General features: G+C 72.0%; 57 protein-coding genes, 2 tRNA genes and 2 pseudogenes (1 of these 61 only partly in view). 34 read left to right on the forward strand and 27 right to left on the reverse strand.

From position 1 onward, the window contains the following. Positions 1 to 17: 17 nt before the first annotated feature. On the forward strand, positions 18 to 1,214 hold the full coding sequence (locus tag BA175_RS04300; protein WP_069169852.1) for an MBL fold metallo-hydrolase: 1,197 nt from the start codon (positions 18 to 20) through the stop codon (positions 1,212 to 1,214). A 99-nt stretch (positions 1,215 to 1,313) separates the two neighbouring features. On the opposite strand, the gene BA175_RS04305 is transcribed toward BA175_RS04300, so the two are convergent. The 3 genes from BA175_RS04305 to BA175_RS04315 form a co-directional block, all read right to left on the reverse strand. Further along, entirely contained in the window at positions 1,314 to 1,838 is a 525-nt protein-coding gene (locus BA175_RS04305; protein ID WP_069169853.1) for an O-acetyl-ADP-ribose deacetylase, read from the reverse strand. A 415-nt stretch (positions 1,839 to 2,253) separates the two neighbouring features. Beyond that, the gene (locus BA175_RS04310; RefSeq protein WP_107407533.1) at positions 2,254 to 2,493 is read right to left on the reverse strand and encodes a twin-arginine translocase TatA/TatE family subunit; all 240 of its coding nucleotides are present in this window, start codon (positions 2,491 to 2,493) and stop codon (positions 2,254 to 2,256) included. Between the two features lie 11 nt (positions 2,494 to 2,504). After that, positions 2,505 to 3,512, reverse strand: coding sequence for a sporulation protein (locus tag BA175_RS04315; protein WP_069169855.1), 1,008 nt, complete (start codon positions 3,510 to 3,512; stop codon positions 2,505 to 2,507). 715 nt (positions 3,513 to 4,227) lie between these two features. On the opposite strand from BA175_RS04315, the gene crcB (BA175_RS04320) reads away from it, so the two are divergent. From crcB (BA175_RS04320) to BA175_RS04405, 18 genes are all read left to right on the forward strand, one after another. Further along, positions 4,228 to 4,716 (forward strand): fluoride efflux transporter CrcB, encoded by a 489-nt coding sequence (gene crcB / locus BA175_RS04320; RefSeq protein ID WP_107407508.1) that lies wholly within the window; start codon positions 4,228 to 4,230, stop codon positions 4,714 to 4,716. Next, positions 4,713 to 5,063 (forward strand): DUF190 domain-containing protein, encoded by a 351-nt coding sequence (locus BA175_RS04325; RefSeq protein ID WP_069169856.1) that lies wholly within the window; start codon positions 4,713 to 4,715, stop codon positions 5,061 to 5,063. Before crcB (BA175_RS04320) ends, BA175_RS04325 begins: the two co-directional genes overlap by 4 nt. Then, positions 5,060 to 5,437, forward strand: a complete 378-nt coding sequence (gene crcB, locus BA175_RS04330; RefSeq protein WP_069169857.1) for a fluoride efflux transporter CrcB — start codon at positions 5,060 to 5,062, stop codon at positions 5,435 to 5,437. Before BA175_RS04325 ends, crcB (BA175_RS04330) begins: the two co-directional genes overlap by 4 nt. Before the next feature lie 189 nt (positions 5,438 to 5,626). Continuing rightward, positions 5,627 to 5,932 (forward strand): gas vesicle protein, encoded by a 306-nt coding sequence (locus BA175_RS04335; RefSeq protein ID WP_069169858.1) that lies wholly within the window; start codon positions 5,627 to 5,629, stop codon positions 5,930 to 5,932. 55 nt (positions 5,933 to 5,987) lie between these two features. After that, positions 5,988 to 6,443, forward strand: coding sequence for a gas vesicle structural protein GvpA (locus tag BA175_RS04340; protein ID WP_069169859.1), 456 nt, complete (start codon positions 5,988 to 5,990; stop codon positions 6,441 to 6,443). Positions 6,444 to 6,446: 3 nt separating this feature from the next. Then, a complete protein-coding gene (locus BA175_RS04345) occupies positions 6,447 to 7,160 on the forward strand; it encodes a GvpL/GvpF family gas vesicle protein (RefSeq protein WP_069169860.1) in 714 nt (237 codons plus the stop codon). A 52-nt stretch (positions 7,161 to 7,212) separates the two neighbouring features. After that, a complete protein-coding gene (locus BA175_RS04350; protein ID WP_069169861.1) occupies positions 7,213 to 7,470 on the forward strand; it encodes a gas vesicle protein GvpG in 258 nt (85 codons plus the stop codon). 25 nt (positions 7,471 to 7,495) lie between these two features. Further along, positions 7,496 to 8,101, forward strand: a complete 606-nt coding sequence (locus tag BA175_RS04355) for a hypothetical protein (protein ID WP_069169862.1) — start codon at positions 7,496 to 7,498, stop codon at positions 8,099 to 8,101. After that, positions 8,094 to 9,407 (forward strand): SRPBCC family protein, encoded by a 1,314-nt coding sequence (locus BA175_RS04360; RefSeq protein WP_069169863.1) that lies wholly within the window; start codon positions 8,094 to 8,096, stop codon positions 9,405 to 9,407. Before BA175_RS04355 ends, BA175_RS04360 begins: the two co-directional genes overlap by 8 nt. 43 nt (positions 9,408 to 9,450) lie before the next feature. Continuing rightward, a complete protein-coding gene (gvpJ, locus tag BA175_RS04365) occupies positions 9,451 to 9,912 on the forward strand; it encodes a gas vesicle protein (protein WP_069169864.1) in 462 nt (153 codons plus the stop codon). Beyond that, on the forward strand, positions 9,909 to 10,736 hold the full coding sequence (locus BA175_RS04370; protein WP_079159367.1) for a GvpL/GvpF family gas vesicle protein: 828 nt from the start codon (positions 9,909 to 9,911) through the stop codon (positions 10,734 to 10,736). Before gvpJ ends, BA175_RS04370 begins: the two co-directional genes overlap by 4 nt. Next, positions 10,733 to 10,996 carry a gas vesicle protein gene (locus BA175_RS31560; protein WP_254667804.1) on the forward strand — a complete coding sequence of 88 codons (264 nt, stop codon included), beginning with the start codon at positions 10,733 to 10,735 and terminating at the stop codon, positions 10,994 to 10,996. Before BA175_RS04370 ends, BA175_RS31560 begins: the two co-directional genes overlap by 4 nt. 43 nt (positions 10,997 to 11,039) lie before the next feature. Beyond that, positions 11,040 to 11,441, forward strand: a complete 402-nt coding sequence (locus tag BA175_RS04380; protein ID WP_069169865.1) for a gas vesicle protein K — start codon at positions 11,040 to 11,042, stop codon at positions 11,439 to 11,441. Between the two features lie 63 nt (positions 11,442 to 11,504). Then, the gene (locus BA175_RS04385; RefSeq protein WP_069169866.1) at positions 11,505 to 11,966 is read left to right on the forward strand and encodes a hypothetical protein; all 462 of its coding nucleotides are present in this window, start codon (positions 11,505 to 11,507) and stop codon (positions 11,964 to 11,966) included. A gap of 731 nt (positions 11,967 to 12,697) precedes the next feature. Then, a complete protein-coding gene (locus tag BA175_RS04390) occupies positions 12,698 to 14,581 on the forward strand; it encodes a sensor histidine kinase (RefSeq protein WP_069169867.1) in 1,884 nt (627 codons plus the stop codon). Between the two features lie 128 nt (positions 14,582 to 14,709). Beyond that, positions 14,710 to 15,144 carry a roadblock/LC7 domain-containing protein gene (locus tag BA175_RS04395; protein ID WP_069169868.1) on the forward strand — a complete coding sequence of 145 codons (435 nt, stop codon included), beginning with the start codon at positions 14,710 to 14,712 and terminating at the stop codon, positions 15,142 to 15,144. A 2-nt stretch (positions 15,145 to 15,146) separates the two neighbouring features. Beyond that, positions 15,147 to 15,518 carry a DUF742 domain-containing protein gene (locus BA175_RS04400; protein WP_069169869.1) on the forward strand — a complete coding sequence of 124 codons (372 nt, stop codon included), beginning with the start codon at positions 15,147 to 15,149 and terminating at the stop codon, positions 15,516 to 15,518. After that, the gene (locus BA175_RS04405; RefSeq protein WP_069169870.1) at positions 15,496 to 16,116 is read left to right on the forward strand and encodes a GTP-binding protein; all 621 of its coding nucleotides are present in this window, start codon (positions 15,496 to 15,498) and stop codon (positions 16,114 to 16,116) included. The genes BA175_RS04400 and BA175_RS04405 overlap by 23 nt, the downstream gene beginning before the upstream one ends. 46 nt (positions 16,117 to 16,162) lie before the next feature. Here the strand turns inward: BA175_RS04405 and BA175_RS04410 are convergent, their stop codons facing one another. Continuing rightward, positions 16,163 to 16,888, reverse strand: a complete 726-nt coding sequence (locus BA175_RS04410) for a TetR/AcrR family transcriptional regulator (protein ID WP_069169871.1) — start codon at positions 16,886 to 16,888, stop codon at positions 16,163 to 16,165. A 197-nt stretch (positions 16,889 to 17,085) separates the two neighbouring features. Between BA175_RS04410 and BA175_RS04415 the strand changes: the two genes are divergently transcribed. Together BA175_RS04415 and BA175_RS04420 are read left to right on the forward strand one after the other, a co-directional pair. After that, complete coding sequence (locus BA175_RS04415; protein WP_069169872.1) at positions 17,086 to 18,051, forward strand: NAD-dependent epimerase/dehydratase family protein; 966 nt, start codon at positions 17,086 to 17,088, stop codon at positions 18,049 to 18,051. 153 nt (positions 18,052 to 18,204) lie between these two features. Then, positions 18,205 to 18,278 (forward strand) — tRNA-Pro (locus tag BA175_RS04420). Positions 18,279 to 18,384: 106 nt separating this feature from the next. Here BA175_RS04420 and BA175_RS31565 read toward each other — a convergent pair. The 9 genes and pseudogenes from BA175_RS31565 to BA175_RS04455 all read right to left on the reverse strand — a co-directional run. Further along, a pseudogene (locus BA175_RS31565) lies at positions 18,385 to 18,549 on the reverse strand (succinate dehydrogenase/fumarate reductase iron-sulfur subunit); the annotation flags it as partial. Position 18,550: 1 nt separating this feature from the next. Continuing rightward, on the reverse strand, positions 18,551 to 18,913 hold the full coding sequence (locus tag BA175_RS04425) for a DUF488 domain-containing protein (protein ID WP_069169873.1): 363 nt from the start codon (positions 18,911 to 18,913) through the stop codon (positions 18,551 to 18,553). Between the two features lie 761 nt (positions 18,914 to 19,674). Then, complete coding sequence (locus tag BA175_RS04430; RefSeq protein WP_217493209.1) at positions 19,675 to 20,562, reverse strand: SDR family NAD(P)-dependent oxidoreductase; 888 nt, start codon at positions 20,560 to 20,562, stop codon at positions 19,675 to 19,677. 432 nt (positions 20,563 to 20,994) lie between these two features. Further along, complete coding sequence (locus BA175_RS32190; protein ID WP_079159369.1) at positions 20,995 to 21,429, reverse strand: SDR family NAD(P)-dependent oxidoreductase; 435 nt, start codon at positions 21,427 to 21,429, stop codon at positions 20,995 to 20,997. A 73-nt stretch (positions 21,430 to 21,502) separates the two neighbouring features. Then, positions 21,503 to 22,798 carry an amidohydrolase gene (locus BA175_RS04435; protein WP_069169874.1) on the reverse strand — a complete coding sequence of 432 codons (1,296 nt, stop codon included), beginning with the start codon at positions 22,796 to 22,798 and terminating at the stop codon, positions 21,503 to 21,505. A gap of 46 nt (positions 22,799 to 22,844) precedes the next feature. After that, complete coding sequence (locus BA175_RS04440; protein ID WP_069169875.1) at positions 22,845 to 23,513, reverse strand: trimeric intracellular cation channel family protein; 669 nt, start codon at positions 23,511 to 23,513, stop codon at positions 22,845 to 22,847. Positions 23,514 to 24,162: 649 nt separating this feature from the next. Continuing rightward, entirely contained in the window at positions 24,163 to 24,717 is a 555-nt protein-coding gene (locus BA175_RS04445) for a YceI family protein (protein WP_069169876.1), read from the reverse strand. 370 nt (positions 24,718 to 25,087) lie between these two features. Further along, entirely contained in the window at positions 25,088 to 26,011 is a 924-nt protein-coding gene (locus tag BA175_RS04450) for a M48 family metalloprotease (protein WP_069170323.1), read from the reverse strand. An 8-nt stretch (positions 26,012 to 26,019) separates the two neighbouring features. After that, positions 26,020 to 26,391 carry a BlaI/MecI/CopY family transcriptional regulator gene (locus BA175_RS04455; RefSeq protein WP_069169877.1) on the reverse strand — a complete coding sequence of 124 codons (372 nt, stop codon included), beginning with the start codon at positions 26,389 to 26,391 and terminating at the stop codon, positions 26,020 to 26,022. Between the two features lie 187 nt (positions 26,392 to 26,578). On the opposite strand from BA175_RS04455, the gene BA175_RS04460 reads away from it, so the two are divergent. Together BA175_RS04460 and BA175_RS04465 are read left to right on the forward strand one after the other, a co-directional pair. Then, complete coding sequence (locus tag BA175_RS04460; protein WP_069169878.1) at positions 26,579 to 27,193, forward strand: phosphatase PAP2 family protein; 615 nt, start codon at positions 26,579 to 26,581, stop codon at positions 27,191 to 27,193. 132 nt (positions 27,194 to 27,325) lie between these two features. After that, positions 27,326 to 27,721 (forward strand): DUF2795 domain-containing protein, encoded by a 396-nt coding sequence (locus BA175_RS04465; RefSeq protein ID WP_069169879.1) that lies wholly within the window; start codon positions 27,326 to 27,328, stop codon positions 27,719 to 27,721. Positions 27,722 to 27,904: 183 nt separating this feature from the next. On the opposite strand, the gene BA175_RS04470 is transcribed toward BA175_RS04465, so the two are convergent. Next, a complete protein-coding gene (locus BA175_RS04470) occupies positions 27,905 to 28,786 on the reverse strand; it encodes a DUF2510 domain-containing protein (protein ID WP_175420738.1) in 882 nt (293 codons plus the stop codon). Positions 28,787 to 28,978: 192 nt separating this feature from the next. Between BA175_RS04470 and BA175_RS04475 the strand changes: the two genes are divergently transcribed. The 4 genes from BA175_RS04475 to BA175_RS04490 all read left to right on the forward strand — a co-directional run bounded on the left by BA175_RS04475 (position 28,979) and on the right by BA175_RS04490 (position 32,796). Then, complete coding sequence (locus BA175_RS04475) at positions 28,979 to 29,710, forward strand: FadR/GntR family transcriptional regulator (protein WP_069169880.1); 732 nt, start codon at positions 28,979 to 28,981, stop codon at positions 29,708 to 29,710. A 148-nt stretch (positions 29,711 to 29,858) separates the two neighbouring features. Then, on the forward strand, positions 29,859 to 30,626 hold the full coding sequence (locus BA175_RS04480; protein ID WP_069169881.1) for a (Fe-S)-binding protein: 768 nt from the start codon (positions 29,859 to 29,861) through the stop codon (positions 30,624 to 30,626). Next, positions 30,623 to 32,164, forward strand: a complete 1,542-nt coding sequence (locus tag BA175_RS04485) for a lactate utilization protein B (protein ID WP_069169882.1) — start codon at positions 30,623 to 30,625, stop codon at positions 32,162 to 32,164. The genes BA175_RS04480 and BA175_RS04485 overlap by 4 nt, the downstream gene beginning before the upstream one ends. Further along, positions 32,161 to 32,796: a LutC/YkgG family protein gene (locus tag BA175_RS04490; protein ID WP_069169883.1), complete on the forward strand. Its 636-nt coding sequence runs from the start codon at positions 32,161 to 32,163 to the stop codon at positions 32,794 to 32,796. The genes BA175_RS04485 and BA175_RS04490 overlap by 4 nt, the downstream gene beginning before the upstream one ends. A 78-nt stretch (positions 32,797 to 32,874) precedes the next feature. Here the strand turns inward: BA175_RS04490 and BA175_RS04495 are convergent, their stop codons facing one another. Beyond that, on the reverse strand, positions 32,875 to 33,900 hold the full coding sequence (locus BA175_RS04495; RefSeq protein ID WP_069169884.1) for a hydroxyacid dehydrogenase: 1,026 nt from the start codon (positions 33,898 to 33,900) through the stop codon (positions 32,875 to 32,877). A 519-nt stretch (positions 33,901 to 34,419) separates the two neighbouring features. Between BA175_RS04495 and BA175_RS04500 the strand changes: the two genes are divergently transcribed. Next, the gene (locus BA175_RS04500; protein ID WP_069169885.1) at positions 34,420 to 35,202 is read left to right on the forward strand and encodes a sulfite exporter TauE/SafE family protein; all 783 of its coding nucleotides are present in this window, start codon (positions 34,420 to 34,422) and stop codon (positions 35,200 to 35,202) included. Positions 35,203 to 35,221: 19 nt separating this feature from the next. On the opposite strand, the gene BA175_RS04505 is transcribed toward BA175_RS04500, so the two are convergent. Further along, positions 35,222 to 36,751, reverse strand: coding sequence for an amino acid permease (locus tag BA175_RS04505; protein WP_069169886.1), 1,530 nt, complete (start codon positions 36,749 to 36,751; stop codon positions 35,222 to 35,224). Between the two features lie 59 nt (positions 36,752 to 36,810). Then, positions 36,811 to 37,818, reverse strand: a complete 1,008-nt coding sequence (locus BA175_RS04510; RefSeq protein WP_069169887.1) for a hypothetical protein — start codon at positions 37,816 to 37,818, stop codon at positions 36,811 to 36,813. A gap of 413 nt (positions 37,819 to 38,231) precedes the next feature. On the opposite strand from BA175_RS04510, the gene BA175_RS04515 reads away from it, so the two are divergent. Genes BA175_RS04515 through BA175_RS31575 form a run of 3 tightly spaced genes read left to right on the forward strand, consistent with a single transcriptional unit; the run spans position 38,232 to position 42,324 of the window. After that, positions 38,232 to 39,665, forward strand: a complete 1,434-nt coding sequence (locus tag BA175_RS04515) for an FGGY family carbohydrate kinase (RefSeq protein ID WP_069169888.1) — start codon at positions 38,232 to 38,234, stop codon at positions 39,663 to 39,665. Beyond that, positions 39,662 to 41,074, forward strand: coding sequence for an FAD-dependent oxidoreductase (locus tag BA175_RS31570; RefSeq protein ID WP_069169889.1), 1,413 nt, complete (start codon positions 39,662 to 39,664; stop codon positions 41,072 to 41,074). Before BA175_RS04515 ends, BA175_RS31570 begins: the two co-directional genes overlap by 4 nt. After that, entirely contained in the window at positions 41,071 to 42,324 is a 1,254-nt protein-coding gene (locus tag BA175_RS31575; protein ID WP_069169890.1) for an FAD-dependent oxidoreductase, read from the forward strand. Before BA175_RS31570 ends, BA175_RS31575 begins: the two co-directional genes overlap by 4 nt. 57 nt (positions 42,325 to 42,381) lie before the next feature. On the opposite strand, the gene BA175_RS04530 is transcribed toward BA175_RS31575, so the two are convergent. The 3 genes from BA175_RS04530 to BA175_RS04540 form a co-directional block, all read right to left on the reverse strand. After that, positions 42,382 to 42,753 carry a hypothetical protein gene (locus BA175_RS04530; protein ID WP_438947317.1) on the reverse strand — a complete coding sequence of 124 codons (372 nt, stop codon included), beginning with the start codon at positions 42,751 to 42,753 and terminating at the stop codon, positions 42,382 to 42,384. 27 nt (positions 42,754 to 42,780) lie between these two features. Next, on the reverse strand, positions 42,781 to 43,203 hold the full coding sequence (locus tag BA175_RS04535; protein ID WP_069169892.1) for a DUF350 domain-containing protein: 423 nt from the start codon (positions 43,201 to 43,203) through the stop codon (positions 42,781 to 42,783). Positions 43,204 to 43,304: 101 nt separating this feature from the next. Beyond that, positions 43,305 to 43,844, reverse strand: a complete 540-nt coding sequence (locus tag BA175_RS04540; RefSeq protein WP_069169893.1) for a DUF309 domain-containing protein — start codon at positions 43,842 to 43,844, stop codon at positions 43,305 to 43,307. Positions 43,845 to 43,951: 107 nt separating this feature from the next. Here BA175_RS04540 and BA175_RS04545 point away from each other — a divergent pair, with 107 nt between their 5' ends. After that, positions 43,952 to 46,612 (forward strand): ATP-binding protein, encoded by a 2,661-nt coding sequence (locus tag BA175_RS04545; RefSeq protein ID WP_069169894.1) that lies wholly within the window; start codon positions 43,952 to 43,954, stop codon positions 46,610 to 46,612. 49 nt (positions 46,613 to 46,661) lie between these two features. Next, positions 46,662 to 46,735 (forward strand) — tRNA-Pro (locus tag BA175_RS04550). A 164-nt stretch (positions 46,736 to 46,899) separates the two neighbouring features. Here the strand turns inward: BA175_RS04550 and BA175_RS04555 are convergent. Further along, positions 46,900 to 47,237: pseudogene (locus BA175_RS04555) on the reverse strand (alpha-galactosidase); the annotation flags it as partial. 226 nt (positions 47,238 to 47,463) lie between these two features. Between BA175_RS04555 and BA175_RS04560 the strand changes: the two are divergent. Continuing rightward, positions 47,464 to 48,405 (forward strand): glycoside hydrolase family 6 protein, encoded by a 942-nt coding sequence (locus BA175_RS04560; RefSeq protein ID WP_438947318.1) that lies wholly within the window; start codon positions 47,464 to 47,466, stop codon positions 48,403 to 48,405. A 100-nt stretch (positions 48,406 to 48,505) separates the two neighbouring features. On the opposite strand, the gene BA175_RS04565 is transcribed toward BA175_RS04560, so the two are convergent. The 6 genes from BA175_RS04565 to BA175_RS31580 all read right to left on the reverse strand — a co-directional run. Next, entirely contained in the window at positions 48,506 to 50,110 is a 1,605-nt protein-coding gene (locus tag BA175_RS04565) for a hypothetical protein (protein WP_175420739.1), read from the reverse strand. Positions 50,111 to 50,526: 416 nt separating this feature from the next. Beyond that, a complete protein-coding gene (locus BA175_RS04570) occupies positions 50,527 to 51,294 on the reverse strand; it encodes a 4'-phosphopantetheinyl transferase family protein (protein WP_069169898.1) in 768 nt (255 codons plus the stop codon). Between the two features lie 7 nt (positions 51,295 to 51,301). Further along, positions 51,302 to 52,591, reverse strand: coding sequence for an MFS transporter (locus tag BA175_RS04575; protein WP_069169899.1), 1,290 nt, complete (start codon positions 52,589 to 52,591; stop codon positions 51,302 to 51,304). A gap of 47 nt (positions 52,592 to 52,638) precedes the next feature. Next, positions 52,639 to 52,977 (reverse strand): hypothetical protein, encoded by a 339-nt coding sequence (locus BA175_RS04580; protein WP_107407509.1) that lies wholly within the window; start codon positions 52,975 to 52,977, stop codon positions 52,639 to 52,641. Continuing rightward, positions 52,974 to 54,269: a glutamate synthase-related protein gene (locus BA175_RS04585; RefSeq protein ID WP_069169901.1), complete on the reverse strand. Its 1,296-nt coding sequence runs from the start codon at positions 54,267 to 54,269 to the stop codon at positions 52,974 to 52,976. Before BA175_RS04585 ends, BA175_RS04580 begins: the two co-directional genes overlap by 4 nt. Then, positions 54,266 to 55,209, reverse strand: the 3' portion of a protein-coding gene (locus BA175_RS31580) for an asparagine synthetase A (protein WP_069169902.1). Its footprint extends 61 nt past the window's final position; only the last 944 of its 1,005 coding nucleotides appear in the window; the start codon falls outside the window, past its right edge; its stop codon occupies positions 54,266 to 54,268. Before BA175_RS31580 ends, BA175_RS04585 begins: the two co-directional genes overlap by 4 nt.

A 55,209-nucleotide genomic window follows, 5' to 3' on the forward strand; every position in this document is an offset into this window, starting at 1 on the left:
TCCCTCAGGAGACGTTTGTGACCGGCGCCACCCCCCATCCTTCGCTCCGCACCAGACTTCGCGCGCTGCGCCCCGCCGCCTTCGGCGCGGACCCGGACGGCGCACGGATGGAGCGCATCCGCCGCTCACCCAACTTCGCCGACGGGGTCTTCCAGAACCCGGAGGGCGCGCGCACCCGGCCCTCCGGCTCCATGCTCGAATTCGCCCAGGTCTACTTCCGCCGCGAGGAGCGGGCCCGGAGGTCGCCGGCCGGAACGGTCCCGGTCCACCCCACCACCCTCGCCGACCTGGCGAAACCGTCCGTCACGGGCCTTCGGCTGACCTGGATGGGGCATTCGAGCGTGCTCGCCGAGATCGACGGCCGACGGGTCCTGTTCGACCCGGTCTGGGGTGAGCGCTGCTCGCCGTTCGCCTTCGCCGGGCCGAAGAGGCTGCATCCCGTGCCGCTGCCGGTGTCCGGGCTGGAAGCCGTCGACGTCATCGTGATCTCGCACGACCATTACGACCACCTCGACCTGCCCACGATCAAGGCCCTGGCCAGGACGGACACGGTCTTCGCGGTGCCGCTCGGCGTCGGTGCCCATCTGGAGGCCTGGGGGGTTCCCCTCGACCGCATCCACGAACTCGACTGGAACGAGACCGCGCACATCGCGGGCATCGACCTCACCGCGACACCGGCCCGCCACTTCTGCGGCCGTGGGCTGCGCAATCAGCAGCACACGCTGTGGGCGTCGTGGGCCGTCGCCGGCCCGGAGCACCGCGTCTACCACAGTGGGGACACCGGCTACTTCTCCGGCTTCCGGCAGATCGGAGCCGACCACGGGCCCTTCGACGCGACGATGATCCAGGTCGGCGCCTACTCGGAGTACTGGCCCGACATCCACATGACGCCCGCGGAAGGCGTCCAGGCACACCTGGACCTGCAGGGCGGCCGGCCGCACGGTGTGCTGATGCCGATCCACTGGGGCACGTTCAACCTCGCCCCGCATGCGTGGGCGGAGCCGGGGGAGTGGATGAAGGACGCTGCCGAGGAGGTGGGGCAGCCGGTGGCGTTCCCGCGGCCCGGTGAACCGTTCGAACCGTCCGGGGAGGTTCCCTCGGATGCCTGGTGGCGGGCGGTGTCGGCACCGATCGCGCACCCCTGGCGTCGCCCGGAGGTGACGGATCCGGCGCCGGTGCGTCGCGAGGAGGTCGACCTTGCGGGCGAGCGGTGACGGTGAGGTCCGCACGCCTGACCGGTCCGACGGCCATCCTGGCCACCGGTCGTGCCGAACGCCGCTGCGGAACCGGGGCGCAGGCGCCGAAGACACTGCCTACGCCGACAGCACCTCGTCGAAGCGTGCGTAGGCCTCTTCGTCGAAGAGCACGAACCGGATGTCGGTGACCGGGGGGAACGCGGCCTCGCGGACCGTACGTACGGCGATCCGCGCCCCGTCATGGAGGGGCCAGCCGTAGACGCCGGTCGAGATCGCCGGGAAGACGACCGTCCGGGCACCCAGTTCCGACGCCACCCGCAGGGACTCCCGGTAGCAGGAGGCCAGCAACGCGGAACGGTCCTCCGTACGCGACCAGACCGGGCCCACCGTGTGGACGACGTGGGTGGCGTGCAGCCGGCCGGCTGTCGTCGCCACCGCCTGCCCCGTGGGCAGTCCCTTGCCGTAGTGCGAGGCCCGCAGTTCACGGCAGGCGGCGAGGATCTCCGGCCCGCCACGCCGGTGGATCGCGCCGTCCACCCCGCCGCCGCCCAGGAGCGAGGAATTGGCAGCGTTGACCAGGACGTCGGCATGCTCTTCGGTGATGTCCCCGCGCACGAGGGTGATCGTCGGTCGTGTCGGCATGCAGTCATTCTGCCGGGTTCAGGCCTGCCCGGCCGATGCCGCTCGCTGAGACGGCTTCGTCGGAGGCATCCCTCAAGACCTGCGGACCTGAGTCCGGCGGAAGGGCGAGCAGGTGGACGTGGGACCCGCCGCGTGACGTCCGCCGGATCATCGGCGGCGTCGGTCGACGCCCGGTGACCGTCTCCCCTCAGGAAGGGGAGGCACGTCGCCGGGCGTCGACCGGTGCGTTCGATCAGGCCACGGAGGGCCCGGCTCGCGACGAAGCGGCCCCGGAACCGCACCGGGAGCGCCGCTTCGGCGGATCCATGTCGCGTGCGCTCCCGGCACCGTAGCGGTGCCGCGGTGTGCTTCTCCCGTGTCGAGGGTGGGGCATGCCGCCGAGGGCGCCGCCGCACACGCCACCCCCGAGGCCGGGTCACTGCGGACGTGGCCCCTGGTCCGCGTCGCGCGGGGGAACCGTCTCGCCCGGAACGACTCGCAGAGTCGCGGCGCCGGAGCTGCCGGGGTCCGGTGCGGCCGCGTCCTTGTTCCTCAAGGCCCGGGCTTCCGCCTTGAGGATGCGCGCGGACTTCCCGGCGCTGCGGGCCAACTCGGGGAGTTTCTTCGCCCCGACCAGCAGGATGACCACGATCAGGATGATGGCGACTTCGCTCATGCCGAGCACGGTCAGTCCTCGCCGCCCTCGTCCTCGTCGTCGCCTTCGAAGAAGTCCCCTACCTCGTCGACGACTTCGGCCGCGACCAGGCCGCCGGCCACACCGACGGCGAGCCCCGCCGCGCCGACGGCGACGGCCGTGCCCACGCCGGGCCCCGAGCGGTGCCCTGCGTCGTGGTGACGGTGGTCCTCGTAGGGGCCGTGGCCCTCGTATCCCTGGCCGTACGAGCCGTGTGCCGGGCGGGCCGAGTGGTGCTCGACCAACTGCCGCACCCAGCCGTCGACGAGCGCGTTCCAGTCCTGGTGCGGAACGTCGTCGTGGCCGACGGTGAAGCGGGTGATCGCGTCGTGGCCTTCGGCGAAGAGGCCGCCGCGCTTGTCCGCCTCCAGCACGACCTCCACGCCGCCGGGGCCGGCGAGGAAGGTCACTTCGATCTCGTTGACCGCGTGGGCGTACTGCGGGGCCGGGGTGAGCTCGATCTCCTGGTAGAAGGGGAGCTGCTGACCCGTGCCACCGATGCGCCCGTACTCCAGGTCGGCGGATTTGAAGCCGAAGCCGAGCCGGCCGAACGCCTCGAGGATCGCTTCCTGCACCGGCAGCGGTCCTACTGCGAGCTGGTCGAGGTCTCCCTTGTCCTTGGCGCCGGCCACGGAGAGCTCGGTACGTACCCCGAGGACGATGCCGAGGCCCTGCCCGTACAGCTCGGTGATCGGGGTCTCCCAGGGCAGGGACAGCGTGAACGGCACGCTGTGTTCGGCTCCCTCGGCGAGCCGGAAGCCGCCGCCGACCACGAAGCGCTCGAAGGTGACGGTGCCGAGGCTCTCGCCGTCGTCGTGTTCGGCCTCGACCTGGGCGACGAGCTCCAGGGTGATGTGCTCGATGTCGAAGTCGGCGGCACCGCCCTTGAGATGGACCCGGCCGGTGAGGGCCCCGCCGGGGGCCGCGGATCCCGGGTCGAGGACGGTGTCGACGGTGGGGCCGCCCACACCGAGCGAGCCGAGCAGTCGTTTGAACACCATCGAGGCGTTCACTCCCTTGAGTGCGTATGAGGGGGGGCGAAAGGCGGTGGTCGCGCAGGAACGGGCATGGAACGGCGGCCACTTCCTCCGCTCTACAGGCATGTAGAAGTATAAGGGGCGTGTGTGATGTCGTGGCGCCCATCCCGGCTCCGGGTGGCTCGACTTCGCCGGTTCCCGCAGCTTGCCTCCGACCGCCCGACCGCCCGACCGCCCGACCGCCCGACCGCCCGACCGTCGAACCGCCCGACCGCCGNCCGTTCTCCTTCGGCCGCCTGTGGACGGTGCCCGCCGCCGCAGGGTCCCGGACCCTTGCGACGGCCGCTCCCGTGCACGGTACAGACATCGGCTGTCCTGCGGTGCGCTGCCCGTGACGGGAGCGTTTCGTCCAATGTCGCCGGTGTGCTCCCTTGCGAGGGGCGACGCACCGTACGGAGCCGCATGTCCCGGGCGCCGTCGCGAGGTGCACGGCCGCCCGGTACGGGGCGCGCCGGCCGACCGGGCCCGCGCGCCCCGTCACACCCGCTGCCACACCGGCCGTCTGCCGCCTGGCCTCCTCCGGACGGCCCGGCCCGGTATGCTGGACATCCTGCGACACCCATGGTGGCGCGCGGCGGTGGGGCCCGCCGTACCCGAACCGCGGCACCCGCCGCCGACGGTCCCTACTCGTGACGTCCGCATTCCCCTGCGCGGACGTGAAACCACGCGTAGGAGAGCCATGGCCCGTGAAGAGACCGGACTGCCGACGACGGCGCAGCCGCCCGGACCTGCCGCCGCTTCCGCAGCGGCGACCAGGCGCCGCCGGCGCTCCCACCTCGCCGTGCTCGCCGTCATCGCGGCCGGTGGCGCCCTCGGCGCCGTCACCCGCTACGGGGCGTCCCGGCTGTGGCCCACCGACCCGGGGACGTTCCCCTGGACGACCCTCACGGTCAACGCCGTCGGATGTCTGGTGATCGGTGTCTTCCTGGTGGCGGTGACCGAGGTGTTCTCGGTACATCCGCTGCTGCGGCCGTTCTTCGGCACGGGCGTGCTGGGCGGCTTCACCACCTTCTCGACCTACTGCGTGGACATCCGGAGCCTGCTCGACGAGGGGCACGCCGCGACGGCGCTCACCTACCTGGCGGCAACCCTCGTCGCAGCCCTCACCGCGGTGAGTACCGGCGCGTGGGGTGCGCGCCGTCTTCTGGCGAAGTGGAGCGAGCGATGAGCTGGACCACCGTCCCGGCGCTGCGGCTGACCGTGCTGGTCGCCGACACCGACCGCCGGCACCACCATCCGCTGTGCAGCGAGATCGTGCGCCGCGCCCACGCCGCCGGACTGGCCGGCGCGTCGGTCTTCCACGGCGTGGAGGGCTTCGGAGCGGGCCGTACCGTGCACACCACACGGCTCGTCTCCATGGCCGACGACCTGCCCGTCATGGTCGTCGTCGTGGACAGCGCGGAGCGCATCCACGCCTTCCTCCCGCAGCTGGAAGAGCTGGACGTCGAGGGGCCGGTGACGTTGGAACCCGTGCAGGAAGTCCGCTTCACCGCCTCCGGCGGGACGACGCCGTGAGCGACTTCCTCCTGGTGGCCGTCGGCGGCGCGGGCGGCGCGGTGCTGCGCTACCTGACGGACCGGGCCGTCCAGGCCCGGCACGGCACCGTCTTCCCGTGGGGCACCTTCACCGTCAACGTCGTCGGCTCACTGGTCCTGGGCCTGCTGACCGGTGTCCTGGCGGCAGGGGTGGCCGGGGACTCCGTGCGCCTGCTGCTGGGTGTCGGGCTGTGCGGGGGGCTGACGACGTACTCCACGTTCTCCTACGAGACCCTGCGCCTGGCCGAGAGCGGAGCCAGATTCTTTGCCGTGGCCAATGTGATCGCCTCGGTCGCGGCCGGCCTCGGCGCCGCTTCCGGCGGATACGCCCTGGGGCGGACACTCTTCGGCTGATCGCCCGCCGTCCCCCGGGCGGGGGGCGCCGCGGTGCCGTCGACGTGCCCTTTCCGATCCTGCTCGGCTTCCGGCACGTGTTTTCGGGATGCATATGTTCGGCTTCGACGGGCACGCGCAGTTCAGCCCCGAACAAATGGCTGACCGGAACCCTTCGACGGCAGTCCCGATGACACGGCAGGCGGACGCATGGCGACGACCGAGAGTACTGACGAAAAGAGCGGCGGAAGCGGCCCGGAGCGCGTAGGCATTTCCACGGCCATGCGCAAAGCGGCCGGCCAGCTCGCGGAACTGCTCCAGTGCGAGCCTGCTTCCGTCTCCGCGATCAAGGCCACGAACGACGGCTGGACGGCCGATGTGGAGGTGGTCGAGATCGAGAAGATCCCCGACACCACCAGTGTCATGGCCTCCTACCGCCTCGAACTCGACGGCCAGGGACAGCTCATGGGCTACGAAAGAATGCGCCGGTATTCGCGAGGACAGGTCGACCGTTGACACCTGCCCCGTGCAAGGCCGGCGCATGTGACGCACATCGGAAGGAAGGCCGACCATGAGTCTCGTACAACAGAGCAACGCCTCCGGCAGCGGAGGCGGGTCCGGAAATCTCTACGACGTCCTCGAGCTCATTCTGGACAGGGGGCTCGTCATCGATGCCTTCGTTCGTGTTTCGCTCGTCGGAATCGAAATCCTCAAGATCGACGTCCGTGTCGTGGTCGCGAGTGTGGACACGTACCTGCGGTTCGCGGAGGCGTGCAACCGGCTGGACCTGGAGTCGGGCCGCAAGGCCCCGGCCCAGCTCACCGACATAGTGGGTGACACGGTGGAGAGCGGCGCCAAAGGAAAGTCGAAAGGAGCGCTGACGGGCGCGGTGGAAGCCTTCACCGAGTCCTTCCAGAGCGGGCGCGACAGCTCGGAGGAGAAGGAGAAGGAGACCACGAAGCGGCCGGCGCGCAAGTCCACCGCATCGAGCAGCAGCCGCCGTTCCAGCCGGCAAGGGGAGGAGTAGTACATGGCCACGTACGTCTACGCGATCACAGCGGCCGACCATCCGCTGCGGCTGGAGGGCCTGGCCGGTGTCGGTGACCCGCCGTCGGAACTGCGGACCGTGAAGACGCCTGAGCTGGGAGCCGTCGTCAGCGACACACCGCCCGGTCTGCGGGCCAAGCGCCGCGACCTCGTCGCCCACCAGGGCGTGCTGGAGCGGCTGATGGCTGACGGGGCCGTACTGCCCATGCGGTTCGGGCTCGTCGGACCGGACGACGGCCAGGTGCAGGACGCCCTCGAACGGGAGAAGGAGAAATACACGGCTCGCCTTGCCGAGATCGACGGATGCCTGGAGTACAACCTGAAGGTCTCCCGTGACGAGGAAGGCATGCTGAGGGAAATCCTTCGGGATTCGACCGAGGCGCGGGAACTCAGCGAGTACACACGCCGTAATCCGGGTGCGCAGGACAGGATGATGGCTCTGGGTGAAATCGTCGCTCGTGAAGTACAGGCCCGGCAGGAGGCGCTGGGACGCGACATCGCCGCTGTCTTCTCCCCCCTGGCCGAGCGTACGTCCGAGGCCGAACCGACCGCGAAGCACTTCCTGAACGCGTCCTATCTCGTGAAGCGGGACGAAGCGGCCGCCTTCTCGCAGGCGGTACACGAAGAGGCCGAACGGCGCGGCGACGAATACGAGTTCAGGCTGAACGGCCCGCTGCCGCCCTACAGCTTCGCCTGAGGCGGCGACCACCCTCGCGGAACCGCCCTCGTGAAACGGAGAAGCGTTTGTCATGGGCCTCATCGGGCAGATACTCACCCTTCCCCTCGCTCCGGTACGCGGCACGGCCTGGGTTCTCGACCAGGTCGTGCTCGCGGCCGAGCGCGACCATTACGACCCCGAGCCCGTACGTGGGCAGTTGGCGGAACTCGAGCGTGAACTGCTGAGTGGTGCCATCGACGAGGATGAGTTCGACCGGCGTGAGGACGAATTGCTGGATCGTCTCGAGATGTGCGAGGCGTACCAGGAGCGTCGGAACAGCGAATCCTGAGACGGGAGATTGAGGTGCTCGAAAGATGACGAAGAACGCGAAGATAGCTGCGGCCCTTGTGGGTGGATATCTGTTGGGCCGCACGAAGAAGGCCAAGATGGCGATCGGCTTCGGGATGTTCCTGGCCGGCAAGAAGCTGAACCTGGACCCCGCGCAGCTCGGCAGGATGCTCGCCGAATCGCCGGTCCTCGGAACGCTCAACGAACAGGTGCGCAAGGAGGTGGTGGGAGCCACGAAGACGGCCGCCACCAACGCCCTGACCCAGCGGGCGAGCGGCCTCGCCGACTCCCTGCACCGGCGCACCCTCGCTCTCGGGGACCCCGACGGCACGGTCGACCGTGCACAGGAGCGGGACGCCGAGGAGTACGACGACCAGGACGACAGCGGCACGACCGACGACGACCGTCAGGAGCGGGCCGAGAAGAAGCCCGCGCCGCGCCGCAGGACTTCCGCCACGTCCACGGCGAAGACCGCTTCGAAGGCCACGGCCAAGTCCCCGGCGAAGTCAGGGGGCCGGTCCGCTTCCGGAGGCGCTCGTTCGGCGTCCGGCGGTACACGCAAGAAGACCTCCTCCGGTGCCCGTAAGGCGACCTCGTCCGCCCGCAAGGAGCGGGGTGGCGCCAATGGCTGACTCGACGTTCGGCAAGGTCAGGGAAGAGGTGGCGAACAACCCGGCCACCGACCGGCTCAAGCAGGAGCTGCAGAGCTACCTCACGGCTCGCGCCCAGCACGCGGTCACCAGCCTCGGCCACCGGCTCGGCGAAGGCGTCAGCTCGATGGCCGAAGGCAAGGGAGGCGGTCTCACCGGTGCGGCCAAGACCATCGCCGAGGGGGGCCGGCACCTCAGCGAGGGCAAGTCGCCCGCCCAGGCGGCCATGTCCGCCGGCGCTTCGCATGTGAAGGACGCCCTCAAGGAAAAGGTCAAGGGACTGTTCGGCAAGGGACGTAAGAGCGGCGGCGGCAAGTCGAAGAGCGTCACCATCAGCGAGGACATCGACGTCGGCGTGCCGGTGCGCGAGGCGTACGACCAGTGGACGCAGTTCCAGGAGTTCAGCACCTTCGCCAAGGGCGTCGTCAGTGTCGAGAAGACCGACGACACCAGCAGCAACTGGAAGGTGAAGGTCGCCAAGTCCACGCGCAGCTGGAAGGCGAACGTCACCGAGCAGGTGCCCGACGAGCGGATCACCTGGACGACCGAAGGCGCCAAGGGCACGGTGAAGGGCGTCGTGACCTTCCACGCGCTCACCGACGATCTGACACGGGTCCTGCTCGTCCTGGAGTACTTCCCGAAGGGTCTCTTCGAGAAGACCGGCAACATCTGGCGGGCGCAGGGCCGCCGGGCCCGGCTCGACCTCAAGCTCTACCGCAAGTTCATCATGATGCGCGGTGAGGCGACCGACGGCTGGCGCGGCGAGATCCGGGACGGAGAGGTCGTCGTGGGACACGACGAGGCCGTCGAGGAGGAGGAGTCGCAGGCCGAGGAGTCGCGCGCCGAGGAGGACCCCGGTGCGGACGGTGCCGAGTCCGAAGAGACCGCGGACGGGGACGACGAGCCCGACGACGCCTACGCCGACGAGGAGGAAGGTTTCACGGACGGCGAACCGGAGGAGGACGAGGATCCGGAGACCGCCGACGAGCCCCCCGCCGAGGACGGTACCGACGAGGAACCTCTCGACGGTGACGAAGCCGAGGACGGTGACGAAGCCGAGGAGGGCGAGTTCGAGGAGGACGACGAGCCCGAAGAGGCCGAGGAGGGCGAGTTCGAGCAGGACGACGAGCCCGAAGAGGCCGAGGAGGGCGAGTTCGAGCAGGACGACGAGCCCGAAGAGGCCGAGGGCGACGAGGAGTACGACGACGTCGACGAGCCCGGACAGGGCGAGGAGGCCGAGGAGCCGGCCCCCCGCGGCCGGCGCCGGACCGCATCGGCGCGTGACTGACGTGCCTCGCAGATACGACCACAGCGGACGGGGCTGAAGTCACATGTCCGATTCACTGGCCGGCCGGATGGGGAACTCGTCGGGAGTTTCCCCGTACGGGCAGCAAGGATCCTCCGCGAATCTCGCCGACATCCTCGAGCGCGTTCTCGACAAGGGAATCGTGATCGCGGGAGATATCAAGATCAATCTTCTCGACATCGAACTGCTCACCATTAAATTGCGGCTGCTGGTCGCTTCCGTGGACAAGGCCAAGGAAATGGGTATCGACTGGTGGGAGCACGATCCCTCGCTCTCCTCCCGGGCGCGCCCCGAGCAGCAGGTGGACGGGGGCCGCGCACCGTCGGGTGACGGGCAGCAAGGCGCCCTCGCCGAGGAGAACGCGCGGCTCCGGGCAGAGATCACGGAATTGCGAGCCGCGGCGGGACTGACCGCCGGCTCCGGCGCGCACACACCCGAACCCCTGCCGGGAACGGCCGGGGAGTCGGAAGGTGAGGAACGACAGTGACGGTGAACGTCGACCCGGCAGCCGGGCAGGGCCTCTCCTACGTCTACGCCGTCGGCCGCACCGGCACTCCTCTCGACACGGCGCCGGACGGGCGGCCGGGCCTGGAGGACGGCCCGCTGCGGACCGTCGCGGGCGGTGGCCTGGTCGCGGTGGTGTCCACTGTTCCGTCCGCGTCCTACGACTCGGCGGGCATCGCGTCCCGGATGGCGGACCTCGACGCGCTCGAGGTCCTGGCCCGTACCCACCACTCCGTCGTCGAGTTCGCCTCTGCGCACGCGACCGTCCTCCCGATGCGGCTGGCCACGGTGTACGTCGACGACGCCCGGGTGCGGTCGATGCTCGAGGAGCGGGAGCCGGAGTTCGGTGCCCTGCTGGCCCGTCTCGAAGGCCACGTGGAGATGGGCGTCAAGGTCTATGCCGATCCCCGCAGCGCTGCCACCCCCGCCCCCGCGGGCGGCGGACCGGGGAGCGGGCAGCCGTCGAGCCCCGGACGCGCGTACCTCCAGCAGCGCCGGGCACAGCGCCAGAACCACCGGGACGCCTACCGGGCGGCCGGGGCCGTGGCGGCCGGCATCCCCGCACGGGTGGAGGGCCTCGCCGAGGCCCGTGTCTCGCACCGGCCCCAGCAGGGGGAACTGGCCCGCGCGGCGGGCGAGAACATCGCCAACGAGGCGTATCTGGTCCGGGCATCACAGGAGGAGGAGTTCCGCCGGGCGCTCCATGGGGTGGCCGACGGTTTTCCGGGCGTCGAGGTCGAGGTCACCGGTCCGTGGGCCCCCTACTCCTTCGCGACACCGCCGGAGAGCGAGGGCGGAACCCGATGAACGGCGAGCTCCCCGAGGAGGGTCTGCCGGGTGCCGGTCCTGCCGGGACCGGCACCCGGCAGGCAGCTGACGCCGATGATTCCGTCGAATCCCTGGCGGGCCGTGAGATCGCACTCATCGACCTGCTCGACCGTCTGCTGAACGGCGGCGCGGTCCTCACCGGTGACCTGGTGCTGTCCGTCGCCGATGTGGACCTGGTCCACATCAATCTGCGGGCCGTCATCCGGTCGATCACCTCGGACGAACCGGCTCCCTGGTGAGGCCGGCCCGCCACGGACGCGCCGACGAGCGAGGAGACAGCGCATGAACGACACGGAGGGACCGGGCCCCCAGGGGGCCGATCTGCACGAGGTGGCACAGGCGGCAGCGCGTGCTTTCGACCTCGTCCCCGCGGGACCCGGGGAGCGGAAGACGCAGAACGCCGCCACCCGGCGGCTGGAGACCGATCCGGACACGGTGGAACGCGATCTCATCAAACTGGTGCTGACCATCGTGGAATTGTTGCGCCAGCTCATGGAACGTACCGCGCTGCACAGGGTCGACCAAGGCGATCTGGGTGAGGATCAGGAAGAACGCATCGGTCTGACGCTGATGATTCTCCAGGACCGGATGACAGAACTGTGCGAGCGTTATGGCCTGACCATGGACGACCTCAATCTCGATCTGGGGCCTCTGGGCTCCCTGCTGCCCCGCGACGCCGCCTGAAACAATCGGCACAAGAGGTAATTCCCTTTGTTTCAGCCGGGATCGAGCGGCAACACGCATAGCATGACTGCAGAGAACGAAGACACGAAGAACGCGAACGGCGCCACGGAGAAGAACGGTGCGCGTACCGAGGCAGCCGCTGCCAAGGGTCGGCGCACCACCGCTTCGGCCGGGAGCAGCGCCAAGGCGAACTCGGCGGTCGCAGCCTCGAAGGCCACGGAATCGGCCGAGGAGGCAGGGAAGGCCGCCCGGTCCGTGCAGTCCGGAGTCCGCTCCGCGGGGGAGGCGACGAAGCGCGCCGCGGCCGCCGGGTGGGACACCGGACAGCAGACCGTCAGGTCCACGGCGGGCAAGGTCGCCTCGACCGCCACCACCGCGTGGACCGTCGTCAAGAACCGCAAGGCGATAGCGGCGGGCGCCACCGCGGGTGCCGTCGGCCTCGTCGGGGGCGCCTTCGCCCTCGGCCGCCAGACGGCCAAGGTCCACGGTGGGCCCATCACCCGGCTCACCGGCGGACGGATCTGACCGCACCGCGACGGACGGGCGGTATCGACGGAGGGCCGGCAGCGGGACTGCCGGCCCTCCGTCGCGTGCGGGGGCGTACGCCCGGACAAGGACTCGCACACCGATGACCGGCGCGTACCTCGCTCGGGGCGGGTGCGTGCAGGCGCCCGCGCATCGGCCGTGCGTCGGCGGACCGAACGGCCCGTGTCTGCGCACGGACGTCCGTGCTCCGGCCGTCGGCTGTCGCTGAATCTCCGCTTCGGGGGCGTCGTCCAGCCGGATGTCACCGACGTCGTGCCGAACAATGGCCTTCACGGGGCTCCCTCCGGGATGTCCCATGACACGCCGTCCGGGCACCCCGCCCTCGAATCGATATACAGCTAGATGTCCGGCTTGCTCTCTTGCGGGATGCTCCTCGCCCCCCTCTCGGTCTCACGGGCCGCCGGACGGAACGGCCCGTCCATGACGTGCGTGCCTCGCACGCGCGAGCGAGGTCCGGACTCCTGTCCCGCGAGGCTGCGGTGGGGATTCGGCTACCTGTGCGAGGCGTCATCCCGGAGCGGGACGCCGGGCGGGCAACTTCGACAACTGTGCGCCGGGCGGGGGTGATCCGCGACTACCGTGGGTTGCCGGTGATCAACGGTGGGCTCATATCGGTCGGGTCTGTCAGGCCGTTGACCCGTGCCTGACCGACCCCCGTAGGCGCACCGGACGAAAGCCGGTTCCCGGTGCCCCGCGTACCGAGGACGACCATGTCTCTACTTCGCGCCCCCTCCGCGCGACCGGAACGCCGCGAAGGCGGGCGGCACGGCCGCCCGGGCGGCCGGGCGCACCCGGCCGCGGGCCGGCCGCGCTCCGCACCGCACGCCCCCGACGCCCGCCTACGGCAGCAGATGCGGCGCACGGCCCTCCTGCCGGTCGTCGCCGCCGTGCTGAGCGGAACCGCGGCCGTCATCTTCACCGTGCGGTTCGCCGGTGTCCGGCCGTCCGGCAGCCTTCTGGCGGCGCTCGGCGGCTCGGCGGCGCTGGCCGTCGCGGCGGTGGCCGCGGCCTTCCTGGGAGCCGACCGGGCCGCCGCCGGCGTGGTCGACCGCTGCCTCGCCCTCCGGCGCACCAGCGCCCGGTACGTCTCCGACCTGGAGCGGTTCGTCGACCAGCTCCACGAGGGCGGACCCGTGCCTCCCGGATCGGCCGGACCGCCCACCGCCCCCGACGGTGACCCCTTCGACCTGCTCGCCCAGGACATGGGGCGGGCACAGGACGGAGCCGTGGCCGCCGTCGTCCGGGCGTCCCAGCTGTTCAGGAACGCCGGGAACGAACAGAAGGTCGAGGTCTTCGTCAATCTGGCGCGGCGCCTGCAATCCCTCGTGCACCGGGAGATCCAGATCCTCGACGAGCTGGAGCACCGGGTGGAGGACCCCGATCTGCTCAAGGGCCTCTTCCACGTCGACCACCTCGCGACCCGCGTCCGCCGGCACGCCGAGAACCTCGCGGTCCTCGGCGGAGCGGTCTCGCGGCGGCAGTGGAGCAGTCCGGTCACCGTCACGGAGGTGCTGCGCTCGGCGATCGCCGAGGTCGAACAGTACCCGCGGGTCAAGCTGGTGCCACCGCTCGACGGCACGCTGCGCGGCCACGCCGTCGCCGATGTGATCCACCTGCTCGCCGAACTCGTCGAGAACGCGACCGTGTTCTCCGCCCCCCACACCCAGGTGCTGCTGCGGGCGCAGCGCGTGACCGCCGGACTCGCCCTGGAGGTCGAGGACCGCGGACTCGGCATGCCCGTTCCCGAGCAGAAGCGGATGAACGACCTCCTGTCCGACCCCGACCAGGTCAACGTGGCCCATCTGCTGGAGGACGGCAGGATCGGCCTGTTCGTCGTCGCGTCGCTGGCCCGCAGGCACGGCATCGCCGTACGGCTCCAGAGCAACATCTACGGCGGAACGCAGGCGGTGCTCGTACTGCCGCAGGTCCTCCTGGGCATCGACACCGAGGCGCAGGACCGTACCGGCGAGATGCCCGTCCCGCAGCCGTCCGCCAGGCCCACCGGTGCCGCGCACCCGGACGCGCCGCCCCCCTCGCCCCGGCAGTCCGCGCCCGGGCACGACCGGCCCGGTGGACAGACCGGCCGCCAGGGCGAGGCGCCGCCGCTTCCCCTGCGCGCCGAACGCGTCGACCGGGCGAACCCCGCCACGGGCGCGCCGGCCGCAGGCGCCCCGGGGTTGAGGGACGCATCCCCGGACCGCCCGCAGCTTCCCCGGCGCAGCAACCAGGAGCATCTGGCTCCTCAGCTCAGGCAGGCCCCCGCCCCGCGGGTGGAGGACGGGAACGCCCTGCACGACCCCGGCCTGCTGGCCGCCTTCCGGAGGGGCATCGACCTAGCCGAGGCCCGGTCGGCGGACGACCTGGTGGCCGCATCCCCGCACGACCCGGCCTCAGCCCTGCCGCGGCAGGCGGCGCCGAGCGCCGCCACGGGCACGGCGACGGGTGAGGGGCCCCCGCTCTCCGTCGGAGCGCAGCGCGGTCACGGCCTCGCCCCACTGCCGGTCCGCGGTCTCGCCGCCCCGGCGGAACCGGGCGGCTCTTCCGGGCCGCGGCCGCGGCTGCCCGGCCAGGACCGGGCGAGCGGGCCGGGGTGAGCCGTGAACGGAGCGAGCCGGGCGGAGCGTCCGGTCCCGGCCCCGCGTGGAGCCGGCCCGGACGACCGCTCCGCTCGGCCCGGCCTCCCGCCCCTTCGACCGACAACATCCCAAGGAGTAGATGCACCATGACGAGCGAAATGCCGTCCGGTCAGGTCTCGGACCTCGACTGGCTGCTGAGCGGGCTGGTACAGCGCGTGCCCTACACACGCAGTGCCGTCCTCCTCTCGGCCGACGGCCTGGTGAAATCCGTCCACGGCATGGACGCCGACAGTGCCGACCACATGGCGGCCCTCGCCGCCGGCCTGTACTCCCTCGGCCGCAGTGCCGGCGCCCGCTTCGGCGACAACGGTGACGTGCGGCAGGTCGTCGTCGAGCTCGACTCGACCCTCCTGTTCGTGTCCACCGCCGGATCGGGAACCTGCCTCGCCGTCCTCGCCGGCCGGGAGGCGGATGCCGCCGTCCTCGGCTACGAGATGGCCATGCTGGTCAAGAGCGTCCGCCCCTATCTGATGACGCCGCTCCGGCAGCCGGCCGGAGCGTCGTTCACCCCGGGGCCGTGAGGATGGCGGCCCCGCAGGAAGGGCCGTTGCTCGACGACGAGGCCGGCCGCCTCGTCCGCCCGTACACCGTGAGCAACGGCCGGACGCAGCCGACGACCGTGCTCGACCTGCTCTCCCTGGTGATGGCGACGGGGAGCGCGCCACAGACCCCTCTCGGGCCCGAACACACCGTTGCCCTGGGGCTGTGCGAGGCCCCCACCTCCGTGGCCGAGATCGCCGCCCACCTCCGGTTGCCCGCGGTCGTCACCAAGGTCCTCCTCTCTGACCTGGTCGACTGCGGTGCGGTCACCGCCCACGCCCCCGCCTTCCATGACATGCCCACCGACCGATCCCTGCTGGAGGCAGTGCTCGATGGTCTACGACGACAGCTCTGACAGCGCCGGAAGCTCCGAGTACTTCCCCGTTGCCCTCAAAGTCCTGGTGGCCGGTGGGTTCGGCGTGGGGAAGACGACGTTCGTGGGGGCTGTCAGCGAGATCGCCCCGCTGAGCACCGAGGAACTCCTGACCCAGGTCAGCGTGGCCACCGACAGTCTCGAAGGCGTCGAGTCCAAGACGGCGACCACCGTGGCCATGGACTTCGGCCGGATCACACTCTCCGAGCAGCACGTGCTCTACCTCTTCGGGACACCCGGCCAGGAGCGCTTCTGGTTCATGTGGGACGAACTCTCCAAGGGTGCGCTGGGTGCCGTGGTGCTGGCCGACACACGACGGCTGGCGGAGTGCTTCCCCGCCGTCGACTTCTTCGAGCGCCGGGGCATCGGATTCATCGTCGCGGTCAACCAGTTCGACGGCGCCTACCACTACGAACCGGACGAGGTGCGGGTGGCCCTCGACCTGATGCCCGACGTACCGGTCGTCCTGTGCGACGCCCGGATCGCCAGCTCCGGGACGGGGGCCCTGGTCACTCTCGTCCAGCACCTGATCAACGCCACGGCACCGGCACCGCTGTCCGGCTCCGGAGTCCCCCGGTGATCCTTCACGGGGCCGTCCGGACCGTCCCGACCGTCGGCCCGGCCGCTCAGGACAGCGCGAAGCAGTCCGCCAGGAGACCCAGCTGGGCGGCGAGCAGTGTTCCACCGCTGTGCCCCATCCCGGCGAACTGCCCCGCCGCCTCGAGGCCCACCGAACCGTGCAGCTGCGCCCATACGAGGACTGCTCCTGCCAGGGCGGCCGCCGGCCGTGCCGAGTCACGGGCGGCATCCGGCACGTAGTCGGCCACCCATGCGGCCACCGCGTCGTCACCCGCGTGCCAGGCCGACATCTCCGCCACCAGGCCGCTGATCCCCGCGCCGGGTTCCCCGGCCGCGAACACGGGCAGGAACGGCCCGAGCACCGCGCGGGCACGGTCCCGGGTGTCGTCCGGGGCGACATACCCCGGGACCGGCGCGCCCTGGATCAGCAGATAGCGGTGCGGCTCCGCGACCGCCCAGGCCCGGTAGGCGCCGGCCAGCGTGCTCAGCCGTGCGCGAGGTCCCTGCGCGGCGGCGTCGGCCTGCGCCACGGCCTGCGCCACGGCCGCGGCGGCGTCGTCGTACGCGTCCCTGATCAGAGCGCTCAGCAGGTCCTCCCGGCTGGCGAAGTACCGGTAGAGCGCGGGACCCGAGAGTCCCATCTCCTTGGCGATCCTGGTCAGCGCGAGCGCCGCCACGCCCGATTCGGCCAGCTGCCGCAGGGCGGTGTCCTTGATCTCGGACCGGGTCTGCTCCCGGTACCGGGCCCGCGGGCTGTCCTTGGTTCGGTCCACGGGGTGGCTCCTTCGTGCGGATACGGACGGTGCGGCCCTGGTGGCCTAGCCCCACTCACTTCCGTTACGGAGTCTAACAAGAGGCATTGTGATGGCGCGTAACTCTGGTTATGCTCTCTAGCGAAAGTGATGCGACGCAACAGTCATCGTCCCGACGGTCACGGCCATCGCCTCCCCGACGCTCAGAAGGAGCAGTCATGACTGCCACGCCCGCTCTGCACACCGTCCTGGGCGCCGGTCCCGCCGGCACCGCCCTCGCCCGTGAACTCGTGACGCGGGGCCACCGCGTGCGCCTGGTCGACCGGAAGGCGGCGGGACCGGCCGCGGAGGGTGTCGCCCGTTTCGCGGCCGACGTCTCGACGGCCGCGGGGGCGCGCTCCGCCGTCGAGGGTGCGGCCGTCGTGTACCACTGCGTCAACGTCGGCTACCACCTGCAGGTCGAGGTCATGCCCCGAATACAGGAGGCCGTCGTGGACGCGGTGGCTTCGGCCGGCGGGCGGCTCGTCGTCCTGGACACGCTCTACCCGTACGGTGAGACGCACGGCGCCGTGATGACCGAGCGGACCCCGTGGAACGCGACCAGCCGCAAGGGGCTGATGCGGGCGGAACTCGATGCCCGATACCTCGCCGCCCACGCGGAGGGCAGGCTCCGCGTCGTACTGGGTCGTTCCGCCGACTTCGTCGGCCCCGGTGTCCTCAACTCCACGCTGGGTGGCGCGGTCTTCCCCGCAGCGCTTACCGGGGGCGAGGTCCCGGCCCTCGGTGACATCGACCTGCCGCACAGCTACACGTACATCGGCGACGTCGCCACCGGACTCGCCACCCTCGGGGAGCACCCGGAAGGTGACGGGCGGGTGTGGCACCTGCCCACGGCCCCGGCACTCACCACGCGCCGCATCCTCTCGATGATCGAGGAGCGCGTCGGGCGCCCCCTGGACGTCACCGTCGTGCCCGAGCCGCGGCCCTTCGGCCCGTTCGACGAGGTGTTCATGGCGGAGTACGCCGAGATGTTCTACCAGCACACCGAAGAGCAGACGGTCGACTCGTCGGCCATCGAGGAGGCGTTCGGGCTGACCCCCACGCCGCTGGCCGAAACCCTGGACGCCACCCTCGCCTGGTACGGAGAGTTCCTCGCCGCCCACGCCCGGCGGGGCGACCGCTGACCCCACGGTGCGAACCTCGCGGGGTACGGCTCCCGCCCCGGCGCCGAGCGTGTGCGCGGCCGGTCCGGCAAACGGGTTCGTGACCACCCTTCCAAGTGCGGTATTGTTCTCATGCGCGTTCAGCCAGGGGAAAGCCCCAGGTCAGACGGGCAGCGGGACGTGGCGCAGCTTGGTAGCGCACTTGACTGGGGGTCAAGGGGTCGCAGGTTCAAATCCTGTCGTCCCGACTGGAGACAGTCGCAGGTCAGGGCCGGTGTCGGAGTGATCCGACACCGGCCCTCGGCTGTTCCTGGGGACCTGTGGGGCGCGACCGGCGTCAGCGGGTGAGTGTGAGAGCGCCGTCGAGCCGTTGGGACACGCCGCGACGCACGCTCCGGAGCCGAGGCAGGTCGCGGCGTCGAACGCCGCGTCGGCGTACGCCTTCGGTACGGGCACGGTGTGAGCGTCGGGTGCGTCACCGGTCGGGGCGCCCGTAACCTGCCCCTCGTCCCTGTCGAAGTCAGCTCCGGAGCAACTCGGCGAGGACTTCGGCTTCACTGATGGCGGACTGCTTGGTCGCGGTGAGCAGCGTCAGCGTCCGGCCCTTCGCCAGTTCGCGGAGGTGCGCCAGCGCCTGCGCACGCTCCGGGTCGTCCAGCTCGCGGCGGTAGCGGCGGCCGAATTCCTCGAAGCGGTCCGGATCGTGGTGGTACCACTTGCGCAGCTGCGTGGACGGGGCGACCTGCTTGCACCACTCGTCCAAGTCGGCCTTGGCCTTGGTCAGCCCTCGTGGCCAGATCCGGTCGACCAGCACGCGCGTGCCGTCCCCCCGCGCCGGCTCCTCGTATGCCCTCCGTACCTGTACCTTGTGCTTCGCAGCCACCAGCGGCCTCCTCACGGTCCTTCCACACGGCGTCCTTCGGCTGCGGCCCACGCTGCGCTCCCGTCCCGCCGGGGCCGGGGCGTTCACGGGGAGCGCCTACGGCGTTGGCTGCGCCGGTCACTCAGGGCGCTCCACCCTTCGGGGCCTGCCTTCCGCGGCGCAGGCATGCCCCGCGGAGGGCAGCCCGGAAATCGACGCCCAGTGCCCAGCGATGGAGCGACACTCGCGGAGCTTGCTCGCCGCGATCATCGAAACTCGGCAGTCGCACCTGGCCCGACGGCGCGTGTGCACCTTCCAGCCTGCCCCCGCCGGCCCGCAGACACCAGCGCTCGGACCCTGCCTGCTCACCGCCCGGTCCCAGGCCGACCACGACCACAGTGGGGCAAGCGGTACGCGGCGGAGAATCGAGATCCGGAAGGTACCCGGGGTGCGGAGGCCGGGATCGCGCGGGCGGAGACCTTCGGGCCAGGATGCACGCCCTCCCCGCCGACCGGCCGCCTTCCGGACCTACCTCGATCAGCATGAGACCCGGCCGAAGTCCTGGCACACTCCTGGCACCTGACCCCGGCAACTGCAAGAGTCCCGACAGAGTCGAGCAAAGGGCTGTCCCGCACTTCCCGGTGGATCGGCGCGCGGCGTCGGACGCGGCGCGTCGCGCGGCGGAGGCATGTCCGCATACCGGAATGCCTAGGGACGCGCCGACAACCCGGAGAGGTGCCGTAGCTGTCGTCGCGGGCCCGCCGGGAAGTGCGGGACAGCCCTCAGGCGGTGATGGTTGCGCTGTCACCTGCGGTCACCGCGAATGAGGCACCGCTCACCATCCGGGCGCCCTCCGAGGCAAGGAACACGACGACAGGTGCTACATCAGCGGGTTCGATCCACGGCACACCAAGTGAGCTCTTGGTTGTAAGGAGATGCTCGGCCGTCGCTTCGTCCTGGTGGGGGTCTCCGCTCGGTTGGCCCCCGGCGGTGCTGATCGCTTGGGCGTAGCGGTCCTCGTGCCTGGTCAGAGGCGTGTCGATCAATCCGGGGATGAGGGCGTTGACGGTGATTCCATGCGAGCCGAGCTCGAGGGCGGCGGACTTCACCAGCCCGATCAGTGCCCACTTGGAGGCCGAGTAGGCAGCTCCGTTCAGCGTGCCGTGCTGGCCCTGGGTCGAAGAGGTGACGATGATCCGCCCCGCGCCGCGGTGCACCAGCAGGGGTGCAAAGACCCGCAGGATATTCGCGGTGCCGTTGAGGTTCACGTCGATTTGGTCCTGCCAGTCTGCGTCGTCCATCTCCAGCAGCGGCTTGAACGCCTGAATTCCGGCGTTGGCGAAGACGATGTCCACGCCGCCGAACTCGTGCTCGATCCGGACGGCGGCGGCGCGGATCGCGTCGATGTCGCGTTGGTCGGCTTCGACGGCGAGCCACCTGCCCCCGGCCTGCCGCACCAACTCGCCGGTGTGTGCAAGATCCTGGGGGGTTGCGGGGGGATAGTCCAGGATCGGGCTCACCGGCCCGGCAATGTCGATACCTGCGATCCAGATGCCCTGGCGTGCGAGGGCGAGCGATGCATGCCGCCCGATGCCCCTGGCCGCGCCGGTAACTACCGCGACCCTCGTCCCGGTGTGTCGACCCGGAGATCGGTCCGTCATGCCACTCATCCCTGATTCCTGATCGCTGCGGCGCGGCCCGCGTGCCTGGCGGTGGCTCCAGTGTCGTGCCGCGAGCGCCTGCCGGCGAGCGCGGCACGCGGGCCGTGGGTGGTGAACGGCTGACGCGCGGTGCTGGAGCAGACTCCGGCCTCTCGCACCTGGCGCACACAGCCACGACACCCGTGGTGCGGCCGACAGACCGCGTGCACTACCGGCGCGCCGGCGTGCCCTACGTCGGGCCCTCCCTCGTCCGCAGCCGGATCGCGCCGCCCCCGGGTGACCGCATCTGACAGGACCGCTGCGACCGCGTCGTCGTCACGTAGCGCCGTGATGACGGCGGACGCGCCGGAGACTGCACCGCCCGGAACCTCCGCTGCCGCGACCCCGGCAGGACGCTGCGTCACCAGGCGGACCGCCTCTTTGCCGGGTCCACGATGTACTTCAGCACCTGGATGCCCAGGGCGTCGGCGGTGACCTCGTCCAGGCTGCGTCCAGTGGTCTCTGCCCGGTCTCGCGGTACCCGCCGGATGTGCGCCGTCGATCACGCCGGGGCCATCGCGTCGACCCGGACACCGGTCTCTCCGAGTTCCGGGGCAACTGTCTCGCTGCCCCGGGGAGTCGGCGTTCGGTGGTGGCGTACCGACTTCGCTTCGGACAGCCGAAGCGTCCGCCCACCGACGACACGTTGATGATGACACCCGCGTTGGCCTGTGTCAGGGACGGGAGGGACACGCACGTGACGTCGAACGTCCCGGTGAGGTTGACCGCGAGGACCGCGTCCCACTGACCGGAGTCCATCGTGTCGTCCGAGGCTGTGGGCCCGGGAATGCCGGCGTTGGCGACGAAGGCCTTCGATACCGCCGGGTGCGTCCGCAGTGGTCTGGACTAACGCCTCGACCGGACCGGGCCGACGCGGCCGGGAGTCCGTGGCGTCGCTGGGTGCGCCGGTTCAGGGGCGTTCGTCGTCGGGGTGGGCGAGCCGGGTCAGCGAGGCGACGACCAGAGCCTGCACGCCGGTGTCCAGCGTCGGCTGGAGCACCGGTGCGAAGCGGGCGCTGTGATTGACCGGGACATCCTGGGCGACGGTGCCGCGTTCCTCGGCCGCCCGGTAGGTTTCGGGGTCGATGCAGCCGATACCCCAGTAGGTGTACGGGATGCCGAGGGCGTCCGGGATCCGGCTGAAGTCCTCGCTGGCACTCTGCAGCTCGCTGGTGTGGGCCCGCTCCCCGAAGTACGCGGTGAAGGCGGCCGAGACCTCACGGGTGACGGCGTCGTCGTTGACGGTCGGGGGGAAGCGGCCGCCTTCCTCGTACTGCGGGTCCCGGGTCGCGCGGGACGCGTCGCACTCCGCTTCGACGACGCGTCGCACGGCGGCCAGAACGTCTGCACGGGTGCCCTCGTCGTAGGTGCGCACGTTGAGCTGGATCTCGGCCGAATCAGGGATCACATTGCCGGTCGTACCCGCGTGGATGGAACCCACGGTCAGCACTGCGGGCTGAGTGGCGGCGAGCTCCCGGGAGATGATCGTCTGGAGGCGGACCACGATCATCGAAGCCATGACTACCGGGTCGATCGCGGCCTGTGGAGCGGAGCCGTGGGCTCCCCTCCCGTGGACGGTGATCTTCAGGTTGTCCGCCGCCGAGAGGAAGGATCCGGAGCGGGTGCCCAGGTGTCCGGAGGGGTAGGGCAGTACGTGCTGGGCGAGTGCGAGGTCCGGGCGGGGAACGAGGTCGGCGAGACCGTCGGCGAGCATGCGGTCGGCACCGTCCCCCGGTTCTTCCGCCGGCTGGAACAACGCGACGAGTGTGCCCCGCCACGACTGCGGGGAGGCCGACATCAGCCGGGCAGCGCCCAGCAGACATGTGACATGCATGTCGTGGCCGCATGCGTGTGCCACGGGCACGTCCCGACCGGATGTGTCCGTGGCGGTCACCGCGCTGGCGTACGGCAGACCGGTTTCCTCCCGGACCGGCAGAGCGTCCATGTCGGCCCGCAGCAGGAGGACAGGTCCGTCGCCATTGGTCAACACGCCGACCACGCCGGTGCCGCCGACACCCTCGTGTACCCGGTAGCCCCAGTCCGTCAGGCGCTGTGCCACGCGGGCCGCGGTGCGGTGTTCCTGGTGACCGAGCTCAGGATGGGCGTGCAGGTCCCTGTAGAAGTCCTCCAGCTCGGAACGGATACCCGCCAGTCCGGCCAGGACGTCGTCCGCACGGGCGTTCCTGCCCGGGGATTCGTTGCTCACCACTGTTTCCTGCCAACTCCTCTCCAGCGGTTCTTGGCCTGGTAGCTCATGATTCCCGGTGCCGGGAGATACGCGGCTGCCAGTCGCGGCCGCCCGGCAGCTTCCAACCCCAGGTGAGTGCGGCTATCCGCAGCGCGGTGCCGCCAGTGATGCCGACCACGATGCCGAGGGTGGGTACGCCGAGCCAGATGCAGAACACCGTCACCACGCTGACCAGCGCCGCTACGGTGGCGTACAGGGGGGAGCCGCCGAAGACACCAGGGGTGCGGCCCAGCAGCAGGTCTCGAACGATCCCGCCACCGACCGCCGTGATAATGCCCAGGAGCACGGCGGGCAGCCAGCCCAGGCCGGTGGCGAGGGTCTTCTGCGCCCCGGCGACCGCCCAGACGCTGATCGCCACACCGTCCAGCAGGTTGAAGGCCGGACCGGAGGTGTGCCGACTCAGGTCGAGTACGAACGCCAGCACGGTCCCGGCGACAGCGGTCGTCAGATACGTGTAGTCGGTCAGGGCCACAGGGGTACCGTGCTGCAGCAAGGTGTCACGAATAACCCCGCCGCCCAGGCCGGACACCACACCGATCGTGAGAAACCCGAACAGGTCCAGACGGCGCCCCCGTGCCAGCACTCCGCCGAGCGCTCCGTTGACGAAGACCCCGGTCAGGTCCAGCGCCCGCGTGACCTCAGCCACCTTCTCCGGTGACAACCAGCCGCTCACACACCACCACCTCCCGTACGCGTCCAGCCCCTGTGCCTGCCCCCACTGGCCCGTCCCGCTACGGCCGCAGTGTCCTTGTCGACTCCGGCGGACACCATGATGTCGATGGCCACCATCCGCACCGCCACGCGGACGGCGCTGGAGTACCGCCCTCGGTCTCCGGCTCCCTGGAGAATTCCCGGACCCTGTCGCATCCCTGCCTTCGTGAGCACCCGGCCGTGCGAGCCGGCCTTGAAGCGAAAGCAATCACAGGCGGGAGCACATCGTCTGCCCGGTGATTTGATCGGGGCACGGCCGTTCGTCCACGGGGCCATGAGCGGAGCGCAGCCAGGCGTCGCTGAGCCGTGCGGTGACCGGGCCGGTGCTCCTGGCGGCCGGCCGTACGGGCGCGGTGACGGCCGCACGGACAATGACGCCGTCGGGCTGCGGGCTCCGCCCCGGATCCGCAGGGCAACAGCAGGGCTCCGGGACGGTGAGGGCGCCGAGGAGAGGCTGGCCCAGATGACTGTGAAGGCCGCAGCGAGCCTGGCGCGGCTGGCGAGGAGGATCTGTCACAGCCTCCAGCGCGCTGGCATCGAGAGGCCGGCCAGCCCCCTCCCAGCCGCCACGCAGGCCGAAAGCCCCCGCAGCCTCGCCGTAGCCCGTACCGTCAGGCCTGCTTGATCGCGGAGATGTCGAACTCCAGTACCACCTTGTCTCCCACCAGGACACCGCCGCCCTCGAGAGCGGCGTTCCACGTCAGGCCGTACTCCTTGCGGCTGACGGTGACGGCGCCCTCGAAGCCGACCCGCTGGTTGCCGAAGGGGTCCTGGGCGGCGCCGGTGTACTCGAAGTCGATACTGATCGGCTTGCCGGCGCCCTTGATCGTCAGGTCTCCGGTCAGCCGGAAGTGGGTGTCATCCACCTGCTCGGCCTTGGTGGAGGCGAAGGTGATCTCGGGGTGGTGGGGCACGTCCAGGAAATCGTTCGTACGCAGGTGCCCGTCGCGGTCGCCGTTACCGGTGTCGATGCTGTCGGCCTGGATGGTGACCGAAGCACTCGACCTGGCCGGATCGGACCCGTCCAGGTGAAGAGTGCCCTCGAACTCGCGGAACGATCCACGCACCTTGGTGATCATCGCGTGCCGTGCGACGAAACCGATCCGGGTATGTACGGGGTCCAGAACGTACGTACCGGTCAGGTCGGCGAGAGAGGGCGTGGTCACAGGGTGCTCCTTCAGGTCACGCGAAAGTGGGCCCCTCACGCTAGGCCGGACGGGCACCCCGGAGGGCGGGGCCACGCCCGGTCCGGCGCCGGGTCATTCCGATGGGTGAGGTCGTGTTTCGACAGCGGCGTCGTCTGCCCGAAGGGCAGGCCCGGGTGCGTCCGGTGCGCGCGATCACAAGGCGGAGGGTCGTCCCTACATGTATGTGAACGGTCCGGCAACGCGGCGAAGTGCCGTAGCTGTTGTCGCGCGCCCGCCGTGAATCCGCCGGGCATTGCGGGACAGTTCAGTCACCGTGAACGCCCTGCTGAACCGCTGGCCGGCCACCGACCGCGACCGCTTCGGGACTCCGGGAGGGCGTCGGCACCGTTCAGTGGCGTACGTCCCCCTGGGCCACCTCGACCTGATGGTGCACGCCGAGCACGGCGGTGGTCGTGACGCCGGTGGAAAGCAGGGCGCCGACGGCCAGGGCCACGGCGACGGCCGCGCGGGGGCGGCTCCGGCCCGGGACGAGGAGCGCGGCGACGCGGCGCGGCACGGGCCCGGTCGTGGCTCCGGGGGCGAAGGCCGGGCGGGTGGACGGTGCCGCGCTCCCGGCGAGTGCGGCACGGGCGATGGCGCGGGCCGTGATGCCGCGGTCGCCGACAGCGGTGGCGGCGGCCTCGTCGGCGGCGCGCTCGGCGGCGAACCGGATGTCGGTCCGCACGGCGCGCAGGGCGGGGTGGCAGTGCGCAGTGAGTTCGGCGAGGGCCAGGAAGTAGTGGTGCCCGGCGTTGTTGTGGGCGCGCTCGTGGGCGAAGAGGGCCTCGCGTTCGGTCGCGTCGAGACTGCGCAGCATCGCGGTCGTGACGATGATGCGGTGCGGGCGGCCGGGAAGGGCGTACGCGTCGGGGTGGGGCGACTCCACGACGCAGAGGTCGCCTGCGGCCGGGTGCCCGTTCGCCTGGGTGCGGGAGTCGCGGAACGCGCCGAGCTGGCGGAGCGCGTTCCGCCCGAGCGTGCAGGCGCTGAACGTGAGCGCCCCGGTGGCCAGCGCGGCGGCGGGCAGGAGCAGCAGGTTCGGTGGGGTGCGCAGCGGGTGGACCAGTTCGCCGAGGGCCGCGAAGGGTGGCAGTTCGAGCAGTCCGGTCAGGACCAGTGAGCCCAGCGCGATCGTGCACGACGCGGCCAGGGCCAGCGCGCATGAGGTGAGGGTCCACAGTGCGGGGGCCGGCGCGAGCCGGTCCAGGGCGCGGCGGGCGAGCGGCGGCGCCGCGAACGGCAGCAGCAGCGGCACGAGGAGAAGGGTGAGCAGCGAAACGGTCACCGGTCGCCTGTCTCCAGGAGCCGGCGCAGCAGCTCCTCGTCGCCGGGTTCGAGCTGCGCGACGAAGCGGGCCAGGACGGTCTCGCGGTCGGTGTCCCGGTCCAGCTCGGTGTGCATGCGGCGTGCGGTCAGACCCGGGGCGTCCTGCGCGGGGAAGTAGGCGTACCCGCGCCCCTGCCGCACCCGTCCGGTCATCCCCTTCTCGTGGAGCCGGGACAGGATCGTGGTCACCGTCGTGCGGGCGAGTCCCGAGGCGAGTGCCTCCTGCACCCGGCCGGGCGTGAGCGGCGCGTCCGCGGCCCACAGGGCGGCCATCACGGCGGCCTCCAGCTCGCCGGCCGGCCTGCGTTCGTCCAGCGCGTCGGTCATGGGGCGATCCTCATCCCGTCGTCCACAGTGCGGTAGACCGTCTACATTACTGTAGTCACCGGCTGTCGTGAGCGGAGTGCCCACCCCGACCTCCGTTCCGCCGAGGCGTCGGGCTTCCCCCCTCGCCCCGGCTGGCCGTCCCCCTGCTGCGGTCATGCCGGAGCCACACGACCGAGGAGGCCCGCGGATGAACCCGCGTACCGCTTTCGCCCTCGACGGACCCTCCGTCGACGGCTCCGCCTACCGTGACGTGGTGGATCTGGCCGGGCACGCGCCCGGCTGGGTCGACGATGCCGTGACCGCCTGGTCGGCCTACGGTCTCGGCCTGTTCGCCGTCCTGATGGTCGTGGTGTGGTGGCGGGCGCGCCGGACCGGTACCCGGTCCGCGGTCGAGGCGCTCGCCGTGCCGGTGGTGGTGGTGGTGGCGTACGTGCTGAACGACGTGCTGAAGGCGCTGGTCCACGAGGTCAGACCATGCCGCAGCCTGCACCTCGCCACTCTGGAGGCCTGCCCGGCGCCCGGTGACTGGTCCTTCCCGAGCAATCACGCGGCGATCGCGGCCGCGGCGGCGGTGGCCCTGCTGTTCGTCTCCAGGCGGATCGGAGCGGTCGCCGTCGTGGCCGCCTGTGCCATGGGGGCGTCCCGGGTCTGGGTCGGCGCGCACTACCCGCACGACGTGGTGGTGGGGATGCTGGTGGGGGCGCTCATCAGCGCCCTGCTGATGGCCGGCGTGCGCCGGTGGCACCGGCCGCTGGTCCGGCTGCTGGCCGCGACGCGGCTGCGGCCGCTGCTGGTGGCGTGACGCGCCGGACCCCCGGGGCGGCCGTGTCCGGCGCTCCGCGGTCCTCCGGTTAGGCCGGCCTCCGAGGGGCACCCACGAGAAGAGGGGGGTGCTTCGACGGACACGGTTGCACACGAGCGACTGGAGTGAGCGATGAGCAGCCACGGCAAGGACAAGACCGGCCCGGTGCGGGACGACGAGATGAAGAAGGAACTCCAGGGCGAGCTGAAGGGTGGCCGTGGGGCCCGGGTGCGGGAGGAGCGCGAGCTCCAGCCGGCCGGTGAGGACCAGCCGGCCGTCGGCCGTTCGCCGAACGCGACGCTTCCCGGCTCGACACCTCCCGGAATGACGCGCGAGGACGTCGAACTGCGGACCGAGCTGGCCCGGCACCTGGGGCGCGGCCCCTTCCCGGCGGACCGCGAGAAGGTGATACGGGCCCTGCGGGACGACAACGCCCCGGACGCTCTCGTCGACACGGCGGCGCACCTGCCGGACGACACGCAGTACGGCAACGTCCAGGACCTCCTGCGAGGCCTCGGGCGGGCCTGACGGCGCGGCCGTCGACATTCCCCGGGCGCCGTCGTCCGCCGCCCGGGCCACAGCGGCAGGCGTTCGGACGGGGCCGGGCACCGCCAGGGGCGGGCGGACGGCCGCCGTCCGGGCCCGGTGCGGCGGCCGGGGGCCGTACCGGAGCGGTCCGGTACGGCCCCCAAGGCTCGCACCTCCGGTCGATCAGGCGGTCTTGCCGGTACCCGTTCCCGCCGTCGCCTTGATGCCCTCGGTGATCTCGTCCAGGACGGAGAGCTTCGGGGCCTTGGCGTTGATGTCGAACCCGGAGCGGACGACGACCAGCATGCCCTTGATGCGGGGGGAGGGGAACGCGAGCGACTCGACGTATCCGTCGTCGCCCTCCTTCGTCACCACCTTCCAGCGCACCACGTAGCCCTTCTGCCCGGCCACCGTCACGGCCTCGGACTTGAGCTGTTCGTGCGAGGTGATCCCGCCGTAGATCTTCTCGCCGTACGACTCCTCGGCATTGGCCTCGATGTCGGCCTCCGCCGCGGCCTTCGCCGTGGTCTGCGGGATCTTCAGCGCCTGCGCCGGGGCGGAGAACACCCCGCCGCGCACGCACTTCTGGGCCTCGTCGCCGGGACAGGCGTACTCGCCGGTCGTCACCCCCGCACCGACCGGTCCCGAACTGCCCTTCCAGCCGTCGGGGACGGGGATGCTGATGCCGCTGGCCAAGTCGGTGGCGTACCCCTCCTCGACGGGCGGCATCTCCTGGCCGGGCTCCTGGCCGCCGCCTCCGTCCTGGCCGCCGCCACCGGGCGCGCCCTGCCGGTCGGGCCTCGGTGAGGGGGCGTCGGCGGCCGAGGTTCCGTTCCGGTCGCCGGAGCCGCCCCCCAGCATGTAGGCGCCGCCGCCGACGGCCGCGAGCAGGACGACGCCGGCGGCGATGCCGGCGCCTGTCCGTATCCGCCGGCGTCGTACCGTCGCGGGCGGTATGCGCAGATGCTCGGTCCACCGGCTCCCGTCCCACCAGCGTTCCTGCGCGGGGCCGATTCCTGAATACCCGGGGTCTGGATGCCAACCGGGCGGGCTCGTCTGGGTCACGACAGCACCGTAGGCCCATTCGGTGAGAATCGTATGAACGCACCGGGTGTGCGTTGTCATGATCCGGCCGCGCGGCACACCTGCCGGGACCGGCCGGCGGGCACAGCGCGCCCTCCACGTGTCTTTGGTCCGACCACACACCGTGTGTGACATAGTCGGACCATGCGTATCACCCTGAGCGGGGAGTAGCGGATGCCTGTCGAGTGGCAACCCGTACGTCAGTCCCGTACGCACGAACTCGTGCTCCGCACCATCGAGGAGCGGGTGTTCGCCGGCGAACTGAAGGCGGGGGACCGGCTGCCGCCCGAGCGGGAGCTGGCGCCGGTGCTCGGCGTCAGCCGTTCGGCGCTGCGCGAGGCACTGCGGGTCCTGGAGACCATCGGCGTCCTCGTGGCCCAGCCGGGCCGGGGGCCCGACTCGGGGGCGCGGATCGTGCGCAACCCGGACGACGCCCTGGGGCGCCTGCTGCGCCTGCACTTCGCGCTCGGCAGCTACAGCCTGCACGACGTCCTGGAGGCGCGCGTCGTCCTCGAACGCTCCAGCTGGGAGGCGGCCGCGCGGTACGCGTCGGACGAGGACCTCGACGAGGCCGGGCAACTCGTCCGCCGGATGGGCGAACCGGATGTGGGAGTGGCCGAGTTCAACGACCTCGACACCCGCTTCCACGTACTCGTCGCCCGGAGCTCGGGCAACGCGCTGACCTCCACGCTCACCTCCGCGGTACGTGAGTCCGTCCGCCCGCTGATCCTGCGGGCCCTCGAAGAGGCCGAGGACTGGCCGACCACCGCGGGCGCGCTCAACGCCCAGCACGCGACGCTGCTGAGGCTGGTGCGCGACGGGCGGGGCGACGAAGCGGCCGACCTGGCCGAAGAACACATCCGGGGGCTGCACGGAACGCTGGTCGACGGGAACGACGGCCGATAGCGGACGTGGACCACAGGGGTGGGGACGGTGCACACGCACCGTCCCCACCCCTTTTCCGTGCCCGGCCCAGGCCGGCCGGAGCGCCCATGGCGCCTACGAACGGACGGAGGCTACTATGGTCGGACCATAAACGACCCGGGGAGGCCCCATGCGCATCGGACTCTTCGCCACCTGTCTGGGAGACACGCTCTTCCCCGAGGCGGTCAGATCCACCGCGGTGCTGCTCGCCCGCCTCGGACACGAGGTGGTGTTCCCGCCGGACCAGACCTGCTGCGGCCAGATGCACGTGAACACCGGCTACCAGCGTGAACCCGTCCCCCTCGTACGGAACTTCGCCGAGCAGTTCGGGGACGCCTCCATCGAGGCGGTCGTCATGCCGTCCGGATCCTGCGCGGGCTCCGTCCGGCACCAGCACGAGATCATCGCCGCCCGGTACGGGGACGCCGCACTGCGCTCCGGTGTGGCCACCGTCAAGGCCAAGACGTACGAGCTCTCCGAACTCCTCGTGGACGTCCTCGGTGTCACCCAGGTCGGTGCGTACTTCCCGCACCGGGTCACCTACCACCCCACCTGCCACTCGCTGCGCATGCTCCGGGTCGGCGAGAAGCCCCTGAAGCTCCTGCGCGCCGTCGAGGCGATCGACCTCGTCGAGCTTCCGGAGGCCGACTCCTGCTGCGGCTTCGGCGGCACCTTCGCCGTCAAGAACGCGGAGACGTCCACCGCGATGCTCCAGGACAAGATGCGCAACGTCTGCGGCACGGGGGCCGACGTGTGCACCGCCGGGGACTCCTCCTGCCTCATGCACATCGGCGGCGGACTCTCCCGCATCAGGTCCGGTACGCGCACCCTGCACCTCGCCCAGATCCTCGGATCCACCCGAACCACGCCGTATCCCCTCACGGAGGCCGCCCGATGAGCACCTTCCTCGGCATGCCCGCCCCACCGCCCCGCTCCCCGTACGGGACGGGCAACCTGCGCGGCGACCGGACGTTCCCCGCAGCCGCCCACGACGAACTGCGCAACGGCCAGCTGCGCCGCAACCTCGGCAAGGCCACCCGCACCATCCGCGGCAAACGCCTCCACGTCACCGGCGAACTCCCCGACTGGGAGGCCCTGCGCGACGCCGGCTCGGCCATCAAGACCGACACGATGAACCGCCTGCCCGAACTCCTGGAACAACTGGAGCGGAACGTCACCGAGCGCGGTGGCACCGTTCACTGGGCCCGCGACGGCGACGAGGCCAACGAGATCGTCGCCCGGCTGGTCAGGGCGACGGGCAGCAGCGACGTCATCAAGGTCAAGTCCATGGCCACCCAGGAGACCGGCCTCAACGAGCACCTGGAATCCCTCGGCATCACCCCCCACGAGACCGACCTCGCCGAGCTCATCGTCCAGCTCGCCCACGACAGGCCCTCGCACATCCTCGTCCCCGCGATCCACCGCAACCGGGACGAGATCCGGCAGATCTTCCTCGACGAGATCCCGGGGGTCGACCCGCGGCTCGACAACGTGCCCGCCCATCTCGCCGCCGCGGCCCGCGCCTACCTGCGCGAGAAGTTCATGACGACCCGGGTTGCCGTCTCCGGGGCCAACTTCGGGATCGCCGAGACCGGCACCCTGTCCGTCGTCGAGTCCGAGGGCAACGGCCGCATGTGCCTGACCCTGCCCGACACCCTCATCACCGTCATGGGCATCGAGAAGGTCCTGCCGCGCTACCAGGACCTGGAGGTCTTCCTCCAACTGCTGCCGCGCTCCTCGACCGGCGAGCGGATGAACCCGTACACCTCCCTGTGGACCGGTGTCACCCCCGGCGACGGGCCGCAGGACTTCCACCTCGTCCTCCTCGACAACGGACGCACCGCCGCACTCGCCGACACGATCGGCCGCGCGGCCCTCAACTGCATCCGCTGCTCGGCCTGCCTCAACGTCTGTCCCGTGTACGAACGGGCCGGCGGGCACGCGTACGGGTCGACGTACCCCGGACCGATCGGGGCGGTCCTCACCCCGCAGCTCGCCGGGATGCACGCCGCCAAGGACGACCCCAACAGCTCGCTGCCCTACGCCTCCAGCCTCTGCGGCGCCTGCTTCGACGCCTGCCCCGTCAAGATCGACATCCCGTCCATGCTCGTCGAGTTGCGGCACCAGAACACCGAACAGTCCGGCACCACGGCCGAGAAACTGGCCATGAAGGCCGCGGCCGCCGTCATGGGGAGGCCGAAGCTGTACACGGCCGCCCAGAAGGCCGCCGCCCTCGGCAGGGTCGTGGGCGGGCGCGACGGCACCCTCTCGCACCTGCCGGCCCCCTTCAGCGGCTGGAGCGACAGCCGGGACACGCCCGCCCCTCCCAAGCGGTCCTTCCGCGCCTGGCTGGCGTCCGCCGAGGGCGCCGCGACGATGCGCGCCGCCGCCGAGGAGGGCGCCCGCCACGGCGACGACCACCAGGAGGAGAAGTGACCACCACCGCCCGCGACACGGTCCTCGGCCGGATCAGGGACGCCCTGGCTCTCGCGCCCCCGTCCGACACGCCGATTCCCCGGGCCTACCGAACCGGCCGCACCCTGCCCGACGGTGAACGCCTCGCCCTCCTGACCGACCGGCTCGTCGACTACAAGGCCCAGGTCCACCGCTGCACCACGGACCGCACCGCCGAAGTGATCGCCGGGATCCTGCGCGACCGCGGCGCGCGGCGCATCGGGGTACCCGCCGGGCTGGAGGAGCACTGGCTCGCTGCGTACGACGGAGAGATCCGGCGGGACTCGGCGGACATCCCCGCCCCCGGCCTCGACGCACTGGACGGCGTGGTGACCGGCTCGGCGGTCACCTGCGCCGAGACCGGCACCATCTTCCTGGACGGGTCACCCGACCAGGGCCGGCGTGCCCTCTCCCTCGTCCCCGACCTGCACGTGTGCGTGGTCGACCTGTCCTCGGTCGTGGCAGGCGTCCCGGAGGCGGTCGCCCGGCTGGTGCCGGAGCGGCCGACGACCCTGATCAGCGGGCCCTCGGCCACCTCCGACATCGAACTGGAACGGGTGGAGGGCGTCCACGGCCCCCGCACTCTCGCGGTGGTGATCCGCACCGACGCGTAGACGGGCCCGGCCCCCGCGGGAGAGCCGGGTGCACGCCGTCCGGGTGCACGGGCTCCGGCCGTGGTCGCGCGGCGGGGATCACGCGAGGAAGGCCAGCCTTTCGCGTCGTACGGGATGGGCGAAGCCGTCACCCGCGGCCCAGCGGGCTGCCTCGGCGACCGCCAGATCGGCGAGCCGCCGCAGTTCGTTGCCCTGGGAACCCGCGAGGTGCGGGGTGATGAGCGCGTTCTCGCAGTCCCACAGCGGGTGGCCGGACGGCAAAGGATCCGGGTCCGTGACGTCCAGCACCGCCCGGATCCGCTTCCGCCCCAGCACCTCGACGAGGGCGTCCTGGTCGACGACCGCGCCCCGCGAGGTGTTGATGAGGACGCTGTCCGGCCGCATGGACGCGAGGAGTGCGCGGCTGACGAGCCCGGTGGTCTCGGGCAGCAACGGGGTGTGGACGCTGACCACGTCGCTCCCGGCGAAGAGAGCGGCGAGGGTGACCGGGCGGACCCCCAGCGCTGCGGCCTCGGCCTCGGAGACGTACGGATCGTGGAGCAGCACCCGTACGTCGAACGGGCGCAGCAGCTCGATCACGCGCCGGCCGATCAGGGAGGCGGACAGAATGCCCACCGTACGGCCGTAGTTGCCCACCTCGTCCGGGACGGCGAGCCAGGCGTCGCGGCGGCGTTCGGTCCGGAACTCCCGGGCCCGCTCCAGGACCCGCTTGCCGGAGAGCAGGATCATCGCGAGGGTGTACTCCGCCACCGGCAGCGCGTTCGCCGAGGCCGCCGACGACACCTCGATGCCCCGCTCCCAGCAGGCGTCGGTGACATGGTCACGCACGCTGCCCGCCGTGTGCACGATGGCCCGCAGGGCGGGCGCGGCCGCCAGGACTCCGGCGTGGAGGGGCGGGCAGCCCCATCCGGTGACGAGTATCTCCGCGTCCGCGAGAGCGGCACGGGCCGACGCGGTCGAGAAGTCGTCGATCACCGGCTCCGTGAGGGCGCACACCTCGGCGAGCGCGGTCAGGGCGTCCGGGCGGAGCACCGCGGCTGCGGCCTCCGCCCCCATGGCGAGCGCGGCGCGCGGGCGGCGGGGTACGGGGGGAGTGTCGGGCATGGCTCTCCTGTGCGGTGGTCCGGGAAGAGGCGGCGCGGGCTGCTTGACGGCGCCCGCTGTCAGGCCGCTGCGCCGGACACGCCGGAGGGGGCGAACGCGAGGATCAGCGGCAGCACCGCAGGCGGCGAGCTCACGATAGCCCTGCCGGAACGCGCGGCGGCACGGCCGTCGTCGCCTCGGCGTCACCCCCGCCCACCGGACGGGCCGCCCCGTGCCCGCGCCGCAGCTCTCCCGCCCGGGGCCGGTACCTCGACGGTCGCCCGAGCGTCACGACCGAGACGTTCCGCTCGGAGGCGAGCACACTCCCGCGACGGCCCCGCGCCCGCACCACCGCGAGGATGCGCTCGCACCTCGGTTCCACCGGCGCCCGCGTGCTGCCTGGCCCCCGTACCGCGCCGCTTGCCCGGGCTCGTCGAACGCATGCGGCGATCAGCCGCAGCACAGCGAGGCCCGGCCCGGACACCGCACGGCGAGACGATCGTCGCCGGACAGGCGGACATGTATACCATCCGACCTGGCATGGACACCTTCACACTCTGGCAACTGGCCGCGCTCGCCGCGGCATCCGCACTCGTCGGCTTCTCCAAGACAGCCGTCAGCGGAGCCAACACGATCAGCCTCGCGGTCTTCGCGGCCGTCCTCCCGGCCCGCGAGTCGACCGGAGTGCTGCTGCCGATCCTGATCGCCGGCGACATCCTCGCCGTGCTGATCTACCGGCGCCACGCCCACTGGCCCACCCTGCTGCGGCTCTTCCCCGCCGTCGCCGTGGGCGTGGTGGCGGGCACCCTCTTCATGATGTGGGCCGACGACGACGCCGTGCGGACCTCGATCGGCGCGATCCTGCTGTTCATGGCCGGTGTCACGCTCCTGCGGCGACGCGGTGCCGCGTCCGCGGCGTCCTCCGGCGAGGCGCCCGAGGGCGGGGGACCGGCCGCGCCCTCGCGTGCCGGGCGGGTCAAGGCCCGTTCGTACGGTGCCCTCGGCGGATTCACCACGATGGTCGCCAACGCGGGCGGCCCCGTGATGTCGCTCTACCTGCTCTCCGCGGGCTTCCGCAAACTCGGCTTCCTGGGGACGTCCGCGTGGTTCTTCCTGATCGTCAACACCTCCAAGGTCCCCTTCAGCGTGGGCCTCGGACTCATCGACGCCCGGTCGCTGCTGCTGGACGCGGTCCTGGTGCTGTTCGTCGTCCCCGGGGCGTACCTCGGCCGGGCCTGCGTGGGGAGGATCGACCAGCGGCTCTTCGACCGGATCGTGATCGGCGCGACCGTCCTGGGCGGCCTCCAGCTGCTGCTGCGCTGAAGACCGCCCGGCAGGAGCCTCAGACGATGCCCTCGGCGATCTCGGCCTGCTCGCGTGCGTTCCCGTACGCGGCCGGCGTGCCGTACGAACGGCGCGCGACGAACCACCACACCGTGGCCAGGACCAGCACGGCGATCAGCGCGATCGACGCGTAGTTCATCGATTCGACGGTCACCGGCGAGGACTGCGGCAGCAGGAACAGCACCGTCACGACGGCGACCCACACCACCGCGATCCAGCCGATCGGCTTCGACCAGCGGCCCAGGTGCCAGGGGCCGCGCTCGAAGCGGTTCCCGGCCCGCAGCTTCAGATAGATCGGGATGGCGTAGGCGGGCGTGATGCCGATGACGTTGATCGCCGTCACCGCCCCGTACGCGGTCGCGGAGTACAGCGACGGCACGGCGAGCAGGGCGGCCACGCACACCGACAGCCAGACGGCGGGCACCGGGGTCTGGGTGCGGGCACTCACCCTGCGCCACAGCCCCGAGCCGGGCAGGGCGTTGTCCCGGCTGAAGGCGAAGACCATCCGGCTCGCGGCCGCGACCTCCGCGTTGCCGCAGAAGAGCTGCGCCGCGATGACGATCAGCAGCATGGCGGTGGCACCCGCCGTGCCCAGGGCGTCGATCAGGATCTGCGCGGGCGGTACCCCGGTCGCGCTGTTCTGGGTCCCCGCGTAGTCCTGGATGGCGAACGTCAGGCCGGCGAGCAGGACGAAACCGGCGACCCAGGAGACCCAGATCGCCCGGACGATGCCCTTGGCCGCCGTCACCGACGCGTTGGAGGTCTCCTCGGACAGGTGGGCGGAGGCGTCGTAGCCGCAGAAGGTGTACTGGGCCAGCAGCAGGCCGATCGCCGCCACGTAGAGGGGGTTCTCCCAGCCGGTGTCGTTGACGAACTCGGTGAAGACGAACGACGGCGACTGGTGGTTGGACGGCACGATCGCCAGCACCGACACGATGACGGCGACACCGGCCAGGTGCCACCACACGCTGATGGAGTTGAGCACGCTGACCAGGCGGACACCGAAGAGGTTCAGCACGGCGTGCAGCAGCAGGATGCAGAGGAAGATCAGCATGGTGGAGCCCGGGGTGGGGTCGAAGCCCCACTGCAGGTTGAGCAGCGCGCCCGTGAACAAGGCGGCGCCGTAGTCGATCCCGGCGATGGCGCCCAGCAGGCCGAGCAGGTTCAGCCACCCGGTGTACCAGCCCCACTTGCGGCCACCGAGCCGGTCGGCCATGTAGTACAGGGCCCCGGAGGTCGGGTACGCGCTGGTGACCTCGGCCAGTGCCATGCCGACGCAGAGCACGAACAGGCCGACGCCCGCCCAGCCCCACATCATCACGGCGGGGCCGCCGGTCGACATGCCGAAGCCGTACAGCGTCATGCAGCCCGAGAGGATGGAGATGACGGAGAAGCTGATCGCGAAGTTGCCGAAGCCGCCCATGCGGCGGGCCAGCACGGGCTGATAGCCCAGTTCCCGCAGCCGCTGTTCTTCGTCCTTCTGGGGTGCGGCCTCCGTGTTCGGCGGGGGCGGGGCGGATACGGACATGGAGAGGACCTCCGGGAGGTGGACGGGACGGGGAAAGAGGTGGGGCGGGGGCCGGCCGGTCAGCCGTGCGGCCCTCCACCGGGGTCGCGCTCCGCTGCCAGGCAGCGGCTCCGGGCGCGGAGGAACACGTCCTCGGCCCCGGCCGGATCGGAGGTCGCACGCGTGCGGTACACCCACGGGACCGAGGTGTAGTACGGCCCCAGCGCCCGGAAGACCGGGGCCGCCTCGGCGAACCGGAGCGACCCCCACAGGGCGTGGGCCAGTTGGTTCAGGTCGAGCAGGGACTGCGTCGCCGGATCGGCGCCGTCGAACCACGCGCGCAGCGCGCGCCACGCGTCACGTTCGCCGTCCTCGGTCACCCAGTGCAGGTCCAGCGCCTTCTCGTGGCCGCGCTCGCGCCGGTAGCGCTCCACCCGCACGTACAGCGGCAGTACATGCAGCGGTGAGCCCGCCGGAGCCGAGGAGGCCGCCCACTGGACGAAGTTCACCGCCTCCGAGAGCGTCCCGCTCGCCGCCCTGGCGTAGACGAACTGCAGCATCCGATGGTAGGCCTCGCGGTTGAACGGATCACGTCGGTCCGCCTCCGCCAGCAGGCCCCACGGCCCCGGGAAGAGCATGGGCCCCGGCGGCGGCATCCGGTGCTCCTCGAGACGCTGCCGTTCGTCGAGCTGGGACAGGGCCAGCAGGCAGACCCACGGGACGGGATCGGCGGGGGAGGCGTGCGCGGCGGAGCGGCACCCCTCCCACGCCTCCTGCCACAGCTCCTGCGCCCGCGCATGGTTCTCACGGTGGGCGCGTACCGCCCGCTCCACGGCCACCCGGGCGTGCATCACGGTCGCCGCCACGCTCCGCGGTTCCTCGGTGAGCCAGGCCCGGACGGCGTCGGACCCGGCCGCCGCGGTCGCGAGGACCTGGGTGCGCTGGGTCCACAGCGCCCAGTCAGGGGTGCTCTCCAGCAGGTCCCGCATGGCCAGCCAGCGCCCGGTACGCAGATCCTGGAGCGCCGCGCGTAACGCGTGGTCGTGGCCCGCGGGGTGGTAGACCGGCCGGAAGTCAGTGGATGCCATCTGCGTACCCCGTCCCCGGACGGCCGGAGGGGACGAGGTGGAATGCCGGACGTGGCGGCACGGGGCATGGTCTGTGCGTCATGGATCCTCAAGGACGTGGGGGGGTGGGGCAGTTCGAGCCGTGAACTGCCGTCAAGCGTCCGGTTGGTTGCTCGGCGGTGAGTTTAGGCGCCGTGCACCCGCGATCCGGCGACTTCGCGGATCTTACTCAAGTTCCTTGCCGCAACCGGACGTTGGCCGCGGATCGGGCCGTTCGGCGACAGGTCCGGACCGGATCCTCCCGTTCGGACCACGCCCTGCACGGGGCGGCGAGCCAGGGTTGACGCACGCGCCGGTCTGCACGACTGTGGGCGCGGGAACCGAATGATCACGTGTCCGCCCGGTCCCGGGCGGCCCGCACGCCGGGAGTGCCGATGACAGGAGCCGTACTCGCCGTCGATCAGGGGACGTCCGGCACGAAGGCACTGGTGATCTGTCCGGAACGCGGCGTGATCGGTTCCGGTTCCGCTCCCGTGCGCCCACGGTACGGCGCCGCGGGGTCCGTCGAGGCCGACCCCGCCGAGCTGCTCGGCTCGGTCCTGGACGCCGGCCGGCAGGCCGTGGAGGCGGCGGCCGAACCCGTGGTGGCGGTCGGCCTGGCGAACCAGGGTGAGACGGTCCTGGCCTGGGACCCCGCGACCGGCCGCCCGCTCACCGATGCCGTCGTCTGGCAGGACCGGCGGGCGGAGGGCGTCTGCGCCGGACTCGGCGCGTACGGTGAGGAGCTGCGGCAGCTGACCGGGCTGCCGCTCGACCCGTACTTCGCCGCGCCCAAGATGGCCTGGATCCGCCGCGAGCTGACCCGGGAAGGGGTCGTGACCACGAGTGACTCCTGGCTGGTCCACCGGCTGACCGGCGCCTTCGTCACCGACGCGGCCACCGCCGGGCGTACCCAGCTGCTCGGTCTGCACGACGTGGGCTGGTCGCCCGCCGCTCTGGAGATCTTCGGCCTGTCCGACGAACGGCTCCCCACCGTCGTCGACTGCGCCGGCCCCGTCGGGACGACCACCGCTTTCGGCGGCGAGATCCCCCTGACCGGCCTCCTTGTCGACCAGCAGGCCGCCCTGCTGGCGCAGAACGCCCTCGAACCCGGCCAGGCCAAGTGCACCTACGGCACCGGCGCCTTCCTCCTGGCGCAGACCGGGAGCAGCCCACGCGGGAGCTCCTCGGGCCTGGTCAGCTGTGTCGCCTGGCGGCTCGGCGGACGTACGGACTACTGCCTGGACGGGCAGGTCTACACGGCCGCCTCCGCCGTCCGCTGGCTCTCCGACATCGGCGTGATCTCCGGTGCCGCCGACCTCGACCCGGTGGGGGCCACGGCCCCCGGTACGGGCGGAGTCGTCTTCGTCCCCGCCCTCGCCGGCCTCGCCGCCCCGTGGTGGCGCAGCGACCTGCGCGGCTCGGTGACCGGTCTCGGTCTCGACACCACCGCGGGCCACCTGGTGCGGGCCCTGTGCGAGGGCATCGCGGCGCAGGTGGTCGCCCTCGCCGACGCCGTGGCCGCCGACCTCGGCGAACCGCTGACCGTCCTGCGCGTCGACGGCGGCCTCACCCGCTCGGCCCTGCTCATGCAGACCCAGGCCGACCTGCTGCAACGGCCGGTGGAGGTCTCCGCGTTGCCTGACGTGACCGCGCTCGGCGCCGGGGTCGTGGCCCGTCTCGGACTCGACCCGCACCTGCCGCCGCGCGAGGCGACACCCCGGTGGAAGCCCTCCGCCGTCTACGAACCCCGGATCGGCCCCGACGAGGCGGCCGCACGCCTCGCACGGTTCCGTACGGCCGTGGACGCTCTGCTGGAGCGCGCATGACGGTCACGGTCACCACGGCCGGCCTCCTGCCCACGGGCGACGGGCCTTACGACGTCACCGTCGTGGGCGCGGGCGTCGTCGGCGCGGCCATCGCCCGCGAACTGGCCGGATACCGTCTGCGCACCGCGCTGGTGGAAGCCGCCGACGACATCGGCGAGGGCACGTCGAAGGCCAACACGGCCATCCTGCACACCGGCTTCGACGCCGTACCCGGCTCGCTGGAGGCCCGGCTCGTACGCGAGGGCCACGGACTGCTCGCCGCCTACGCGGCCCGGACCGGCATCCCCCTCGAGCGGGTCGGCGCCCTCCTGGTGGCCTGGGACGACGAGCAACGCGCCGTGCTGCCCGAACTGCTGGCCAAAGCCGTCCGCAACGGCTACCACGCGGCCCGCCTCATCGGCGCCGCCGAACTGCGCGCGCGCGAACCCCACCTGGGTCCGGGCGCGCTCGGCGCGCTGGAGGTCCCCGACGAGAGCATCATCTGCCCATGGACCACTCCGCTGGCCTTCGCCACCCAGGCCGTCCGCGCCGGAGTCCATCTGCACCTCGGCTGCCGGGTGCGGGGTGTCGGCAGCGACGCCGACGGCCACACGCTCAGCACCTCGCGCGGCCCGCTGCGCACCCGGTACCTGATCAACGCGGCCGGACTGTACGCCGACGAGTTCGACCGGTTCCTCGGCCACGAGGAGTTCACCGTGACCCCGCGCCGCGGTCAGCTCATCGTCTTCGACAAGCTCGCCCGCGGCCTCGTGGACCACATCCTCCTGCCCGTCCCCACCGCCGCGGGCAAGGGCGTCCTGGTCGCACCGACCGTGTTCGGCAACGTGCTCCTCGGACCCACCTCCGAGGACCTGGACGACAGGACGGCCACCGGCTCCACCGCCGAAGGCATCCGCCTGCTGCGCGAGAAGGGCCGCCGGATCGTGCCGGCCCTCCTCGACGAGGAGGTCACCGCCGTCTACGCGGGCCTGCGCGCCGCCACCGGTCAGGAGGACTACCGCATCCGCCACCACCCCGGCCGGCGGTACGTCACCGTAGGCGGCATCCGGTCCACCGGCCTCACGGCCTCCATGGCGATCGCCGGCCACGTCACCGGGCTGCTCGCGGAACTCGGCCTCGACCTCGGCGAACGGCGCGAACTCCCGGAGCTCACCCTGCCCAACATCGGCGAAGCCTTCCCCCGGCCCTACCTGCGGGCCGATCTGATCGCCCGCGACCCGGCGTACGGCACGCTCGTCTGCCACTGCGAGCAGGTCACCCTCGGCGAGATCCGCGACGCGTTCTCCACCACCCTCCCGCCGCGCTCCGTGGACGGTCTGCGGCGCCGTACCCGCGCCCGCGGCGGACGCTGCCAGGGCTTCTACTGCGGCGCCGCCGTACGCGCCCTGTTCGAGAAGGAGCGACCGTGACCCGGACCGAGCGCCACGTCGACGTCCTGATCGTCGGGGCCGGCCCCGCCGGCCTCGCCGCCGGGGCCGAACTCGCCGACGCGGGCGCGGGACACGTCGAGATCCTGGAACGCGAGCAGGAGGCGGGCGGGATCCCCCGTCACTGCCACCACGGCGGATTCGGCGAGCGCCGCACCGGGGGACGGCCGCGCGGACCGTACGCCCGGGGCGGCACGGACGGGCCCGCGTACGCGCGGCGGAGCGTGGCCGCGGCGGTGCGGGCGGGCGCCGTCCTGCGCACCGGAGTCACCGTCACCGGCTGGGCGGGACCGCGTACCCTCGACACCACGGGCCCCACCGGGCTCGGACGGATCACGGCCACGGCCGTCCTCCTTGCCACCGGCGCCCGCGAACGCCCGCGCACCGCGCGGCTGATCCCCGGCACCCGGCCCGCGGGCGTCTACACCACGGGCGAGCTCCAGCAGGCCGTCCACCTCTACGGGCAGCGGATCGGCACCCGGGCGGTCGTCGTCGGTGACGAGCCCGTCGCCCGGTCGGCCGTCGCCACCCTGCGTGCCGCCGGCGTCCAGGTCGCCGCCCTGGTCACCGGCCGGCCCGACACCCCGTTCCGGGTTCGGCGTTCCGGCCTGCCGATGCTCACCGGCGCCGTCGTCACCGCTCTCCACGGCAGGACCCGGCTCTCCGGGGTGGAGCTGCGCCACGACGACGGCCGTACCACGACCCTGCGCTGCGACACCGTCGTCCTCACCGGCGACTTCGTCCCCGACAACGAGCTGGCCCGGCGCGGTGGCCTCACCCTGGACCCCGGCACGCGCGGGCCGGCGTACGACGCCGCCTTCCGCACCTCGCGGCCCGGCGTCTTCGCCGCCGGGAACCTGTTGCACGCCGTGGAGCGCGCGCACGTGGCCGCCCTGGAGGGCCGCGCCGTCGCCGTACCCGTCCTGCACCGCCTGGCGGGCACCGACCTGCCCGCCGGAGCGGGACAGCCGCTGCTGGTGGACGCGCCGCTGCGGTGGATCGCGCCCAACGTGACGGGCTCCGGCGGGGAACGGCCGCCCGGCGGCCGGTTCGTGCTGCGTACCGACCGGCGGCTGCCCCGGCCACTGCTCCTCGTCAGCCAGGGAGGGCGCGAACTCCACCGGCAGCGGCTCCTGTTGCCGGCCGTCCCCGATCGACCGTTCCACCTGGCCGCCGAGTGGCTGGACCGGGTCGACCCGCTCGGCCCGGCCGTACGGGTCAGCGCGCTCTGAGCGGGCGGGGGAGCGCGCCAGGTGCCCGCGCGGTCCCCGGCGGGCGCGGGTGGGAGGTCAGGGAATGAGCAGCCGGTCCGCACCGACGGCCGCCACCAGGCCGACGCCGAGCAGCCAGCTGCCGAGGCGGGTCCGGCCGTTCCTGCTCAGCTCGATCACCACACCGCACAGGATGAGCGCCAGCCCGTACACGCCGACGACCAGGACGGACGACCGGCTCGCGATACGCAGGGCCAGGACGACGGCCACCCCCGCCATACCCACCGAGGAGAGCACGATCCGGAGCCGACGTGCCTGACGGGGCGTCAGTCTGCGTCCCGCCGCCGGCTCCGCTATGTCCTGGGGCTGCTGGTCCTGGTCCTGGTCAGAAGAGCTCATGACGCCGGATCGTAATGGCTGCGCGTCCGGACGGCCGCCGGACCACAGGATCCGCCGTCCGGAACACACGGGGCGCGGTCAGGCGATCGACGCCGAGACGACGGCGGCCACGGCCAGATTGCAGCTCGCCGTCACCCACACCGCCGGGTGGGGCTCCCGCTCCACCAGCGTCGCGCCGAGCTTCCCCGGCGTGACCAGGTCCACGACGAGGAACGCCACGGCCATCATGACCAGCCCGAGGACCCCGAACGCGGCGGTCGACACCAGACCCTTCCCGAAGTCCTCGTAGGTCGTCCAGATCGACGTGAACACGATGCCGCCGATGCCCAGCAGCGCCGAGCTGAGGAGCACGGCGGCGTTGCGGTTGCGCTCCTCCCATATCTGCCGGCCGAGCCGGCCGGGAGTCAGGGCGTCGATCAGAAAAATGCCGAGAACGAGCAGTACGACCCCGAGGGCCCCGTACGCGGTGGCACGGCCGAGGCCGTTGATGATGTCGGTCATCGGGACGTCCGTCTCCTGAGCGAGCAGTTCTGAGGATGGAACCTGCCACAGACAGTCGGCAGGCGGTCAGGAAAGAGCAAAACCTATCGCATCCTTGCGTGTTACCCGACGTGGCCCCCCGGTCGCAGCCGCGGCGCCTCCGCCCCGGCGTCGACCGCGGCGCCCGCCCCACGGCCCTCCCCGGGTCCGCTCCCCGCTCGCCCCACCGAATCCTCCACCCGTCCCGCCAGTTCCCGGGCCCACGCGATCAGCGGGTCCACCGCGATCCCGTACGGCTCGGGCTCCCCGAACGCCTCCAGCGCCGCGGCACCCCGCCGGAGCAGCCGCGCACCGCCCGCCCCGTTGCCCCGGGCGCAGTGCGTCAGCCCCACCGCCATCTGCGCGAGCCCCCGCCACAGCTCCCGTTCCGCCTCCGGCCCCGACTTCCAGGCGTCCTCGAACACCTCGTGCGCGTGGAAGGGCATGCCCGCGTCCAGCAGCCGCTGCGCCTCACGCACCGTCTCGTCGGGGGAGCGCACCACACCCTCGGGCTGCCGCTCCACCCCCGGAGAACCGTAGGGCAGGGGGCGCCCCAGCCCGTCCCGAGGGCGCGCATTGCGCGCCCTCCCCTCCGCGTCACGGTCCCTCCGAGATTCGTCCACCCTCCGATTGTGCCTCGCACCTGCGGGGAACCCCGTGACCCCTGTCCCCGGGGACCCGCGCACGACTAGGCTCGGAACCCTCCGCAGCCACCTTGGGAAGGGGAGGCATGAAGCCGTCCCGGCCGTTGTACGAGCGCGAACCGGAACTCGCCGCCGCCGCACAGGCGTTGGACGCCCTCTGCGGCGGGCAGGCGACCGGAGGGCTGCTGGTCTTCAGCGGCGAGGCGGGCATCGGCAAGACCGCCCTGCTCCGCGAGATCCAGGCCATGGCCGCCGACCGCTGCACCGTCTGGTCCGCCCGGGGCGGCGAGACCGTGACGTCCGTACCGTTCCACGTCGTACGCCAGCTCCTGCAGCCCGCGCTGAACCAGTTCCCCGCCGACGAGGTCAGGGCGATGTTCGGCGACTGGTTCGAGATCACCGCGCCCGCACTGGGTCTCGCCGAACCCAGCGGACCGCAGCCCGACCCCCAGGGTGTCAGGGACGGCCTGGACCACGTCGTCTCCCGGCTCGCCTCCCGCCTCCGCCACCGGCCGCCGCTCCTCATGGTGGACGACGCCCACTGGGCGGACGGCGAATCGCTCGCCTGGCTCGCCGGCTGCACCACGCGCCTGTCCGAACTCCCTCTCCTGGTGGTCCAGGCCCACCGCCCCCAGGAACTCGCCGACCGCGACGCCGACTGGGCCGTCGCCGGCGGCGGACCCGAGCGCGCGGGCCACACCGGCCACCCCGCCCTCATACGCGTGGCCCTGCGCGCCCTCACGCCCGACGCCACGGCGGAGCTGGTGCGGGCCGGCCTCGGGGACCACGCCGACGACCCGTTCTGCCGCGAGGTGTGGGCCGTCACCGGCGGCAACCCGTACGAGGCGGTCGAGCTCGTCGCCAAGGCGCAGGACCGCGAACTGCCCCCGGTCGAGGAGTCGGCGGGCCTCCTGCGGGAACTCGGGGCCTCGGCACGCGGCAGCGGCCTCGTCGCCCGCCTCGAACGGCTGGGCACCAACGCCAACCGCTTCGCCTGGGCCGCGGCCGTACTCGGCACCGAGATCTCGCAGGAACTCGCCGCCAATCTCGCGGGCATGAGCCCGGCCGAGGCCGCCGACTGCACGGCGCGGCTGCGCGACGCACGCATCGTCAGCGGATTCGACCCGCTCGAGTTCGTCCACCCGCTGATCGCCTCCGCCGTCTACCGCTCCATCCCGCCGGCCACCCGTACCGCCTTCCACGGGCGGGCCGCCTGGGCCATCACCGAGGCCGGACTCGGAGCGGCGGCGGCCTCCCGCCACCTTCTCGAGGTGCACCCGGACGACGACCAGGAGGTGGTCGCGCAGCTCCGCGAGGCAGCGGGCCAGCACCTCGCGGTCGGCGCACCGGAAGCGGCCAGACGCTGCCTGGAACGCGCCCTGGAGGAACCGCCGCGCCCCCACGACAGGGCCGCCCTGCTGTACGAACTCGGCTGCGCCACGCTACTCAGCTCACCGGCCACCACGGTCCAGCACCTGCGGGCCGCCCTTGACACCCCTGGCCTGGACGAGACACTGCGGATCGACGCCACCTTCCGCCTCGCCGCCGCCCTGTCCCACAACAACCAGCTCAAGGACGCGGCGCTCTCGCTGGCCGCCGAGGCCTCCCGCACGGCACCCGGCCCCGGGCTCATGCGGCTTCAGGCCGCACACTTCCTGTGGGAGGGCATGCAGGCCGCCGAGGACGACGGGCCCGCGCGGTCGGCCCGGCTCGCGCGCAACGCCGACCACCTCACCGGACGCGACAACGCGGAGCGGGCGCTGCTCACCCTGCGGGCCTTCGACGCCATGCTCCGCGGCGAGAACGCCGCACTCGTGGTGGACCTGTGCGAACGCGCCCTCGTGGACGGCCGGCCCGCACGCGGGCTCGGCTGGACCGACACCGAATGGGGCTTCGAGCTCCCTGCCATGGTCGGCATCACCTTCGCGTTCACCGACCGGCTCGACCGCGCGGAGGACCTCTTCGGCGAAGCCGTACGCGCCTTCGAGATCTCCGGCTGGAGCGGGGCGCACCTGGCGTTCGCCCACACCCTCCTGGGCCTGGTCCACCGGCGTCGCGGCCGCCTCGCCGAGGCGGAGGGCTTCCTGCGCGAGGGGCTGCGCCTCGCGGACCGCGTGGGCAGCGGCCTGCCGGTCCACTGGGACGCCACCTGCCTGCTCGTCGACACGCTGCTCGCCCGCGGCAGGACGGCGGAAGCCAGGCTCGTCGCCGACCGGTACGACTTCGGCCCGCCCTATCCGAGCGCCATGGTCCTGCCCGACGCGCCGTGCGTCCACGGGCGGCTGCTGCTCGCCGAAGGCCGCACCGAGGAGGCGGTGGCGGAACTCGAGGCCGCCGGGGCGGCGCTGGAGCCCCGGGGCCGGTTCAACGGCGTCTGGGCACCGTGGGCGGGTGACCTCGCCCGCGCCCTGGCCGACACCGACCCGGTCCGGGCGGCCCAGGTCGCCACCCGGGCGCGCGTCCACGCGGAACGCTTCGGTACGGACACGGCGATCGGCGAAGCCCTGCGCTGCCTGGCCCTGTTCGCCCCGCCCGAGGAGGCGACGCAGCTGCTCGCGGAGTCGGTGCGGCACCTGGAGACGTCGTCCTCCGCCTACGAGCATGCGAGGGCCCGATTCGAGTACGGGGTCGCGAGCCGCTCCGCGAGAGAGCTCGCCCGGGCCCAGAAGCTCGCCACCGCCTGCGGAGCGGAGGCACTGGCGACCCGCGCCCAACGGGTACGCACGTCGATGCCGTCCCCGGAGTGAGGTAATGTTTGTCCTGCGCGGCCACCCGGGAAAGCCGGGGGAATCGCATCGGGACGTGGCGCAGCTTGGTAGCGCACTTGACTGGGGGTCAAGGGGTCGCAGGTTCAAATCCTGTCGTCCCGACTGGAGACAGTCGCAGATCAGGGCCGGTTTCGGAGCAATCCGAAACCGGCCCTTGACCATTTTCGGGGACCGGTCGGGGGTCGGCGTCCTTGACCGGGTCAGCGGGTCCTGGCGAGGAGGATCGGTAGCGAGCGCGGTACGACGAGCCTCTTCCGGTCAGTCGCGGCGCCGGCAGCCGTGGAGGCGTTGTCCACGTCCACGCAGCGGCCGGAGGTATTGCCCCGCAGGCGTGAGGTGGCGGCCGGCCGCCTGCCGCCGCTCACCCGGTACGCAGCGACGCCGTGCGCGGGACGCTCGCCGAGATCTGCCCGGACGTGCTCGACGTGCCGCCGGTCCACAGGTCGGTGAGGGTGAACGGTCCACCGCTCAGGCCGATCTGGGTGGCCGTCGCTGCGCTCTCGCCCCGGTCGAACAGGCCCACCGCGACCGAACCGTCCGCAGGGGGCTTGGCGAACACCTCGATGGTGCCGTCATCGCGCACCCTGCGTCCGCCTGCGCCTTGTGTGTGTCTTTCACAGGCGGGGAGGCCCAGGGAGGCACATGTGGGGACCGCTTCCGGTGCAGTGGCCTACAGGGGCCTACTCCCTCGGTGAGAATCGAATGCTGTGCCGAGTATTGACAGCCCAACCGCCCACCCGCACGATTGGGACCGCTCTAGTGGGAGCGCTCCCAAAGCGCACGTCCTCTGAGATCGAGGTACTGTCTTGAGCCGCACACTCCGCACTCTGATGGCAGCGCTCTGTGCTCTGCCGCTGGCGTTCGCCGCCGCGCCCTCCGCCCACGCCGCCGACCCCACCACCATGACCAACGGGTTCTACGCGGATCCCGACTCGAGCGCGAGCCGGTGGGCGGCCGCCAACCCCGGCGACGGCCGGGCCGCCGCGATCAACGCCTCCATCGCCAACACGCCCATGGCCCGGTGGTTCGGCTCCTGGAGCGGCGCCATCGGCACCGCGGCAGGCGCCTACGCCGGAGCGGCGGACGGCCGGGACAAGCTGCCCATCCTCGTCGCCTACAACATCTACAACCGTGACTACTGCGGTGGGCACTCCGCCGGCGGAGCCGCTTCGCCGTCCGCGTACGCCGACTGGATCGCCCGGTTCGCCGGTGGTATCGCGGCCCGCCCGGCCGTCGTCATCCTCGAACCGGACTCTCTCGGAGACTACGGCTGCATGACCCAGGCTCAGATCGACGAACGCGAGGCCATGCTCACCAACGCCCTCGTCGAGTTCAACCGCCAAGCTCCCAACACCTGGGTCTACATGGATGCAGGCAACCCGCGCTGGGTCGACGCGGCGACCATGGCCCGGCGTCTCCACGAAGCCGGCCTCCGGCAGGCCCACGGCTTCTCGCTCAACGTCTCCAACTACATCACCACCGCCGAGAACACGGCCTACGGCAACGCCGTCAACAATGAACTGGCCGCTCGCTACGGCTACACCAAGCCGTTCGTCGTGGACACCAGCCGCAACGGCAACGGCACCAACGGCGAGTGGTGCAACCCCTCAGGCCGCCGCATCGGCACGCCCACCCAGAAGGGCGGAGGCGCCGAGATGCTCCTGTGGATCAAGACTCCGGGCGAGTCCGACGGCAACTGCGGTGTCGGATCCGGATCCACGGCCGGCCAGTTCCTCCCCGAGGTCGCCTACAAGATGATCTACGGCTACTGATCCGGGGAGTCCCGCCGCCCGCACGCCGCCGGCGGGGCGGACGTTCCCCCTGCTGCCTGACCACTCACCGGCAGCCGACCACCTTGAGTCCCTCGCTGGGTCAGTTCCGCTTGAGTACGCCGCTCAGTCCGGCCGCCACGGCTGTGGTCAGCACCCAGCCTGCGCCGGCGAGCAGCCACGAGCAGTACAAGGCGCTGCCGGTGGGCAGCCACGCCTTCTGCTGTCCGAGGTCGACGATGGGCACCAGGACGTCGAGGGCGTAGGCGACCGGGTGGAATGCCGGGACCGAGGTGCCGGTGGCAGTCATGTGTGTCGGGTAGGCGTGGGAGAAGACGGCAGTACCGAGGGCGAGCAGAGCGAGCAGCCAAAGAGCTGCCAGCCAGGTCCGGTAGCCGTAGCCGACGGTCAGGTACAGCAGCCGGTCGAGCAGCCGCCCGGCCGGGTTGAGAGTACGGCGCCGTCGCCGCTGCTTGTGGATGGCCACGAGCCGGGCAGCGTCCTCCTGGCCGGCTCGGCGGTAGGCGGCGGCGAGCTGGTCATAGGGCTGCGGGGCGTAGCCGTGCTGCTGTCGCTCCAGCCAGTTCAGCCGGGTGCGCACCGGGACGCCGTCGTCGGTCAACGTCTGGTAGACGAGTCCGCGCAGGTCGAGATGGGCCGACCACGTAGCGGGGTCGTCGTGGAGCGTGCCGATCTGTGCGTGACTGAGATCGACGAGCCCGTCCGGGGCACGCTCGGGCAGCAGGTACAGGGCCGCAGCGTTGAGCCGCTCGAAGTCCAGAGCGAGGCCCCCAGGATTGGCGAAGCCGGCCTCTCGTAGGTCCACCCGAGCGCCGACCCGGGCACCGTACAAGCTGAACTCGCCTCGGGCGGTGAAGCCGCGACGGCAGGAGATCTGTCGGTCGACGGTAAGCCAGCCGCCTTCCAGCGCGAATCCGTTCGGATTGTCGAGCTCGGCTCCGTCGAAAATGAGTGCACCGAGGTGCGCGCCCTGCAGGTCGATGCCGCCGCGTGCGGTGAAGCCGCCGCCGAGGTGCATCTTCTCTGTCACCTGCAGGCCGGAAGCGGTCACCGCCCAGTCCCCGGTACGGGTGAGGCGGGCTCCGGCAAGAGTGAGGGAACCGCCGATACGCGCGCCACACATCCGTACGGCACCTTCGGTGACCAGTCCTTCGGCGAGCACGCTCTGCGCCATCTGCGACTGGTCGGCGGTCAAGGCGGTATCGCCCGGATTATCGATCCTCGCGCCCGTGAGAACAAGGTCTCCATGGATCTGTGCGCCGGGGAAGTGGACCGCGCCGCGGGCATGAAAACCGTCACCGAGGCGCACGTGATGACCAGCGGTGAGCCGCGCGGCGTCCAAGGCGATCGCACCGGGATTGTCGAGCCTCGCGCCGTCCAGACACAGCACGCCACCGATCCGGGCCCGGGCCACGTTGACCTGACCGCGAACAGTGAACCCCTGGTCCAACGAGAGGTCCGCGTCTATCTGCAGGTTCTCGGCGATCAGGTCGGGCAGGTGGCAGCCGGCCATGCGGATCAGGGGTGCGGCGGCATGGGTGAGGACAACCGGATCGTCCATCCAGCAGTCGGTCAGCAGCAGCCAACGGCCGAGCGTGGCCCCTTCCAAGTCCAGCAGGCCCGTTATGCGGGCACCGGCCAGGCGAAGCGGGGGGCGTGCCTCGGAGTCAGTCACGAGTCGGGCCACCAACTCGGCTCGGATCGTCCGCTCCGGCCCCCATGAGGCGCCGCGTCCCGGGTCACACGGAGTCTCGCTGCTCCGTAGGTCGGCAGTCAGTCCATGGGACGCTGCCTCCACCAATTGTTGTTCTGCCGGTGTGAGTTCCGCGACGCCGAGCATCGTCCCCCCGTGGAATCGGCTCCGAGCCTCCGGGAGTCTATCCGCCTGGGAAGGACGTGCACCAGGAGTCAGGGGATCGACCGCCACTCCGGCTCAGTGACCCCACTCGTGAACTGGCCGGCGTCGGCACCACACCAGTTCACAGCGACCTCGAGGGCTGCGGCCCCGCCCCGACTGCCGCGGTCCGGCTGCGCCGTTCGGTCCGTGCCGGTGCCCCGGCGGTGTCACCGTCCGGGCACCCGGCACGAGGCCGGGAGGGCCGGTCAGCGGGGGCGGGCGCCGAAGTCCCCGCACCGGACCGCCACCGCGGCCCGGTGACCGTCGGGGACGGAGACGTCGGCCACCTGCCATCCGGACGGGGCGGCCGGTGCCTCCCCGGCGCCGACGTACTCGGTCGAGGGGTCCGCACCCAGGCCGATGCCGAGCCCCTTCAGGCAGGCCTCCTTCCTGGTCCACACCCGGGCGAACGCCGCCGGGCGCAGGCCGGGGTCGAGGGCGGCGAGTTCCGCCGACTCCGCCGGGTGGAGAACGTCGGCCGCCTCGACGAGGGTCTGTGCGGCGGGCACCGGTTCGACGTCCACGCCGACCGGGCCGGCGGCGACGGCGATGAGGCTGAGCCCCTCGCAGTGCGAGAGCGAGAAGTGCAGGTGCCCGTCGGGCAGTACGGGCCGCCCGTGCGGCCGGCCGCAGCACGGGCACGGAGCTCGTGCCATCGAGACGGTCCTGGGCGCGATGCCCAGGTGGTTGCCGAGCACCCGGCGCAGGCCGACATGGGCGCACAGATACGTGGCGCGGTCGCCGGGACGGCGGAACTCCTCCGCACGGGCCAGCTCCGAGGGATCCAGGACGAGCGGGGCGTACCGCGTCGCGCTCTCCTCGTGCGCGGCCGTGGCGACCAGCCAGAGCTGTGCGCCGCGGGGTCCCGGTCCGGGAGCGGTCGGTGGGGGCAGCGCCGCGGGCAGCGGCGGGAGCGCGGCCGGCAGGAGAAGACGGCCGAGGACGGGCGGGGGACTGGATTCCAGCAGGGACATGTATGCCTCACACGGCTGTGGCGGCGGGCTCGGCGGTGCCGGACGGCTCCGTCGTGCCGGGGGACTTCCGTGTCACCGGGGAGCGCATGGCAAGGGCGGCGGCCACGGGCGAGCACAGGGCGACGGCCGCGCAGAGCAGCCAGGTGCCGGTCACCCCCAAGGGCGCGGAGATCGAGCTGAAGAAGGCGAGCGAGAGGGGCGCGGCGCCGATGCCGGAGAGGGCGAAGGTGGACATCGCGGCGCCCAGCCGGCCCTCGGGTACGGCCTGTTGGTACGCCGTGACCAGGGCCGGACCGTTCAGCCCCGAGAAGAGACCGACGGCGCACGCCGCCACGGCCAGGAGAGTCGGGGAGGGCGCCAGCGCCATGGATCCCAGGCCGATGGCGAGCCCGGTGCCGGTGACCACGAGCTTGACCGGTACGGGGATGCGATGGGCCAGGGCAGCGCCCGCCGCCGCCGACGCCAGGGCACCGGCGCTGAACGCCGTCAGGGCCGCCGCGACCGAGCCGATGCCCCACCCCTCGCCGGAGGCGCGCAGGGGCAGGGCGACCTCGGCCGGCCACAGGAAGGCGAAGTCCATGCAGAAGCAGGCGACGAACATCCAGCGCAGCCGGGGGTGGGCGCCCAGCAGCAGAAGACCGTCGCCGGAACGCCGGAACAGTGAGGCCTTCGCCCCCGTGCCGCTCTCGCGGCGGGACATGCCGTGAGTGACGTGGAAGGCGCAGACCAGCCAGAGGGCGCATCCCGCCGCCGACACGAGCATGACGTGGGACAGGCTGCCCGCCACCACCAGCCAGGCTCCCAGTGGGGACCCGGCGATCGGCGCCAGCCGCAGCACCATCGCGAAGAGGGAGTTGGCGCGGCCCAGGTGCTCCGGAGGGGCCAGGCGGGTCAGCAGGACGCCGGAGGCGGGGCCGGTGAGGCCGAGCAGGGAGCCCTCCACCACGGCGACGGCGATCAGAGGCCAGAGACTGTCGGCGCCCGCGGCGACGAGAGCGCCGACGGCGAGCACGACGAGCCGGGTGGCGGTGGCCCGCAGCAGGACGGTGCGCGGGCCGAGGCTGTCGGCCAGAGCACCGCCGAACAGCAGCATCAGGGCGCGCGGCAGAGTGGAGGCGAGGATCACGAGTGTCACGGCGCCCCGGCCGCCGAGCTGGACCGCGGTCCAGCTCATGGCGATGAGGAGGGCGAAGCTTCCGCACTGGACGGCGGCCTGGCCGGTGACGAAGCTGCCGATGCGCCGCCAGTCCGGGGCGGGCTCCGCCTCGGGCGACGGGGCGGAGGGATACGTTGTCATGGGGACGGCTTCCTGAGGGAGGGCTCGGAGCGGACGGGGCTGACGGTTCAGCGGGGGCGCCGGGTTGCGCGTACGGTGACGCCGGTGTCGTCCCCGCGCAGGGTGGCGGTGACGGCCAGGGCGGCGGCACGGCCCGCGGCACGGTGCAGGGTCCGGTGGCCGCGTGCGCCGGCGGTACGCAGCTCCAGGTGGCCGCCGAGGTAGCCCCGGCCCACCTCGGCGAGCGTGCGCTCGGCGGCGCGGCGGGCCGTGTCGAGCAGGGTGTCCCGGCCTTCCGTGTCCCCTGCTCCGTCATCGGCGGGGGCGACCGTGACGCCGGGCGACTCCCGCACCTGGAACCTGGCCTGGACGGTGCGGCCGCGAGGCCGGTGCGGCCGCGCGGTCACGCCGCCGCTCCGGCGGCTGCCTGCCCGGGGGCGAGGGACGCCCGTTCGTCGAAGGGGCCGTCGGGCCACCACAGGTCCTCGCGGTCCAGCGCGGTGACGGCGTACTTGCCGAGGGCGCTGACCAGCAGACGCAGTTCGAGCGCGATACTCTCGACGAGGCGTTCCAGACCGTGTCCGGGGTCCTCGTCGACGGCGATCAGGGCGGCGCGGCCCAGGCCGGCGGCCCGCGCCCCGAGGGCCAGGGCCCGCAGCACGCGTCCGCCCTCCCATACGCCTCCGGAGGTGAGCAGGCAGCCACCGGGACGGCCGATCCGGCGCAGGCACTCGGAGAGCGGCAGCCCGACCTGGTCCAGGAAGACCCGCGGGGCCCAGCCGGTGCCGCCCTCGGCACCGTCCACGGTCACGGCGTCGGCTCCGGCGGCCCAGGCGACACGTGCGGCGTCCCCGATGTCGCGTCCGGGGTGGAACTTCACCCAGGTACGGGCCCTGGGGAAGTTGTTCCGCATGAAACGCAGCTGCTGGCGCAGGATCTCCTCGGTGAAGGTGCCGGGCGTGGCGCAGCGCAGCCGGCGGTCGTCCTCCTCGCCGAACACCTCGGCGACCGTGAACCGGTCCGCCAGCTGTTCCGCCTCCGCGCCCGCGACGACGGTCATGCCGCCGAGGCCGGGCTTGGCGCCCTGACCGATCTTCAACTCGAAGGCCAGCCGACCGGATTCGAGCAGCGGGCGGGTGGCGGGGTCGCTGTAGAGGAGGTTCCAGACCTCGGAGTCGGCGTCCTCGGTGGACTGCTGGACGACGATCCCGCCGACGCCTTCGGGCGCGGCGCCGAGGTAGGCATCGACGCGGTCGAGCAGCGCGGAGCGGGTGGCCTCCCCGCCGCGCCGGTAGCCGTGGACGGGCACCATGTTCTCCCCGATGACCATGGGGATGCCGAGCCGGCCGGCCTGGCGCGAGGCGTGGACGGCGAGGTCGCCGCTGCCCGCGCGGGTGGAACCGAACGCGGACAGGTACAGCGGCAGCGAGGCGCTGAAGCCGCCGGTCCGGGTGGTCAGGTCGACGTCGCCGGGCTCGGGCTCGCGGGCGAGGTCGATGAGCTTCTCGAGCCGTTCGGGCATGAAGACGGGCGGGGCGATACGGGCCCGGTCCAGGGCGTCTCCGCCGGCGTGGGCAGCGCCGGGACCGAAGAGCTCGGCGCCGTAGGAAGCGGGATCCGGGAAGACCTCGGCGGTGCCGCGCCGGGCACGGGCGCGGATCTCCGGTTCCGGGAAGCCGGGTGCGGTCAGGGCGCTCACGGGGCCACCACCCCGGGGAGCTTCGGGTAGGCGCTGACCTGCCACAGGGAGTCGAGGCCGGTGAGGAAGCGGACCAGGCGCTGGAGACCCATGCCGAACCCGGCGCTGGCCGGGATGCCCTCGCGCGCCTCCTTGAGGTACCAGGCGTACTTGGCGGGGTTCTCCCCGCTCTCGCGCATACGTGTGACGATGGTCGCGTAGTCCGACTCGCGCTCGCTGCCGGAGACCAGCTCGCCGTAGCCGTGCGGGGCGATGAGGTCGAAGTTGCGCAGCACCCCGGGGCGGTCGGGGTCCTCACGGTCGTAGAAGCCCCGCGAGCCCTTGGGGTAGTCGTTGATGAAGAAGGGGCGGTCGCTCTCCAGGGAGAGGAGCCGTTCGCCGGCCCAGTCGATCTCGCTGTCCGGGCTCTGCGGGTGACCGGCGCCGAGGAGGCGGGAGACGGCCTCCTGATGGGTGCACACGTCGTACTTGCCGCTGCGGACGTCCGTGAGGTCGGCCTCCTGACGCCCCAGTTCGGTCAGGAGGTCGGGGACGGCCGTCCACACGTGCTCGACGACGTGGGTGAGCAGTCCGGCGGCCACCTCCTGGGCGTCCTCGCGCCGGGCGCCGGCGATCTCGACGTCGATCTGGTGGAACTCCACCAGGTGGCGTCCGGTGGTGGCGGTCTCCTCCGGCTCCACGCGTACGTTGGGCGCGATGTAGAAGAGCTTCGGGAAGCCGCGCAGGGACGCCTGCTTGTAGAGGATGGCGCTGGTCATCAGCTTGTAGGGGCGGCCGTAGTAGTCGACGTCCAGGGCCTTGGCGCCCCGGCCGCCCGGATCGGTGACGGGGCCGACGAGCGGGGGCAGCAGCTCGGTGAAGCCGGCCTGGCGCAGATGGTCGCGAGCCGCCTGCATGGCCTCCTGCTGGACGAGCATGGCGGCGCGCAGCTGCGGGGAAC

The sequence above is a fragment of the Streptomyces griseus genome (assembly GCF_001715295.1).
GTDB lineage: Bacteria > Actinomycetota > Actinomycetes > Streptomycetales > Streptomycetaceae > Streptomyces > Streptomyces griseus_G.

What these genes read in the sequence shown, in the direction of transcription:
- BA175_RS04305 (WP_069169853.1), bottom strand. Translation starts at nt 1,838, where the DNA reads ATGCCGACACGACCGACGATCACCCTCGTGCGCGGGGACATCACCGAA.
- BA175_RS04310 (WP_107407533.1), bottom strand. Translation starts at nt 2,493, where the DNA reads ATGAGCGAAGTCGCCATCATCCTGATCGTGGTCATCCTGCTGGTCGGG.
- BA175_RS04315 (WP_069169855.1), bottom strand. Translation starts at nt 3,512, where the DNA reads ATGGTGTTCAAACGACTGCTCGGCTCGCTCGGTGTGGGCGGCCCCACC.
- crcB (WP_107407508.1), top strand. Translation starts at nt 4,228, where the DNA reads ATGGCCCGTGAAGAGACCGGACTGCCGACGACGGCGCAGCCGCCCGGA.
- BA175_RS04325 (WP_069169856.1), top strand. Translation starts at nt 4,713, where the DNA reads ATGAGCTGGACCACCGTCCCGGCGCTGCGGCTGACCGTGCTGGTCGCC.
- BA175_RS04335 (WP_069169858.1), top strand. Translation starts at nt 5,627, where the DNA reads ATGGCGACGACCGAGAGTACTGACGAAAAGAGCGGCGGAAGCGGCCCG.
- BA175_RS04340 (WP_069169859.1), top strand. Translation starts at nt 5,988, where the DNA reads ATGAGTCTCGTACAACAGAGCAACGCCTCCGGCAGCGGAGGCGGGTCC.
- BA175_RS04345 (WP_069169860.1), top strand. Translation starts at nt 6,447, where the DNA reads ATGGCCACGTACGTCTACGCGATCACAGCGGCCGACCATCCGCTGCGG.
- BA175_RS04350 (WP_069169861.1), top strand. Translation starts at nt 7,213, where the DNA reads ATGGGCCTCATCGGGCAGATACTCACCCTTCCCCTCGCTCCGGTACGC.
- BA175_RS04355 (WP_069169862.1), top strand. Translation starts at nt 7,496, where the DNA reads ATGACGAAGAACGCGAAGATAGCTGCGGCCCTTGTGGGTGGATATCTG.
- BA175_RS04360 (WP_069169863.1), top strand. Translation starts at nt 8,094, where the DNA reads ATGGCTGACTCGACGTTCGGCAAGGTCAGGGAAGAGGTGGCGAACAAC.
- gvpJ (WP_069169864.1), top strand. Translation starts at nt 9,451, where the DNA reads ATGTCCGATTCACTGGCCGGCCGGATGGGGAACTCGTCGGGAGTTTCC.
- BA175_RS31560 (WP_254667804.1), top strand. Translation starts at nt 10,733, where the DNA reads ATGAACGGCGAGCTCCCCGAGGAGGGTCTGCCGGGTGCCGGTCCTGCC.
- BA175_RS04380 (WP_069169865.1), top strand. Translation starts at nt 11,040, where the DNA reads ATGAACGACACGGAGGGACCGGGCCCCCAGGGGGCCGATCTGCACGAG.
- BA175_RS04385 (WP_069169866.1), top strand. Translation starts at nt 11,505, where the DNA reads ATGACTGCAGAGAACGAAGACACGAAGAACGCGAACGGCGCCACGGAG.
- BA175_RS04390 (WP_069169867.1), top strand. Translation starts at nt 12,698, where the DNA reads ATGTCTCTACTTCGCGCCCCCTCCGCGCGACCGGAACGCCGCGAAGGC.
- BA175_RS04395 (WP_069169868.1), top strand. Translation starts at nt 14,710, where the DNA reads ATGACGAGCGAAATGCCGTCCGGTCAGGTCTCGGACCTCGACTGGCTG.
- BA175_RS04400 (WP_069169869.1), top strand. Translation starts at nt 15,147, where the DNA reads ATGGCGGCCCCGCAGGAAGGGCCGTTGCTCGACGACGAGGCCGGCCGC.
- BA175_RS04405 (WP_069169870.1), top strand. Translation starts at nt 15,496, where the DNA reads ATGGTCTACGACGACAGCTCTGACAGCGCCGGAAGCTCCGAGTACTTC.
- BA175_RS04415 (WP_069169872.1), top strand. Translation starts at nt 17,086, where the DNA reads ATGACTGCCACGCCCGCTCTGCACACCGTCCTGGGCGCCGGTCCCGCC.
- BA175_RS04430 (WP_217493209.1), bottom strand. Translation starts at nt 20,562, where the DNA reads ATGAGTGGCATGACGGACCGATCTCCGGGTCGACACACCGGGACGAGG.
- BA175_RS04455 (WP_069169877.1), bottom strand. Translation starts at nt 26,391, where the DNA reads ATGACCGACGCGCTGGACGAACGCAGGCCGGCCGGCGAGCTGGAGGCC.
- BA175_RS04460 (WP_069169878.1), top strand. Translation starts at nt 26,579, where the DNA reads ATGAACCCGCGTACCGCTTTCGCCCTCGACGGACCCTCCGTCGACGGC.
- BA175_RS04465 (WP_069169879.1), top strand. Translation starts at nt 27,326, where the DNA reads ATGAGCAGCCACGGCAAGGACAAGACCGGCCCGGTGCGGGACGACGAG.
- BA175_RS04475 (WP_069169880.1), top strand. Translation starts at nt 28,979, where the DNA reads ATGCCTGTCGAGTGGCAACCCGTACGTCAGTCCCGTACGCACGAACTC.
- BA175_RS04480 (WP_069169881.1), top strand. Translation starts at nt 29,859, where the DNA reads ATGCGCATCGGACTCTTCGCCACCTGTCTGGGAGACACGCTCTTCCCC.
- BA175_RS04485 (WP_069169882.1), top strand. Translation starts at nt 30,623, where the DNA reads ATGAGCACCTTCCTCGGCATGCCCGCCCCACCGCCCCGCTCCCCGTAC.
- BA175_RS04495 (WP_069169884.1), bottom strand. Translation starts at nt 33,900, where the DNA reads ATGCCCGACACTCCCCCCGTACCCCGCCGCCCGCGCGCCGCGCTCGCC.
- BA175_RS04500 (WP_069169885.1), top strand. Translation starts at nt 34,420, where the DNA reads ATGGACACCTTCACACTCTGGCAACTGGCCGCGCTCGCCGCGGCATCC.
- BA175_RS04505 (WP_069169886.1), bottom strand. Translation starts at nt 36,751, where the DNA reads ATGTCCGTATCCGCCCCGCCCCCGCCGAACACGGAGGCCGCACCCCAG.
- BA175_RS04510 (WP_069169887.1), bottom strand. Translation starts at nt 37,818, where the DNA reads ATGGCATCCACTGACTTCCGGCCGGTCTACCACCCCGCGGGCCACGAC.
- BA175_RS04515 (WP_069169888.1), top strand. Translation starts at nt 38,232, where the DNA reads ATGACAGGAGCCGTACTCGCCGTCGATCAGGGGACGTCCGGCACGAAG.
- BA175_RS31570 (WP_069169889.1), top strand. Translation starts at nt 39,662, where the DNA reads ATGACGGTCACGGTCACCACGGCCGGCCTCCTGCCCACGGGCGACGGG.
- BA175_RS04535 (WP_069169892.1), bottom strand. Translation starts at nt 43,203, where the DNA reads ATGACCGACATCATCAACGGCCTCGGCCGTGCCACCGCGTACGGGGCC.
- BA175_RS04545 (WP_069169894.1), top strand. Translation starts at nt 43,952, where the DNA reads ATGAAGCCGTCCCGGCCGTTGTACGAGCGCGAACCGGAACTCGCCGCC.
- BA175_RS04560 (WP_438947318.1), top strand. Translation starts at nt 47,464, where the DNA reads ATGGCAGCGCTCTGTGCTCTGCCGCTGGCGTTCGCCGCCGCGCCCTCC.
- BA175_RS04570 (WP_069169898.1), bottom strand. Translation starts at nt 51,294, where the DNA reads ATGTCCCTGCTGGAATCCAGTCCCCCGCCCGTCCTCGGCCGTCTTCTC.
- BA175_RS04575 (WP_069169899.1), bottom strand. Translation starts at nt 52,591, where the DNA reads ATGACAACGTATCCCTCCGCCCCGTCGCCCGAGGCGGAGCCCGCCCCG.